The sequence below is a fragment of the Streptomyces sp. NPDC058198 genome, from assembly GCF_042882605.1.
Classification (GTDB): Bacteria; Actinomycetota; Actinomycetes; order Streptomycetales; family Streptomycetaceae; genus Streptomyces.
Genome location: NZ_JBHVVP010000006.1, coordinates 112365 through 168484, shown reverse-complemented (window position 1 = coordinate 168484; position 56120 = coordinate 112365). Strand labels below are relative to the sequence as shown.

Genomic DNA, 56120 nt, shown 5'->3' with positions numbered 1-56120 from the left:
GCATCTCGGTGAGCTCGATGCCGTCCTTGGGATTCTCGACCATCGACTGGACCTGGGTGGGCAGCATGGCGCGGGTCATCACATCGATGTCGCCCGAGTCGAGCGCCTTGCCCATGGTCTCGGCCTCGGTGAAGGGCCGCAGCTCGACCTTGTCGTTCTGCAGCTTGAGGTCGCCCTTGTACTCCGGGTTCTTGGTGAAGACCGCCTTGACGACCGCGTCGCCCTTGACCTCGGCCTTGAAGGTGTACGGGCCCGAGCCCTCCACCTCGAAGCCCGCACGGAGCTTCTTCGGCTCGTAGGACTTCGGGCTGAGGATGCCGGCCACCGGGGTGGACAGCTTGTACGGGAAGGTCGCGTCGGGCGTCTTGAGATGGAAGACGATCTCGGAGTCGCCGTTGGTCTCCATCGTGTCGATGTTGGTCAGCAGACCGGACGCGCCGTTGGGGTCCTTGATGTCCAGGACCCGCTGGATGGAGAACTTCACATCGTCGGGCGTGACCGGGTCGCCGTCGGAGAACTTCAGCCCGTCGCGCAGGGTGCAGCGGTAGCTCTCGTTCGCGTTGTCCGTGAACCCGCACGCGGAGGCGGCGTCGGGGACCGGCGCACCGCCGCCGCGCGGCACATGCATCAGGGTCTGGATGGTCTGGCGCAGGACGTTCCACGAGCCGGTGTCGTACGCGTAGGCCGGGTCCAGCGGTGCGGGCCCGTCCTTCGTGGCGATGTACTGGTCCGTGGTGCCCACGACAATGGCATCTCCGCCGCCGGAGCCACCGTCCGAGCCGCCACAACCGGCGAGCGCGGGCGCAAGCAGGCCGGCGACGGCCGACAGCACCAAAGTCTTGCGGTTCATCCTGGACGTACTCCCTCATCCGGCACTGAGCTACGGCGGCACATGGGAGACTCCGCCGCTTCCACCCGTTCGGGGCAGTGCGATCGGGCCGGGATACAGGGCGATCGGTCCTGTGTACATGGCGACTTGGTGGCTGTCGGGACATGTCGTTGATGCGGCGAAGTACTCGCCATGAGATTAGTCGGAGGCATCAGGAATGCCTGAACGGGCCCGATGTGAAACGTAATCACACAGTGATCGGAAATAGCGGCGTGTTGATATCCGGGCTATGGAATCTTCCGTACACCGATTAACCAATCGGGACACAACGTGACAGGTGGGCCCACGCCCGCCCGGCATGGATCATCCTCGCCCGCCCCTGTCGATGAGGCCGCAGGTGATAAAGGTCACTCCTGGAGCCGTTTGCAAGGATCATGATTGAGGGGCGCGGGGGTAACGGAAAATATCCGGGCCAATGCCGAGAGTTTCCGAATACATTCCTGCGCCACGCTCAGTCAGCGGATCAGTGGCCGCGCGTCATCATGCCGCGCAGAAATACCAGATCGACCTCTTCGAGCGACCCGACGATCATGCGCCCGTCGGCGGGTGCGATCGGGGCGACGGAGGGGATGGCGACCACCCGGCAGCCGGCGGCCTCGGCCGCGGCCACCCCGGTGGCCGTGTCCTCGACGACGGCACAGCGCGCGGGATCGACGCCCAGGCCCCGCGCGGCGAGCAGATACGGGTCCGGGTGCGGCTTCGTACGGGGCACCTCGTCGCCCGCGACGGTGAGCGCGAAGTACTCGGGGCCGAGCGAGTCCAGGACCCGGTCGATGATGCGCCGGTGCGAGGCGGAGACCAGGGCGGTGGGCACCTCGTGCGCGGCCAGTTCGGTGAGCAGCCGGGTGGCGCCCGGCATCAGCGGCACCCCACGCCCGATGCGCTCCTCGAACTTGTCGTTGAGCAGCACGGTCAGTTCGGCGAGGGTGACGGCGGCGCCGGTGGACTCGATGAGGAAGCCGGCGCTGCGGGTCATGGGCCCGCCGACCACCACATGGCGCCAGGACTCGTCGAGAACGAATCCGAGGTCCTTGAAGACCTCCACCTCCGCGTCCCACCAGAATCCCTCGGTGTCGACCAGGGTGCCGTCCATGTCGAGAAGGACGGCCTGAAGAGCGGAGCCTTCGGCCGTTCGGGTCAGGGACGCGGGGACCGTACTGGTCATCCGGCACACCTCCATGAGGGACGAGAAGGCCGGTCACCTTTCCCGCAGGGTTACCCCACCGGGACAGGCGACCGGCCTGCACTGGACCGATAAGTGTACGACTCGTCCGCTTCTCGTGCCGCTCGGTTTCCCGCGGAGCGGTCCGGCCCGCCTCACAGCGGGCCGGCCGCGCCGGCTGCCGGGTCAGCGCGCGTTGAAGTACTTCGCTTCCGGATGGTGGATGACGATGGCGTCGGTGGACTGCTCGGGGTGGAGCTGGAACTCCTCGGAGAGCCGCACCCCGATCCGCTCGGGCTCCAGCAGGCCGGAGATCTTCGCCCGGTCCTCCAGGTCGGGGCAGGCCCCGTAGCCGAGCGAGAAGCGGGCGCCCCGGTACTTCAGGGCGAACATGTCCTCGACGTCGGACGGGTCCTCGCCCGCGAAGCCCAGCTCGGAGCGCACCCGGGCGTGCCAGTACTCGGCGAGCGCCTCGGCGAGCTGGACGGACAGCCCGTGGAGTTCGAGGTAGTCGCGGTAGGCGTTCCTCTCGAACAGCTCCGCGGTCGTCTCGCCGATCTTCGAGCCGACGGTGACGACCTGCAGGCCGACGACGTCCACGTCGCCGGACTCCTCCGGGCGGAAGAAGTCCGCCAGGCACAGCCGGCGGCCGCGGCGCTGGCGCGGGAAGGTGAAGCGGGTGCGCTCGGAGCCGTCGTCGTTGAGCAGGATCAGGTCGTCCCCCTTGGACACGCAGGGGAAGTAGCCGTAGACCACGGCGGCTTCCAGCATGTTCTGGGTGTGCAGCTGGTCCAGCCAGCCGCGCAGGTGGGGGCGGCCCTCGGTCTCCACCAGCTCCTCGTAGCTGGGGCCGCCCTTGCGGGCCTCCTTGAGACCCCACTGCCCCTTGAAGAGCGCGCCTTCGTCCAGCCAGGAGGCGTACTCCTTGAGCTGGATGCCCTTGACGACGCGGGTGCCCCAGAACGGCGGTGTCGGGACGGGGTTGTCGACGGCGACGTCCGAGCGGACCGCGCCCTCCTCGGGGCGCTCCTCCACCACGGTGTTCGCCGTGGCCTTGACCCGGCGCTGCTTCAGCTCGGGAAGGGTGGCTCCGGGGACACCGCGCTTGACGGCGATCAGGGCGTCCATCAGGCGCAGGCCCTCGAACGCGTCGCGGGCGTAGCGGACCTCGCCCTCGTAGATCTCGTGCAGATCCTGCTCGACATACGCCCGGGTCAGCGCCGCGCCACCGAGGATCACCGGGTAGTCGGCCGCCATCCGGCGCTGGTTCAGCTCCTGCAGGTTCTCCTTCATGATCACGGTCGACTTCACCAGCAGACCGGACATGCCGATGACATCCGCCCGGTGTTCCTCGGCGGCCTCCAGGATCGCGGAGACGGGCTGCTTGATGCCCAGATTCACCACGTTGTAGCCGTTGTTGGAGAGGATGATGTCGACGAGGTTCTTGCCGATGTCATGGACGTCGCCGCGGACGGTGGCGAGCACGATGGTGCCCTTGCCGTCGGCGTCGGTCTTCTCCATGTGCGGTTCGAGGTGGGCGACCGCGGTCTTCATGACCTCGGCGGACTGGAGGACGAACGGCAGCTGCATCTGGCCGGAGCCGAACAGCTCGCCGACGACCTTCATGCCCTCCAGCAGCGTGTCGTTGACGATGTCCAGGGCCGGCCGGGTCTGCAGCGCCTCGTCGAGGTCGGCCTCCAGACCGTTCTTCTCGCCGTCGATGATGCGGCGCTGGAGGCGCTCGTCCAGCGGCAGGGCGCGCAGTTCCTCGGCCCGGCCGTCCTTCATCGACTTGGTGTTGACGCCCTCGAAGAGCTCCATGAGCTTCTGCAGCGGGTCGTAGCCCTCGCTGCGCCGGTCGTAGATGAGGTCGTGAGCGACCTTGACCTGCTCCTCCTCCAGCCGCGCGATCGGCAGGATCTTCGAGGCGTGCACGATCGCGGAGTCCAGGCCGGCCTTGACGCACTCGTCGAGGAAGACGGAGTTGAGGACGATGCGGGCCGCCGGGTTGAGGCCGAAGGAGATGTTGGACAGACCCAGCGTGGTCTGGACGTCGGGGTGGCGGCGCTTGAGTTCGCGGATCGCCCCGATCGTGGCGATGCCGTCCTTCCGGGACTCCTCCTGGCCGGTGCAGATGGTGAAGGTCAGGGTGTCGATGAGGATGTCCGACTCGTGCACGCCCCAGTTGCCGGTCAGGTCGTCGATCAGCCGCTCCGCGATGGCGACCTTGTGCTCGACGGTACGGGCCTGGCCCTCCTCGTCGATGGTCAGCGCGATCAGCGCGGCGCCGTGCTCGACCGCCAGCTCGGTGACCTTGGCGAAGCGCGACTCGGGGCCGTCGCCGTCCTCGTAGTTGACGGAGTTGATGACCGCGCGGCCACCGAGCTTCTCCAGTCCGGCCTGCAGGACGTTCAGCTCGGTGGAGTCCAGCACGATCGGCAGGGTGGAGGCGGTGGCGAACCGTCCCGCCAGCTCGGCCATGTCGGCGACGCCGTCCCGGCCGACATAGTCGACGCAGAGGTCGAGCAGATGGGCGCCCTCGCGGATCTGGTCGCGGGCCATCTCCACACAGTCGTCCCAGCGGCCCTCCAGCATGGCATCGCGGAACTTCTTCGACCCGTTGGCGTTCGTCCGCTCACCGATGGCGAGGTACGAGGTGTCCTGACGGAAGGGCACCGTCTGGTAGAGGGAGGCGGCGCCCGGCTCGGGGCGCGGCTCGCGGACAGCGGGGGTGAGCTCGCGGGCCCGCTCGACGACCTGCCGCAGATGCTCGGGCGTCGTACCGCAGCAGCCACCGATCAGGGACAGTCCGTAGTCGTTGACGAACGCTTCCTGGGCGTCTGCCAGGCCCTCCGGACCGAGTGGAAAGTGGGCGCCGTCCTTGGTCAGTACGGGCAGGCCCGCGTTCGGCATGCACATCAACGGCGTGCGCGAATGGCGGGCCAGGTAGCGCAGGTGCTCGCTCATCTCCGCCGGGCCGGTGGAGCAGTTGAGGCCGATGAGGTCAATGCCGAGCGGTTCCAGGGCGGTGAGCGCCGCGCCGATCTCGGAACCGAGCAGCATGACGCCCGTCGTCTCGAAGGCAAGCGAACAGATCAGCGGCACGTTCATGCCCAGCGCGTCCATCGCGCGGCGGGCACCGATGAGGCTCGACTTGGTCTGGAGGAGGTCCTGCGTGGTCTCCACGATCAGGGCGTCCGCGCCGCCCGCGAGGAGGCCCTCGGCGTTCTGCTGGTAGCCGTCGCGCAGTACGTCGTACGCGATGTGGCCGAGCGAGGGCAGCTTGGTGCCGGGGCCCACCGAGCCGAGCACCCAGCGCTGGCGGCCGTCCTCGGCGGTGAACTCGTCGGCGACCTCACGGGCGATGCGGGCACCGGCCTCGGACAGCTCCACGATCCTGTGCGCGATGTCGTACTCGTTCGCCGCCGAATGGTTGGCACCGAAGGTATTGGTCTCGACACAGTCGACGCCGACCGCGAAGTACTCCTCGTGCACGGAGCGGACGATGTCCGGGCGTGTCACGTTCAGGATCTCGTTGCAGCCTTCCAGATCCTGGAAGTCCTCGAGCGTCGGGTCCTGGGCCTGGAGCATCGTGCCCATCGCGCCGTCGGCCACCACCACACGGGTGGCGAGCGCCTCACGGAGGGCGTCGATGCGGGTGCGGCTGTCGGTGGAGGGGGTCGGCAACGAGGCCATGAAAGTACTCCCTGGGCTGCGACGGCTGTCGGCTTTGCGCCTGCTGATGGCAGACGCACTCGGCCAGCGTAGCCGGGCGGACCCCTTCGCGGTGTGGCATACCGCCGGACGGACGGCATCCTGTCCACGGAAAGATCCGGGGCGCGTGGTCCTTGACGGGCTCTCTCCCACAGTGGGAATAGGTCGACATCGACCGATAGTGTTCAGCATGGTCGAACGTAGTGGAGGTCCGGGTCCGATGGCGAAGAACATCCAGTCGCTGGAGCGGGCGGCGGCGATGCTGCGGCTGCTCGCGGGCGGCGAGCGCCGGCTCGGCCTGTCCGACATCGCCGCCTCGGTGGGGCTGGCCAAAGGCACGGCCCACGGGATTCTGCGCACCCTCCAGGCGGAGGGCTTCGTCGAGCAGGACGCGGCGTCCGGCCGCTACCAGCTGGGGGCCGAGCTGCTGCGGCTCGGGAACAGCTATCTGGATGTGCACGAGCTGCGGGCCCGCGCCCTGGTCTGGACGGACGATCTGGCCCGCTCCAGCGGCGAGAGCGTCCATCTGGGGGTCGTGCACCAGCAGGGCGTCCTGATCGTCCACCACGTCTTCCGCCCGGACGACAGCCGGCAGGTCCTGGAGGTGGGCGCCATGCAGCCCCTGCACTCCACCGCGCTGGGGAAGGTGCTCTCGGCGTACGACCCGGTGGCGCACACCGAGGCCGTCGAGAGCGAGCGCACGGCCTTCACGCCGCGGACGGTCACCGGTCTGGCCGAGTTCGAGTCGGTACTCGATCTGACCAAGGCGCGCGGCTGGGCGGCGGATGTCGAGGAGACCTGGGAGGGCGTGGCCGCGGTGGCCGCCCCCATCCACGACCGGCGGCGGATGCCGGTCGGAGCCATAGCCGTCACCGGCGCGGTGGAGCGGATCTGTCCCGCCGGAGAGCTGCGGTCCGAGCTGGTCGCGGCCGTCCGCCAATGCGCCCGCGCGGTCTCCCGGGATATCGGCGCCGGGCGCTTTTGAACCGGATGCCGGATCATCGGTATCGGTCGAGGTTTCGGCCGCTACACCCTTGACGACAGTCGGGCTGCGGGACAAAACTGCCGTTCAGCGGTCGGCATTGTCGAACACCTACCGGCAATACGAGTTAGTGTGACAACGCCAAGGGCCGGTAACGCCCTCACCCCCGAGGGCTCGGACCACTGGTGTGAGCCGGAGGTTTGCCTTTCCCTGGACGAAGGAGTCTCGGGTGTCCAACTTCGACATCTTCATAGGTGAGGTCACGGGTACGGCCCTGCTGATCCTGCTCGGCGGCGGCGTGGTCGCCGGAGTGGTCCTCAAGCGCTCCAAGGCGCAGAACGCGGGCTGGCTCGCCATCAGCTTCGGCTGGGGCTTCGCCGTCATGGTCGGCGCGTATCTGTCGGCCGGCGTCTCCGGCGCCCTGCTCAACCCCGCGCTCACGGTCGGCCTCGCCATCGAAGGCGGCGTCAAGTGGGGCGACGTCCCGCTCTATGTCGGCTCTCAGCTGCTCGGCGCGATGATCGGCGCCTTCCTGGTCTGGGTGGCCTACCTGGGCCAGTTCAAGGCCCATCTGACCGACCCGGAGGTCCTGGCGGCGCAGCCGGCCGTCGAGGGACTCGTCGACCAGAAGGCGTCCCCCAAGGCGGGCCCGGTCCTGGGCATCTTCTCCACGGGCCCCGAGATCCGTAACCCGCTGCAGAACGTGTTCACGGAGGTCATCGGCACGTTCGTCCTGGTCATCGCGATCCTCACCCAGGGCCTGAACAACGAGGGCAACGGCCTCGGCGTGCTCGGCGTCCTGATCACCTCGTTCGTCGTGGTGGCCATCGGTCTCTCGCTGGGCGGCCCCACCGGGTACGCCATCAACCCGGCCCGTGACCTGGGCCCGCGCATCGTGCACGCGCTCCTGCCGCTGCCCAACAAGGGCGGCTCCGACTGGAGCTACGCCTGGATACCGGTCGTCGCACCGCTGATCGGCGCCGCGCTGGCCGGCGGTTACTACAACTGGGTATTCGCGTAAGAGGCCCTTTCCCTCCGCACCGAGCAGGAGCAGACACCATGAGCGACGCAACCACCACCGGCACCTCCTCCCACGGGACGGGACCGTTCATCGCCGCCATCGACCAGGGCACCACCTCCAGCCGCTGCATCGTCTTCGACCGGGACGGCCGCATCGTCGCGGTCGACCAGAAGGAACACGAGCAGATCTTCCCGAAGCCGGGCTGGGTGGAGCACAACGCCAACGAGATCTGGACCAACGTCCAGGAAGTCGTGGAACGCGCCATCCATAAGGCGGGCATCACCTCCGCCGACGTCAAGGCGATCGGCATCACCAACCAGCGCGAGACGACCCTGCTCTGGGACAAGAACACCGGCGAGCCCGTCCACAACGCCATCGTCTGGCAGGACACCCGCACCGACGCGCTCTGCCGGGAGCTCGGCCGCAACGTCGGCCAGGACCGCTTCCGCCGCGAGACGGGTCTGCCGCTCGCGAGCTACTTCGCGGGCCCGAAGGCACGCTGGCTGCTGGACAACGTCGAAGGGCTGCGCGAGCGCGCCGAGCGCGGCGACATCCTCTTCGGCACCATGGATTCCTGGGTCATCTGGAATCTGACCGGCGGCACCGACGGCGGTGTGCACGTCACGGACGTCACCAACGCCTCCCGCACGATGCTGATGAACCTGCACAACCTCCAGTGGGATCCGAAGATCCTCACGTCGATGAAGGTACCGGCCGCGATCCTGCCGGAGATCCGCTCCTCGGCCGAGGTGTACGGCACCGCCAAGGGCGGCGTCCTGGACGGGATCCCGGTCGCCTCGGCGCTCGGCGACCAGCAGGCCGCGCTGTTCGGCCAGACCTGTTTCGCCGAGGGCGAGGCCAAGTCGACGTACGGCACCGGCACCTTCATGCTGATGAACACCGCGCACAAGCCCGTCAACTCCTACAACGGCCTGCTGACGACCGTCGGCTACCGCATCGGCGACCAGGAGGCGGTGTACGCCCTGGAGGGCGCCATCGCGGTCACCGGCTCCCTGGTGCAGTGGATGCGCGATCAGATGGGCCTGATCAATACGGCGGCCGAGATCGAGACCCTGGCGTCCTCGGTCGAGGACAACGGCGGCGCGTACTTCGTGCCCGCCTTCTCCGGTCTCTTCGCACCGCACTGGCGCCCCGACGCCCGTGGCGTGATCGCCGGCCTGACCGGCTATGTCACCAAGGCGCACATCGCCCGCGCGGTGCTGGAGGCGACGGCCTGGCAGACCCGCGAGATCAGTGACGCCATGACCAAGGACTCCGGCGTCGAGCTGACCGCGCTCAAGGTCGACGGCGGAATGACCGCCAACAACCTGCTGATGCAGTCGCTCTCCGACGTCCTCGACGCACCGGTGGTGCGCCCGATGGTCGCCGAGACCACCTGCCTCGGCGCCGCCTACGCCGCAGGTCTGGCGGTGGGCTTCTGGCCGGACACCGACGCGCTGCGCGCCAACTGGCGCCGGGCCGCCGAGTGGACGCCCCGGATGGACGCGGCGACCCGCGACCGCGAGTACAAGAACTGGCTGAAGGCCGTCGAGCGGACCATGGGCTGGCTCGACGACCCCGACAGCTGACCCAGCGACAGCCGGCCGGCCGAAGAGCCGGCGAGGGCTGAAGAGGAGCGAGAATGAGCACCCTGCAGAGCGGCCCCGCACTGGGGACGCACCCGGCCGGCGGATCCCTGCCGAGCCGCGCCGAGACCCGGGAACAGCTGTCCAGGGCGACGTACGACCTCCTGGTGATAGGCGGCGGCATTCTGGGCATCTCCGTCGCCTGGCATGCCTCCCAGTCGGGACTGCGGGTGGCTCTGGTGGACGGCGGCGACTTCGCCGGCGCCACCTCCTCCGCCTCCTCCAAGCTGCTCCACGGCGGTCTGCGCTACCTGCAGACCGGCGCCGTGAAGCTGGTGGCGGAGAACCACTTCGAGCGGCGTGCGGTGTCCACGCAGGTGGCGCCGCACCTGGCCAATCCGCTCACCTTCTATCTGCCGGTCTACAAGGGCGGACCGCACGGCGCGGCCAAGCTCGGCGCGGGCGTGTTCGCGTACTCCGCGCTCTCCGCGTTCGGTGACGGCGTCGGCCATGTCATCAGCCCGGCGCGGGCCCGGCGGGCCGTGCCCGAGCTGCGTACGGACCGGCTGAAGGCCGTGGCCGTGTACGGCGACGACCAGATGAACGACGCGCGGATGGCGCTGATGACGGTCCGCGCGGCCGTCGAGTCGGGCGCCACCGTACTCAACCACGCCGAGGTCACCGGGCTGCGCTTCACAGGCGGCCGGGTGACGGGCGCCGAGCTGCGGGACCGTATGGACGGTACGGAGTTCGGCGTCGGCGCGCGGCTGGTCCTCAACGCCACCGGGCCCTGGGTCGATCGTCTGCGGACGATGGAGGACCCGGCCGCGGCTCCCTCCATCCGCCTGTCCAAGGGCGCGCACCTGGTCCTCAAGCGCACCGCCCCCTGGAAGGCCGCGCTCGCGACGCCCATCGACAAGTTCCGCATCACTTTCGCCCTCCCCTGGGAGGACATGCTGCTGCTCGGTACGACCGACGAGGAGTACGAGGGTGACCCCGGGGACGTCGCGGTCACCGAGCGGGACATCACCCAGATCCTGGACGAGGCCTCGCTCTCCGTCCGTGACCAGCAGCTGTCCCGCGATCTGATCACCTACTCCTTCGCCGGGCTGCGGGTGCTGCCCGGCGGCCCCGGCGACACCTCCAAGGCCAAGCGCGAGACGGTCGTGACCGAGGGCAGCGGCGGCATGCTGTCGGTGGCCGGCGGCAAGTGGACGACCTTCCGCCACATCGGCCGTACGGTGATGAACAAGCTCGCGGCCCTGCCGGGACACCCGCTCGCCGACCATATGGAGCCGATCGCGGATCTGCCGAAGAAGCTCCCGCTGCCGGGGATCTCCAACCCGAACGCGGTCGCCCACCGGCTGCTGATCGACGGCGGCGGGACCGGCCCGTCCATGGCGCCGGACACCGCCCGCCATCTGGCCACGCACTACGGCTCGCTGGCCTTCGACATCGTGCGGCTGGCCAACGAGTATCCCGAGCTGGGCCGGCGGATCCATCCGGACGCCCCGGAGATCTGGGCCCAGGTCGTCTACGCCCGTGATCACGAGTGGGCCGAGACGGTGGACGACGTACTGCGCCGCCGTACGACCCTGACGATCCGCGGCCTGGCCACGGACGAGATCCGCTCCCAGGTCAAGGATCTGCTGGGCAAGCGGGCCTGACCGCACGGCCGACGGCACATCTGTGCGAGCCGAGGGGCGCTTCCTTCCTGGGAGCGCCCCTCTTCGGCCTTCCTGGACGCATAATGGGGGCCGATACATCGGATGTCTGGAGGTCGCCCGTGGCTGTCACTGACGAGGCCATCGAGAAGATCAAGGGAATGATCGTCTCCGGCGCGCTGCGCCCGGGCGACCGTCTCCCGAAGGAGAGCGAGCTCGCCGCCGAGCTGGGACTGTCCCGCAACTCACTGCGGGAGGCGGTGCGCGCCCTGTCGCTCATCCGCATTCTCGACGTACGGCAGGGCGACGGCACGTATGTCACGAGCCTCGACCCCCAGCTGCTGCTGGAGGCGCTGAGCTTTGTCGTGGACTTCCACCGGGACGACACCGTGCTGGAGTTCCTCGCGGTACGCCGCATCCTGGAACCGGCCGCCACAGCGATGGCGAGCTCCCGGATAACCGAGTCCCAACTCGACGCGCTGGACGCGCAGTTGGACGCGCTCGGACCGCAGCCCTCGGTGGAGCAGCTGGTCGCGTCCGATCTGGAGTTCCACCGGGGGATCGTGCAGTCCTCGGGCAACTCGGTGCTCTGCTCGCTCCTGGACGGGCTCTCGGGGCCCACCACCCGGGCCCGGGTCTGGCGTGGGCTGACCCAGGAGGACGCCGTCAGCCGTACGCTCCACGAGCACCGGGCGATCCTCGCGGCGCTGCGCGACCGGGACGCCGAGGCGGCCAGGTCCTGGGCGACCGTCCATATCGCGAGCGTGGAGATGTGGCTGAGATCGACCCTCTGACCGGCTCGCCGGCACGGATCGGCCCGGCTCTCCGGCACGGATCGGCCCACGGAGCTCGCACGCTCCGTGGGCCGACGGTCCCGGTCCCGCCGCGCGCGGTCAGTCCTGCTTCTCGCCGCTCGCGAAGCGCGAGATGACCAGCGCGACGATGATGATCGCGCCGTTGAGGAACTGGTTCCAGAGCGCGGGTACGCCGCCGAGGGTCATCACATTCACCACCAGCTGAAGGGTCAGCACACCCGTCAGCGCCCCGAAGAGCGTGCCGCGCCCGCCCTTGAGGCTGATACCGCCGATGACGGCGGCGGCGAAGACCTGGAAGATCCAGCCATTGCCCTGGGTGGCCGCGACCGAACCGTAGTGGCCGGTGTAGAGGATGCCGGCGAAGGCCGCGAGCAGCCCGCCGACGGCCAGCACGATCCAGGTGATCCGGTCCACCCGGATACCGGCGGCGCGGGCCGCCTCCGGGTTGCCGCCGATGGCGTACAGCGACCGTCCGTGCCGCAGCCAGGCGAGGGCCGCGCCGCCGAGGGCGAACAGCGCCAGGCAGATCCATACGGCGGCCGGGGCGCCCAGCCAGTCGGTCTTGCCCAGGTACCGGAAGGACTCCGGCACATCGGTGATCGACTTGCCCTCGGTGATACCGATGTGGAGACCGCGGAGCATGGTGAGCATGCCGAGGGTGGCGATGAAGCCGTTGACCCGCAGTTTGAGCATCAGGAAGCCGTTGACCACCCCGATCACCACACCGACCAGCAGGCAGGCGGGGATCGCCAGCCAGACCGGCAGCAGGTCGAGTCCGGCGAAGCGGCCGCCCTCAGCCGGCAGCACCAGCCACATGGCGACGACCGGCGCGATCCCGATCGTCGACTCCAGCGACAGGTCCATCCGGCCGCAGATCAGGATCAGCGCCTGGCCGAGGACGAGCAGGCTCAGCTCGGAGGACTGCTGGACGACGCTGATCAGGTTGTTGGAGGTGAGGAAGACCGGCGAGACGATGAAGCCGATCACCATCAGCACCAGGATCACCGGCACCAGCGAGAAGTCGCTCCACCGGATCAGCCGGAGCCGGCCGCGCGGGCTCGCGCTTCCGGTCCCCTCGGCCACCGGCGGACGTATGGTCTCGGTCATTCCCGCTCCCCCACACCTTCCATGGCGGCGACCAGTTCCCGGTCGGTCCACCCACTCCCGAACGAAGCCACCACGCGCCCGTGGAACAGCGCGAGGACACGGTCACACACCCGCAGATCGTCCAGCTCGTCCGAGATGATCACGGCCGCGCTGCCCTCGTCCGCCACCCTGCGCACCACGCCGAGCAGCGAGTCCTTCGATTTGACGTCGACACCCGCGGTGGGCCGCAGCGCCACCAGCGCGCTGGGCCGGCGCGCCAGGGCGCGGGCGACGACGACCTTCTGCTGATTGCCGCCGGACAGACCGGAGACCGGCTGCTCCGGGCCCTGGGTCTTGATGTCCAGCGATTCGATCATGGACCGTGCGAACTCCCGGGTACGGGAGGGCAGTACGGTCCCCCACGGGCCGAGCTGGTCGGTGACCGTGAGCGTGGCGTTCTCGGCGACGCTGCGGTCCAGGACGAGCCCCTGGCGGTGCCGGTCCTCGGGGATGTAGCCGATCCCGGCGTCCAGCGCGTGCGGGACACTGCCGGGCTTCACCGTCCTGCCCTGTACGGTGATCCGCCCCGAGGTCGCCGCGCGCATCCCGGCCAGGGTCTCGCCCAGCGCGGTGTTGCCGCTGGCCGCGGCGCCCGCGAGGCCGAGCACCTCACCCGGCCGTACCGCGAGATCGAGCGGCTCGAACTCCCCGTCGAGGGCGAGCCCTTCGGTCCGCAGCACGGGCTCGGTCCCGGCGTCCACCGGCTCCGCGCGCGCGGCGTGCCAGGCGGCGGCCGTGCCCGCGGACTCCCCGGTCATCGCCGTCACCAGATCCGCCTTGGACAGCTCGGCGACCGGGGCGGTCAGCACATGGCGGGCGTCGCGGTAGACGGTGACGGCGGTGCACAGTTCGTACACTTCCTGGAGATGGTGGGAGATGAAGAGGAACGCCACTCCCTGGCTCTGGAGCTCCCGCAGCTTGTCGAAGAGCCGCTGGATACCGCGCGCGTCGAGCTGCGCTGTGGGCTCGTCCAGGATGATGAGCCGGGCGCCGAAGGACAGCGCCCGCGCGATCTCCACGAACTGCCGCTGCTCGACCGGGAGATCCTTCGCGCGGGCGTTCGGGTCGACATCGACTCCGTACCCCGCGAGCAGATCCCGCGCGCGCTGCCGCAGCCCCCGCCAGCTGATGAAGCGGCTGCCAGGACCCGAGCTGTCCAGGCCGTAGTTGTTGAGGAACAGATTCTCGGCGACGGTCAGATCGGGGACGACCATCGACTTCTGGTAGACGCAGGCGACCTTGGACTGCCAGGCCGCGGTGTCCCCGAAGCCGGGCGCGGGCACGCCGCCGAAGCTGACCTGGCCCGCGTCCGGCCTGTGCAGCCCGGTGAGGACGCTGACCAGGGTGGACTTACCTGCGCCGTTGCGCCCGACGAGCGCGTGGGACTCGCCGGGCCGCACAGTGAGCCGGACACCGTCGAGCGCCACGGTGGGACCGAAGCGCTTGACGATGCCTTCCGCGTGGACCGCGGCCGGCGCCTCCTGCTGCATGGGCTCCATGGCTAGCTCTTCTTCTCCAGCTGGTTTGCCCACAGCTTCGGGTCGTCCACGTTGTCCTTGGTCACCAGGGGCGCGGGGAGCTGGTCCTCGAAGCCGTTCGGGATCTTGATGATCGTGGACTCGTGGTCGGTCGGACCGGCCTTGGGGGTCTCGCCTGCCAGCGCCTTCTTGGCCCAGTACAGGGCGTACTTGGCGTACAGGTCGGCCGGCTGGGAGACGGTGGCGTCGATCTTCCCCTCCCGGATGGCGTCCAGTTCCTCGGGGATGCCGTCGTTGGAGATGATCGTGATGTGCCCCGGGGTGCCGGGCGCCTTGAGCAGCTTCTTCTGCTCCAGCAGCGCCAGCGTCGGCTGCAGGAAGACGCCGCCCGCCTGCATGTAGATGCCGTTGATGTCGGGGTGCGCGGCGAGCGTGGACTGGAGCTTGGCCGACGCCACGTCACCCTTCCAGTCGGTGGCCAGCTCGAAGACCCTGATGCCGGGGAACTTCTGCTCCATGCAGGACTTGAACGCCTCGGAGCGGTCACGGCCGTTGATGGAGGAGAGGTCGCCCTGGAACTCGACGACCTTGCCCTTGCCCTTGAGCTGCTCGCCCAGGTACTGGCAGGCCTTCTCGCCGTACGCGCGGTTGTCGGCCCGTACGACCATGTAGACGTCGCCCTTGTCGGGCCGGGTGTCCACGCTGATGACGGGGATCTTCTTCTCGCTCAGCGTCTGGAGCGTCTCGGCTATCGCCCCGGTGTCCTGCGGGGCCATGATGACGGCCTTGGCGCCCTGGTCGGTGAAGACCTGGACATTGGAGACGAGCTTTCCGATGTCGTTCTGCGAGTTGGTCAGTGAGAGCGCGTCGACCTCACCGGCCTTGACGCCCTTCTCGACGTACTGCTGGTACGAGTTCCAGAAGTCGCTGTCGCTGCGCGGCAGGTCGATACCGACCTTGCCGCCGCCCGCGGCCCCGCTCTCCTGTTCACGGTTGCAGCCCGCCAGGGCCGTGACGGCCAGCAGCACGGCACAGGCCGAGGCGCTCGTCGTACGGAGTCGGCGGAGTGGGGGGCGCCCCACGGTCTGTCGCGGCATGGATGTCCCGTCCTTCAAAGGTGAGTGTCGGCTCAGCGTGCTCTCAGGTGGCGGGGCGCAGGCGCAGTCCCTGCATTCCGCCGTCGACCGCGAGCGCCGTTCCCGTGACGGCGGCCGCGGCGGGGCTTGCGAGATAGGCGACGGCCGCGGCGACCTCGCCGGCGCCGACCAGCCGTCCCGTGGGCTGGCGGGCTTCGAGCGCGGCCCGTTCGGCCGCCGGGTCCTGGGCCTGGTCGAGCAGGCGGCCGACCCAGGGGGTGTCGGCGGTACCGGGGTTGACGCAGTTGACGCGGATGCCCTCGCGGACATGGTCGGCGGCCATCGCCAGGGTCAGCGACAGGATCGCGCCCTTGCTCGCGCTGTACAGGGCGCGCTGCGGCAGCCCGGCGGTGGCGGCGATGGAACAGGTCTGGGTGATCGAGACACAGCCCGGCCGGTCGGCGGCGGAGCGGCGCAGATGGGGCAGGGCGTGGCGGGCGGTGCGGACCATGCCGAGGACATTGATGTCGAGAACTCGCCGCCACTCCTCGTCGGGGTTGTCCAGCACGGTGCCGATGGCGCCGACGCCCGCGTTGGAGACGACCGTGTGCAGCCCGCCGAACTCGGCGGCCGCCGCGTCCACCGCCGCCCGTACCGCCGCGTCGTCGGTGACGTCGGCCGTGAGCGCCAGCGTCCCGGCGGGTGCTCCCGCGGTCTCCCGGTCCAGTACGGCGACCCGGGCGCCCCGCTCCAGCAGCAGGGTCGCGATGGCCGCGCCGATGCCCGAGGCGCCTCCGGTCACCAGGGCGCCGAGCCCCTCGAAGTCCCGTACCTGTGGTGCCGTCATGCGCCGGTCTCCTCGGTGGTGCGGCGGGCCTGCCAGACGGGCCCGTCCGGATAGCTGTGTTCGGCGATCGACTCGGGGAGCATCCGGGCGGAGAAGCCCGGCGCGCTCGGGGTGACGTACCGTCCGGAGTCGATCACCACGGGGTCGGCGAAGTGTTCGTGGAGGTGGTCGACGTACTCGATGACCCGGTCCTCCCAGCTGCCGGAGACGGCGACGTAGTCGAACATCGAGAGATGCTGGACGAGTTCGCAGAGTCCGACGCCGCCGGCGTGCGGGCAGACGGGCACGCCGAACTTGGCCGCGAGCAGCAGGATCGCCAGATTCTCGTTGACGCCGGCCACCCGGGCCGCGTCGATCTGGACGAAGTCGACGGCTTCGGCCTGGAGCAGCTGCTTGAAGACGACCCGGTTGGCGACATGCTCGCCGGTGGCCACCTTGACCGGCTGGCCGGCCCGGATGGCGGCATGGCCGAGGATGTCGTCGGGGCTGGTCGGCTCCTCGATCCAGTGCGGTTCGTACGGGGCGAGGGCGGACATCCAGCGCAGCGCGTCGGCCACGTCCCAGCGCTGGTTGGCGTCGACGGCGATCCGGATGCCGGGGCCGACGGCGGCGCGCGCCAGCTTCATCCGCCGTACGTCGTCGTGGAGATCGCCGCCGACCTTGAGCTTGATCTGCCGGAAACCGTCGGCGACCGCCTGCTCGGCGAGCGTGACCAGCTTGGTGTCGTCGTAGCCGAGCCAGCCGGGTGAGGTGGTGTACGCGGGATAGCCCTCGGCCCGCAGCCGGGCGGCGCGCTCGGCCCGGCCCGGCTGTGCGGCGCGCAGGATGGCCAGCGCCTCGTCCGGGGTGAGGGCGTCGGTCAGATAGCGGAAGTCGACCAGCGAGACGAGTTCCTCGGGTGTCATCGCGGCGAGGAACTCCCAGACCGGCTGGGACGCGCTCTTGGCGGCCAGGTCCCAGGCGGCGTTGATGACGGCGCCCGCCGCCATGTGCATCACGCCCTTCTCCGGGCCGAGCCAGCGCAGCTGCGAGTCGTGGGTCAGCTCGATGTGGAGCGCGGCGAGATCGGCCGCGGTGCGCGGGGCCGGGCGCCCGACGACATAGGGGCGCAGTGCCTCGATGGCGGCGGCGGTGACCTCGTTGCCGCGGCCGATGGTGAAGCAGAAGCCGTGGCCCTCGGCGCCGTCCTCGGTACGCAGGACGACATAGGCGGCCGAGTAGTCGGGATCCGGGTTCATGGCGTCGGAGCCGTCGAGCTGTTCCGAGGTGGGAAAACGGATGTCGTGAACCTCGAACCCCGTGACGGTCTGACTCATGCACGCCCCCCTGTGAAGAACATCGGACCTCTTCCGGTCATCCGATGTATAGCGCCGTTGACGCCGGATCGTCCAGGGCCGAGACGAAATTCAAGGTCACAGCTCGGATGAATCTGCTTCCAGATGGATCAGTTCTCGGACCTATGCCCCACTACGGCGAAGTTCACCCGGGCGGGCACGCGACTGCGGGCGGGCACCGGGAAAGCCGTAAGGTTGGTGCGTACGAAAGGGAACTTCGGAAGGAGGCACTGGGTGATCGAGCTCGAGGGGGTTCCCGAGCTGATCGACCCGGTCATGGTGGCCGCGTTCGAGGGCTGGAACGACGCGGGCGACGCAGCCTCCACCGCGGTGGCGCACCTGGACCGGGAGTGGAAGGGCGAGGTGTTCGCGGCGCTCGACGCCGAGGACTACTACGACTTCCAGGTCAACCGGCCCACGGTGTGGCTGGACGGCGGCACGCGGAAGATCACCTGGCCGACCACCCGGCTCTCCGTGGTGCGGGTCGGCGGGGAGAAGCCCCGTGACCTGGTGCTGGTCCGCGGTATCGAGCCGTCCATGCGCTGGCGCTCGTTCTGCAACGAGATCCTGGGCTTCGCCCATGAGCTGGGCGTGGAGATGGTGGTCATCCTGGGCGCGCTGCTCGGTGACACCCCGCACACCCGGCCGGTGCCGGTCAGCGGGATCACCTCGGACGCGGACCTGGCCAGGACGATGGACCTGGAGGAGACCCGGTACGAGGGGCCGACCGGCATCGTCGGCGTCCTCCAGGAGGCGTGCACACACGCCGGCGTACCGGCGGTGAGCCTGTGGGCCGCCGTACCGCACTATGTGTCGCAGCCGCCCAACCCGAAGGCGACGCTGGCGCTCCTCAACCGCCTGGAGGACCTCATCGGTCTGCGGATCCCGCTGGGTGAGCTGGCGGAGGACGCGCGGGCCTGGCAGCTGGGGGTCGACCAACTGGCCGCCGAGGACAGCGAGGTGGCGGAGTACGTCCAGTCGCTGGAGGAGGCGCGGGACACCGCCGAGCTTCCGGAGGCGTCCGGCGAGGCCATCGCCCGGGAGTTCGAGCGGTATCTGCGCCGGCGCGACGGCGGTCCCGGCCAGCCGCCGGGGGGCCATGCCACGGAGAGCGGTGACGGACCGTCGTATCTGCGCGACGCCTCGGGCGGCCGCGGCAGACCCCAGCGGCCGCCGCGCGGCCCCGAGGCGGGTACGGACCCCGAGCAGGGTCCAGGCCCCGACCCGGGCGACGAGGAAGATTCATCCGAGGACTGACCCGGAAGACCGGAAGGGAAGCGGGGCGACGCCATCGGGCGCCGCCCCGCTTCCGCGCTCGGGCGGTCCGTCCGGCCGACGCGGGTCGTCGTGTCCGGCGCCGGCCCACGGCACACCGGCGCTCACACTCCCTCACACCGCCCGCGGCCGCGCGATGTTCGGCCGGAGCACGGAGTGCGGCCCGGCCGGTCACGGACATGTGGGTCCGTGACCGGCCGGGCCGCAGACTCCGCGGCCGGCCGGGCCGCCGGGATCGCTGACGGGCCGCCGGGGCCGCTACAGGGCGACGCCGAGGAGCGCGTCGACCGCGCGCGACGCCACGCCCGGCGCCCCCTCGTCCGTACCGCCCGTGGAGTCCTGCAGAGCCGCCCAGCGGTCGACGGCCGCGAGGGCCGCCGGGGCGTCCAGATCGTCCGACAGCGCCTCGCGGATCTCCTCCACGAGCGCGTCGGCCGAAGGACCGTCGGGCCGCGACACCGCGGCCCGCCAGCGCGCCAGCCGCTCCACGGCGTCCTGGAGCACCTGGTCCGTCCACTCCCAGTCGGAGCGGTAGTGGTGCGCGAGCAGCGCGAGACGGATCGCCGCCGGGTCCACGCCGTCGCGGCGCAGCGCGGACACGAAGACCAGATTGCCCTTGGACTTGGACATCTTCTCGCCGTCCAGGGCGACCATGCCGGCGTGCACATAGGCCCGGGCGAACGGATGCTCACCGGTCAGCGCCTGGGCGTGCGAGGCGCCCATCTCGTGGTGCGGGAAGGCCAGATCGCTGCCGCCGCCCTGGACGTCGAAGCCCATGCCCAGATGGTCGAGGGCGATGGCGACACACTCGATGTGCCAGCCGGGCCGGCCGCGGCCGAGGGTGCCGCCGTCCCAGCTCGGCTCGCCCGGACGGGCGGCCAGCCAGAGGATCGGGTCGAGCGGGTTCTTCTTGCCGGGGCGGTCGGGGTCGCCGCCGCGCTCGGCCGAGAGCAGCCGCATGGCTTCGGCGTCGAGGCGGGAGACCTCGCCGAAGTGCGGATCGGCCGCCACGGAGAAGTAGACGTCGCCCTCGAGGTCGTACGCGGCGCCGGTCTCGCGCAGCCGCTCCACCAGCGGCACGATGCCCGGTATCGACTCGACGGCGCCGATGTAGTGCCGGGGTGGCAGCATCCGCAGCGCGGTCATGTCCTCCCGGAAGAGCGCCGTCTCGCGCTCCGCGAGCCCGACCCAGTCCTCTCCGTCGCGCTGCGCCCGCTCCAGCAGCGGATCGTCGACGTCGGTCACGTTCTGGACGTAGTGAACCTGCCGCTTCGTGTCGAGCCACACGCGCTGAACGAGGTCGAACGCGTTGTAGGTCGCCGCGTGACCCATATGGGTCGCGTCGTACGGCGTGATGCCGCAGACGTAGATACGGGCGACGGGACCGGGCTCGAGGGTGACTCGGCCATCGGTCGAGGTGTCGTGAATCCTGAGGTCGCGGCCTTTGCCAGGCAGGGCGGGGACCTCGGAAGCGGGCCAGGCATGCATGCCATGAGCGTAACCGGATGGATGTTCCGGATACGAACCGGAGGGGAGGTCCTGGCCGGTTGGGCCCTCTTGCGCGACCGGCCGCGAGCTGGTTCACGCTCCTTGAGCGGTTCTCAGACGGGGGGCCAGGGGATGGCGGGCCACTGGCCGGAGGGCTCAGGATGGCGCCCCGTACCGCGCAGCGCGCGGACCCTGGCCCGTACGGCCTCGGTCTCGGCCGCGGTGATCAGTTCGGCCAGTCGGGTGGCGAGCGGCGTGCCCTCCGCCAGTGCGCCGTCCAGGCGGGCCAGCACCTCCAGCACCTCGGCGCTGAGGGGTTCACCCGCCCACCCCCAGAGCAGGGTGCGCAGCTTGTCCTCCACATTGAAGGTGACGCCGTGATCAATGGCGTACAACCGCCCCTCGGGCGCCGGCAGCAGATGGCCGCCCTTGCGGTCACCGTTGTTGATCACCGCGTCGAGTACGGCGAGGCGGCGCAGCCGCTCGTCGTCGGCGTGCACCAGCAGCGCCGTACGCCCCTCGCCCACCTCGGCGAAGCCGACCGCCTTCCAGCCCTCGCCCGGCTCCTCGTCCTCGACGAGCGCCAGCAGTTGGGCCGCGTCGTCGCCGGTCTCCGCCTCGATCCAGAGCTGGCACATGCCCTGGCCGTACGGACCGTCCCGCAGCACGGTCGGCGGCACCAGCTCCCAGCCGGTCGCCTCGGAGATCTCGTAGGCGGCCACCTCGCGCTGGGCGAGCGTCCCGTCGGGGAAGTCCCACAGGGGCTGCTCCCCCGCGACGGGCTTGTAGACGCAGTGGGCCTCCAGGCCCTCGTACGAGACGGAGCAGTAGAGCACCGCGTTGGACGCCTGACGGATCCGTCCGCGCACGGTCAGCTCACCCTTGGCGAGCAGATCGGCGACGCTCACGCTCCCCGGCGGTATCCGTTCTGGCGCGGGCATACGTGTCCTTCCGGATCGAGCGGCAGGCTGCACAGCGGACACGGCGGCCGCCCGGCGTTGACCACGTCCAGGGCGCGCTTGGCGAAGGCACGGGCCTGGGCCCCGGACAGCCGGACGCGGAGCATCGGCGGGCCGTTCTCCTCGTCCTGGAGCAGCCGCTCCTCGGCCTCGGCGAGATCCTCGTCCGTGTCGGCGTCCAGCTCGACGAGCGCCTGCGCCTCGACGATCATGCGCTGCTCGTCACCGTCCCAGGCGAGCGCCATGGTGCCGACCCGGAACTCCTCCTCCACGGGGGCGTCGAGCGGGGCGGCGTCACCGTTGTCGGAGGGCGCCACGGCCGGGACCGGGGCATTGCCGCCGGTACGGCGTACGACTTCGTCGAGCAGCTCGTCGATCCGCTCGGCGAGCGCGGCCACCTGGGTCTTCTCCAGGGCGACGCTGGTGACGCGCCCTGCGGCGGAAGCCTGCAGGAAGAACGTACGGCGTCCAGGCAGCCCGACCGTACCGGCCACGAAGCGGTCCGGTGGGTCGTAGAGGTACACCTGACGGGACACGTCCTGTCTCCCTTGGGAATCGGCGGAAACAAAATAGGGCGGGCCGGGAGTCCTGGGAGGTTCCCCGGGATCGCGCGGACGGCGCGTCCACCCTACTGCGCTGAGCGATCACGGTGCTCCCGCGCCGCCCCCTACGACACCGGTCCCGCCGCTCGCGCTCTCACGCGGCGCCAGTCCGCCGAGATCGCCCGTGTCGCCGAGCCGCACTAGAAACGGGCGCAGGCGTGTGTACCGGACGGCTGTCACCGAACACGGGTCGACATGGATCCGCTGAAAGAGATCTAGATGCATCCCTAGGGCGTCCGCGACGAGCGCCTTGATGATGTCCCCGTGCGAGCACATGAGAAAGACAGCGTCCTCGCCGTACTCCTCCTCGACGCGCGTGTTCCACTCCCGTACGGCTTCCACGGCACGCGCCTGCATCGCGCGCATGGACTCGCCGCCCGGGAACGCGGCGGCGGAAGGGTGCTGCTGCACGACCGTCATCAGGGGCTCGTCGGCCAGTTCGGCGAGCTTGCGGCCCGACCAGTCGCCGTAGTGGCACTCCCCGATCCGCTCGTCGGTGTGCGCCTCCAGACCGGGCCGGGCGTCGAGCAGCGGCCGCAGGGTCTCCTGGCAGCGCTGCAGCGGGCTGGTGACGACGGCGGCGAGCGGCACCCCGGCCAGCCGGCCCGGCAGCGCGGCGGCCTGCTCGGCGCCGCGCTCGTCCAGGGCGACCCCCGGTGTCCAGCCCGCGAGGAGCCCGGCGGTGTTGGCGGTGGACCGCCCATGACGTACGAGGATCAACGTGGCCATGCCCGCCAGCGTAACGGCCCGGTGCGCGAGAGGCGGCGGCCGTCCGAAGGTGCGTACGGGGCCCGGAAGGGGGCAGAATGCCCGCCGTGATCGTGGACTGTGCTATTTACCGCGACGGGCGCCGCACCGACGGGCCCGCCGATTTCTCCGATGCCCTGGACGAGGCGCGCGCGGAAGGGGACGCCTTCCTCTGGATCGGCCTGCACGAGCCGACGGAGAAGGAGTTCGGACTGGTGACCGACGAGTTCGGGCTGCACCCGCTGGCGGTGGAGGACGCGCTCACCGCCCATCAGCGGCCGAAGCTGGAGGTCTACGACGACTCGCTGTTCATGGTCCTCAAGCCGGTGGAGTACGAGCCGGAGAGCGACACCGTCACCACCGGCGAGCTGATGGTCTTCATAGGTGATTCCTTCGTGGTGACGGTCCGGCACGGCGAGGGCGCTCCGCTCGCCGCGGTACGGCAGCGGCTCGAAGCGGAGCCCGATGTCCTCAAGCACGGCCCCACCGCGGTGCTGTACGCGGTCAGCGACGCGATCGTGGATCACTACATCGAGGTGGCGGGGGAGCTCCAGGTCGACCTGGAGGAGACGGAGGCGGAGGTCTTCGCGCCGGCCGGGAGCGACGGCGGCTCGGGGCACTCGCGGTCCGCGACGTCGACCGCGGCGCTGATCTACAACTTCAAGCGGCAGGTGCTGGAGTTCCGCCGCGCCAGCGGGCCGCTGGCGGCGCCCATGGCCCGGCTGGCGGGCGCGGGCGTGCCGTTCGTCCACGAGCGCTCGCAGCCGTTCTTCCGGGACGTCAACGACCATCTGCTGCACGCCAACGAGCAGGTGGAGGGGCTCGACCGGCTGCTCTCCGACATCCTGTCGGCGCATCTCGCGCAGATGGGTGTGCGGCAGAACGACGACATGCGGAAGATCTCGGCGTGGGCGGCCATGGCCGCCGTACCCACGCTGATCGCGGGGATCTACGGCATGAACTTCGACCACATGCCGGAGCTGACGTATGTGTGGGGGTATCCGGCCGTGCTCGGCCTGATGGCGCTCCTGGTCATCGGCCTGCACCGCACATTCAAACGCCGCGGCTGGCTCTGAGCGCGCGTCACAGGAGCGGGGAGACGGGACACCTGGGAGGCGGCACCTGGGAAACGGGGCCTAGAAGGCGGGGGCCGGGGGCGCGGGGCCGCCGAGGGCGTCGCGCCGCTCCGGCATCGTGAGCGTGACCATCCGGCGCCAGCCGGCGAGCCGTTCGTACGCGTACAGGACATGGATCCCCGCCGCGAGCAGCGCGGCCTTGGGGGCGGGCCAGCCGAGGAGGCGGCCCATCCGCTCCATCACCGCGAGGCTCACCTGCCGGTAGATCCGGATCTCGCTCAGGGCGCACTCCCGCAGGGTGCGCTGGATCATCCGGCCGTGCCCCTCCTCGGCCAGCCGCAGCAGCTCCTCATGGCAGTAGGCGAGGTGGTTGTCCTCGTCATCGCTGATCATCTTGATGGCCCTGCCGACCTCGGCATCCCCCCCGAAGTACTTGACCAGCATCACCATCTGGTCGGCGGCCCGCTGCTCGGTGATCCGGCTGTGCGCGAGATAGACGACGATGTCCCGCTCCGTCAGCGGCTCGTCGCGGCGCAGCTTGTCGTGGGTGAGCCCGATGCCCCGCCGCTCCAGCAGCATGGTGTAGTCGGTCTCCGGCGGGACCTCGACCGGGTCGAGACCGCGCTTCCTCAGCAGGCCGTGGAAGATCCGCCCGTGCTTGTCCTCGTCGGCGCCGTGCCGGGTGATCTTCGGGGCGAGGCCCCGCATGCTCTCGGGCACCAGAGCGGCGATCCTGCCGTTCTCCCAGCCTCCCTGGGCCTCGCCACTGGCCGCGATGGAGCAGAAGAGCCGGAAGGAACGATCGTCGTCCAGGATTTCCTGAAACAGGCTTCGGGCCGAGAACATCACTGCCACCTCCATACAGACGTCCGCAGAAACGAGTCAAATGGGGTGGACGGCAACAGGCAACAGGTGCGCTGGCCGGCTGAGCCGAAAGAAGGAGCGCCCAAGGGCTGTCCCCGGCGCGTAACCAAGCGGCACCCGGGCGCGTTGCAGTACATGACGGCCGTGGCGGGGAAGACCCCCCGAGCCCCCACCACGGCCGCGGACTTCTCAGCGTTCATCCGTGCTTGTCCGCGCGCCGGTCATAGCCCGTTCGGGCCAGGGCGAGCCATGACCGGCCACGGGTGGCCGCTACGACACCAGGCCCGCGCGCTCCAGGGCGTCCGTGCCGACGCGCAGTGCGGCGATCCGCTCGTCGAGTGTGAATCCCGCCGGGGCGAGGGTGAGCGTGGTGACGCCGGCGGCGGCGTACGCCTGCATCCGGTCGGCGATCCGCTCCACAGGACCGAGCAGCGTCGTCGAGTCGATCAGCTCGTGCGGTACGGCCGCCGCCGCGCCGTCCTTGTCGCCGGAGAGGTACTTGTCCTGGATCTCGGCGGCCTCCTTCTCGTACCCCATGCGCTGCGCGAGCTGGTTGTAGAAGTTCTGCTTGCGGCTGCCCATGCCGCCCACGTACAGGGCGGTGTAGGGACGGAAGACATCGGCCAGCGCGTGGACGTCGTCGCCGACCGCCAGCGGCACGGTGGGACACACGTCGAAGCCGTCCATGGTCAGACCGGCCTTCTCGCGGCCCGCCCGCAGCGGCCGGATCGCGGTGTCCTCCAGGTGGTCGGCGGAGGGGAAGATCAGCAGCGCGCCGTCGGCGATCTCGCCGGTCTGCTCCAGGTTCTTGGGGCCGATCGCGGCGATGTAGAGCGGGATGTGCTCGCGCTGCGGGTGCACGGTGAGCTTCAGCGGCTTGCCGGGGCCGCCGGGCAGCGGCAGCGTCCAGTGGTCGCCCTCGTACGACAGCCGCTCACGGGACATCGCCCTGCGGACGATCTCGACATACTCCCGGGTGCGGGCCAGGGGCTTGTCGAACTTCACGCCGTACCAGCCCTCGGAGACCTGCGGGCCCGAGACACCGAGGCCGAGGCGGAACCGGCCGCCGGAGAGGGAGTCGAGGGTGGCCGCGGTCATGGCGGTCATCGCGGGCTGGCGCGCCGGGATCTGCAGGATCGCGGAGCCGACGTCGATGTTCTCCGTCTGCGCGGCGACCCAGCTCAGTACGGTCGGGGCGTCGGAGCCGTACGCCTCGGCGGCCCAGCAGACGTCGTAGCCGAGCCGGTCGGCCTCCTGCGCGACCGCGAGGTTGTCGCTGTCCATCCCCGCGCCCCAGTAGCCGAGGTTGATGCCGAGCCGCATAACCACTCCCTTACTGATGAGTAACGTCCCTGTGCCGGGGACTCTAGCGCGCGGTGCGGGCATCCGTCAGGGGCGGGTTGTCCACAGGCTCTCTCCGCGTGGGGTCCTGGCCAGTAATCTCAGCAGCCATGGAGCAGAGGCATCTCGGCCGTACCGGCCTGCGTGTGTCCCGGATCGGACTCGGCACCCTGACCTGGGGTCGGGACACCGACGAGCATGACGCCGCCGATCAGTTGAAGGCCTTCTGGGAGGTGGGCGGGACACTCGTCGACACGGCGGATGTGTACGGCGGAGGGGAGGCCGAATATCTGCTCGGCCAGCTCGTCGAACGGCTCGTACCGCGCCGCGATGTGATCATCGCGACCAAGGCCGGCAGTGTGGCGGATCCGTACCGGCGCTTCGACGGATCGCGCGGGCATCTCCTCGCCGCGCTGGACGCGTCGCTGGAGCGGCTCGGGACCGACTATGTCGATCTGTGGCAGATCCACGCGTTCGACACGGGGACTCCGCTGGAGGAGACGCTCCAGGCGCTGGACATCGCCGTCAGCAGCGGGCGGGCCCGGTACGCGGGAGTGTCGAACTTCTGCGGCTGGCAGCTGGCCAAGGCCGCCACCTGGCAGCTGGCCTCGCCCGGGATACGGACGAGACTGGCCAGCACACAGATGGAGTACTCACTGCTGCAGCGCGGTGTGGAGCGGGAGGTGCTGCCCGCCGCGAGGGATCTGGAGGTCGGGCTGCTGCCCTCGTCGCCGCTCGGGCGCGGGGTGCTCACCGGCAAGTACCGGCACACCACACCGCCGGACTCCCGGGGCGCGTCCGAGCAGCTGGCGCCGTTCGTCGAGCCCTATCTCGACGAGGCGGCGAGCCGGATCGTGGACGCGGTCGCGACGGCGGCGGACGGGCTCGCCACGACGCCCCTGGCGGTCGCCCTGGCGTGGGTCAGGGACCGGCCCGGGGTGGTGGCCCCGATCATCGGTGCGCGCAACGCGCAGCAGCTCACGGCCGCTTTGTCAGTGGAGAGCCTTAGTCTTCCTGACGAGATCTGCCAGGCGCTCGACGATGTGTCGGCGCCCGTGCACCGCTATCCCGACCAGGACTGGAGCACGCTGTGAGTACGGACCGCGACACCGCTGCCGAGGAGGAGGCCGAGTCCATGGCCGACACAGGCCGGCACCCCGCGGCACCGGCGCCGGACCCGGACCCGGGGCCCGCCGAGACGGATCCGGAAACGGACGGCGGGGCGGCCGAGGACGGCGCCTCGGCTGACGGCGCTGCGGCGGACGGCGCTGCGGCGGACAGCTCCTCGGCTGATGGCACGTCGACGGAGACTGAGGCGGGCGGGGCCGAGGCGGCAGAGGCCGTGGCGGCGTTGTCCGAGAGCCAGGCCGAGCTGGCCGCGCAGCGGGAGCTGCGCGAGCGGATCGAGCAGCGGAAGGCGGAGAAGGCCGGACCCATCGCCGCCGGCGCCAAGCTGAGCGGGCAGGCCGCCGATCTGCTCGCCGCCGTACGGGCCGTGGAGAGCGGCGCCGAGGTCGACCCGTCCCTGCTGCGCGCCCCCGCTCCCACCGCGCCGCCGCCGGCCCCGGACACGGCGCCCGCGCGCGCCCCGGAGGCCCCGTCGGCGCCGCGGGCCGCCGCGCCCGGGGCCGTGTCCGCCGTGCGGGCCGTGCTCGCCGAGGGAGGGGCGCCGGAGGCGCTCGCGGGGCAGGTCGCCACCGTGCTCGGGGAGCAGGCGCCGCACGTGCTGCGTGAGGACCCGTGGCAGCTGCTGGCCGTCCCCGGTGTGCGGCCCGAGCAAGCCGACGGGTTCGCGCGGGCGCTGCTCGGGGCGGCCTGCGGCCCCGGCGACGAGCGGCGGGCCGCCGCGCTCGTCGGCTGGCTGCTGGAGCGGGCCGCGCTTCAGGGCCACACCGCGCTGGAGGCGTCGTCGGTGCGCGGCGCGCTGGCCGGGCACGCCGTGCCCGAGCCCGATGAGGCCGTGCAGCACGCCATCGCCGAGGGCGCCGTGCTGGTGTTCCAGGACGGTCTGGACGAGGACGTGGAGGAGACGGAGAGCGAGGCGGGGGAAGCGGAGGGCGGCGAGCAGGAGGCCGCGGCACCGGTCCCGGTGCTGCTCGGACTCGACCGGTACGCCCTCGCCGAGGAGAGCCTCGCCGACGGACTCGCGCGGCTGGTCAAGACGGGCCCCGACGCCTCCTGGGAGGAGGCCGCGGCGACGGCCGCCTCACCCTCGGCCGCCGAGCTGATCCGCGCCGTCGCCGGCCATGGACTCGTCCTGCACACGGGCGGTGAGGCCGCGCGCGCCGAGCCGGTCGCCCTGGCCGAGGCCGCCCGGGCGCTCGGGATGCGCGCGGTCGTCGCGGCCCACGGCGAGAACGGCCGCGGCCGGCTGGGCGCAGGCGCGGTCACCGTGGCCGGGCTGCTCGCCGGCGCGGAGGGCCCGGGACGCGACGCGGACGGCACGTTCGCGCTGGATCTCCTCGTGGTGCTGGACGCGCCGCAGCTGGATGTGGAGACGGCGGCGGTGATCGTGGAATCGCTTCCTGACGGCAGCCGCCTGGTGCTCAGCGGTGACCCCGGGGTGCTCTGGTCGGCGGGCGCGGGCCGGGTGTTCGCCGATCTGCTGGCCGCCGGGGTGTGCCCGCGGATCGCCTCCCGTACCCCCGACGCGGGACCGATCGGCGAGCTGGTCTCCGGGATCGGCATCGGTGAGCTGAACCAGGTGGAGGCGCCCGGCAAGGAGGTCGTGATCGTCCCGGTGCGGGACGCGGGCGAGGCGGTGCACCGCACGGTGCAGCTGGTCGCCGATTCGGTGCCGCGCGCCTTCGGGGTGACCGCGGGGCAGACGCAGGTGATCACCGTGGGACATGGCGGCTCGGCCGGCACCCGCGCGCTGAACGCGGCGCTCAAGCAGCGGCTCAATCCGGGGCCCGGCCGGTTCGGCGGCTTCGACCCGGGGGACAGGGTCGCGTACGTCCCGTCGCCCGGCAGGACGGTGCAGGGCTCGGTGGTCTCCGCGGACACCGAAGGGCTGCGTCTCGACTGCGAGGGCGAGGCCGTCGTCGTCCCCAGGGAGCGGGTCGAGTCGGCCGTACGCCACGGCTGGGCGCTCACCGCACACCAGGCCGCGGGGATGCGGTGGCCCGCGGCGGTCGTGGTGCTCCCCGGCGACGCCGCCCAGGGGCTGAGCCGTCCTTGGGTCTATACGGCCTTCAGCCGGGGCGAGCGCCATCTGTCCGTGGTCCATGGCGTGGACCAGGCGCTTCCGCAGGCGGTGGCCGGTGTCCCGTCCCAGGAGCGCACGACCAGGCTGCGGCCGCTGATCGAAACCCTGCTGGCCCCGGCGGCCCAGCCGGGGTGACCGCGCCGCCGACTCGCCTCATGCCCTGAGTGCCTCGTGGCTGAGCGCCTCATGCCCTGAGCCCGCGTCGACCTGTCGTCGGCGCGGGCCGGAGGGGGCGCCGCGGGATCAGGCGTGCTGCTCCTCCAGATCGTCCAGATCCGGGTCGAGGTCGTCCTCGTCGAAGACCGCGCTGACATCGAAGCGGCAGACCACCTGCTGGGGGTCGGCCTGGTCGAAGGGGGCGCTCAGCCACTCCCCCGGTTCGGGCAGGTCGTCCGCCGCCGCCACCCAAAGGGTGGAATCGCCCTCTTCGAGTCCGAATTCCTTGTGCCGGGAGGCGATCTCGTCCGGTTCGTACTCACCGAAGAGCACCCCGAGGGCGGCGTGCACACTGCTGCCCACCACGGCCCCGGTATCGGTGTCCCCTTCCACATCGGCGATGCGCTGTGCCTGTGCGAGCAGCCGCTGCGGCTCCACCACCGCGTAATCGCGCCTGATCAGCACGGAGAGGGCGTTCGGTTCCTCGGGGCCGTTGTACGGCGGCAGCGAGTCGTCCGGTTCCGGGATCTCGAAGGGGGTGACTTCGTCGTACCGGTTGTAGAGCAGCTCGTCGTAGACCTCGGCCGCGACGGCCAGGGCGTTGAACGCATCGGAGACAGCCGGGTCGTCCTCGCCCGTGCGGTGTTCGACCGCCGCGAGGTGGCGGTCCAGGGCTACCTTGACCGCCTCGGCGGCGGCGCGTACCTCGGCAGCAGTGGGCTGCGCAGCATCAGACATAGTGCAGACGCTATCCGTACCGGGGCTCTGCCCGCACAATAGATGCGAGACCAATCGTGGTAACGGTTCAGTGAACGTGCTGGCAGACGGTAGGAACACGACGGCCCGCCCCCTTCCGAGGAGGCGGGCCGTACATATTCCGTACACCTAGGCGGCGAGTGCCGGGGTGGCCTCTTCCCTTGTCAGAGGGGCGGCCAGCGCTGCGGCCCTGGCCGCGTCCAGACGGCCCGCGACCTGGTGCAGGCCCTCCGGCCACAGGTGGCCGTACACGTCCAGCGTCATGGCCGCCGACTTGTGCCCGAGCATCGTCTGTACGTCCTTCACGTTGGCGCCCGAGGCGATCGCCAGGGAGGCCGCCGTGTGCCGCAGCTTGTGAGGCGTGAGCCCCCGGCCGTCGAGTCCGGCCGCCTTGATCGCCTTGGCCCACACGCCGCGCCATTCCCCGTACGTGATGGCCTCGGTTCCCTCCACGGTGAACAGGAACTCCCCGCGCTTTTTCCCGGAGGCAATCGCCTTCAGTTCCGCACAGAGAAACACGGGGACAGGCAGCGTCCGGCGTTCGTGGTTCTTCGTGTCCTTCAGGATGCGCGTTCCACCCTTGATCTTGCTCCACGATTCCACGATCCGGATTTCCCGCTTTTGCAGCGTGAGCCGGTCAGTCTTGATTGCGGAAATCTCGCCCCACCTGGGGCCGCAGTACGCCTTCAGGCGAACCAGGGTTCCCCACTCCGGCCGCACGGCTCCGGCCGCAACGGCGAGCCTTTCCACTTCCTCGTGTGAGAGGTAGACGTGTTCGCCTGCGTCCCCGGCCACCGGAAGTTCGTGATCCTTGAACGGGTTTTCCGCGATCATCTTCTGACGTATCGCACGCTTCGCCACCATGCCGCCGACACGGAAAATCTTGGTGACGCGGCCCGCCGACATCGTGGTTTCAGACTTACGGCCCGGGAGCTTGTCCAGGTGGGTAATCCACTCGTCCACGCCCTCCCAGTCGATTGCGGACACCTTCCAGTCGCCCCAGTAGGGAATCACGTAGAGATCCAGGATCTCCCGGTAATCCTCCCTGGTCCGCACCCCCGGCCTGCGCAGGTTCGTGAACCAGTCCTCACAGACGACAGAGAAAAGGGTTCCGCTGCGGGACGGATCACGGTACGTGCCGCCACTGATTTGCGTGGTGACGCGGTCCCTTTCCCGCTCCGCATCCGGTTTCGTCTGGCAGGTCTTTGACTTCGGCTTTCCATCAGGGGCGTACCAGCGGACGCGCCAACGTCCGGGCGCCTGTCTCTTCTTCCCGGCCTTCCGCCACTTGTCCATGGCCGTGACGTACTCGGAGTGCTCCGAGCGGTCCTCTATCCATACGCGCGCCATTACTCGCCCCCGCCCTCGAACTTGCGCCGGAACTCCTCCGGGTGCGGCCATTCGCGCCGGAATACCGGAAGGCCCTCGGTCTGGTAACGCCACAGGGCCGCGTCCGTCGTGTATCCCGTACGCGCCGCCTCCAGGGGCATTCCGCCGGAGGCCCATTCCCACAGGGGCCCCGCCGGTACGTCTCCCAGGCCGGTCACGGCCACCTCCTCCTCCTTGTCGGCCATCGGTAGCAGGAAGGCGAGCGGCGAGACGTCGAACACGGCGGCAAACGACATCAGGTCGCCGACGCTGGCCTGTCGAGTGCCGTTCTCGGTTCGCGTCACGGCTGAGTGACTGAACGTCCGGCCCGCCTGCGTGAGCCTGTCGGCCAGCTCCCGCACGGACCAACTCCGGCCAGCGCGAAGCCTTTTCAGGTTGGCGGCAACCGTGGCCGCCGTGGGGTCATCATTCCGTTCCATGTGGTTCAGAGTAGGGCCATTTGGTGCTGAATCCGATACGACCTAGGCCACTTTGATACGCGTCAAGACGCTTCTAGCCGCTTGACGCACCATTCGGTGCGCGTACTATCGACACTGGTGCTGATTCAGCACCAAACGTTGCACCGCCCGGAAGACACCGGCCACCGGCCAGGACCAAGGCAGCGGCCGTTCCTTGAGAACTCCACAGAGCGCAGCGGAGTACGACGACCCCGAGTCGTCGCCTTCCGGGCCGTCTCGTACGGACCGGTTGGGGCCAACTCGGGCCAATCGAAAGGAAGTTGACATGAGCGACAACGAAACGCGCCTGTCCATGGCGCTGGCCTCCCTGCGGAAGGTCACCGGCCCCACGACCAATGAGGACCGCGCCCGCGTGGCCCTCTACCTGGAGTCCATCGAGGTGGAGATGGACCGCATCCGCGCGGACCGTGGCCTGACGGGAGAGAACGCGTGAACGTCAAGCAGACGATGCGCAAGGCGGCCCCGTGGGTCCTGCCCGGCCTCCTGACGACCATCGGGACCGTGTGGACCGTGCAGGCCGTCGGCGGCCTCCTGGTCGACCAGGCGCCCCCGGTGTTCGCCTACTCGGCGGCCCTCCTCTACGACGCGGTATGGCTGTACGCCATGGCGCAGGAGGTCGCCCACAAGCGGCAGGGCTCCAGTGCCCGGCTCCCGCAGGCCCTCGGGTGGCTCTTCCTGGCCGTGTCGGCGGCCGTCATCCTGACGCACGGCCTGATGGTCTCCACGGCGGCCGTGGCCGTCATCGGGGCAGGTATCCCGGTCCTGGCCAAGGCGACATGGATCATGGCCGCCAACCGGGACGCAACCCGCGTCGGCACCGACGCACAGCGGCGCATCGACGCCGTACGGTCCGCCACCCGCGACCGTGTGGCCGTGGAGCGCGCGGCCCTGTCCGCAAAGGCTGTCGGATACCGCGCGGCGGCCGACCTGGAGGCCAGGGAGCTGAAGGCCCTGGGGTCGGCGCAGAAGACGCGCCACAAGGCCGCCGAGACGTACGCGGAGACGGCCACGGCACACCCCGTGCCGGACCGTGCCGCCACCGTGCCGGAAGGGTTCGGGCTCATCACGGATGACGACCTGGCGGCCCTCCTGGAGGGCGCCGTGCCGGGTAGCGAAACCGCAGGTGGCACGCCCTCCGGCACGGTCCGGCACACCGTGCCGGGCACGGTCGACGAAAAGGCCCTGGGGTTCCTGGCCGCCGAGGTCTACGCGACCGACCCGCCGCCCTCTCTCCGGCAGTTCCGGGAGCGGATGCGGGACGGCATGAAGGACCGGAACCTGAAGGGCTCCAACGCCCTTATCGATCAGCTCTACCGGCACGAGGAGGCCCTGCGCGCCGACGCGGAAGCGACGGACTGACGCAGGGAAGACGCCACCCCCGGAGGTCTCGGGCAGGGGCCGCACAGCACAGCGAAGAGGGCCGCTCTCAGTCGAATTGAGAGCGGCCCTTTCGCGTGCCGACAGGCGGCACACGGACACCCTAGGGCCTCCGGCGCGGCGGATCACAGACCGTGACCGAAGATCAGGACGTCTCAGATGTCTCAGACATCCCAGGCAATCCGGGGTACATGAGGTGATCTCACTCCGATATCCCGCCCCCATGGGGGCCCCGTCCGTCTCACCGTCTCACCGAGGCGGCCATCACTCCCCGTAGCAAGCACAGCGGGCCGGAGCCCCTGGCAGGACTCCGGCCCGTCCACGCCACCCTGAGAGGCAACACGTGGACATCACGCATGTTCCCACGGTCAACAAGACCGAGGAGGACACCGGCAGCAAGTTCGGCGCACTCGCGTCGACCGTGACCAACACACTCGATTCGCTGACCCCGGCGTTCGTGCCGTTCGCACGGCGCTGGGACGCGGAGGCGGACCGCAGGCACGCACTGCGCACCCCCGCCAACCTGAAGGCCCTGATCGCCGCACAGCGCGCCAACACGGCCGCTCGCTCCACGGCCGCTACGGCGAAGGTTCAGCGGCAGGCGGCCCGCAAGGCGACAGGCAACCCACTGTCGGCCGAACGCCGGGCGGCCCGCACCGCCGACAAGGGCGCCCGCCGCCACAAGCGGGAGGCTCGTGGAGACCTGACGACGGCCAGGGCGAACTATCCGGCGACGCTGCGGGCACGGGCCCTCCAGGCGCACGCCGTGCACCTCCTGCCCGCGTCGGCCGCCACGCTGGCCATGTCGTCACCGTGGCCCGCCTCGGTCTCCGCGTCGCTGGCCGCCCTGAACGCTGGGGCACTGTGGCTCGGCCGCCGGGCAGTCGTTCTCCAAGTTGACGACGAACTGTCCTCGGAGGAGCGGTTGTTGGTCGGCCGGCTGGACCCTTCATGGTGGGTGGGTCACGCGCCGGAACGGGGCCTGGAGGGCACCGTGACCACTCCCCCGGAGATCACGCCTGGCGGCATCCGCTGCTCCGTCCGGCTCGATGGCACGTGGACCGTGAAGGGCCTGGCCGACAAGACCGACAACATCCGGAACCTGCTCGGGGCCCGCACGTCCCTGCGGATCCGGATCACGTCAGGCACGCGCGGCGGGTGGGCCGTGATCTCGCTCGCCACGCGCAAGGCGACCGACGGCACGTCGTCGCTGTGGACGCCCGACCTGATGCCCGTTGACCCCTCCCTGATGTCCCTGGGGGTCGACACGGAGACCGGTGAACACGTGCTGGTCCCGTTCGATGAGCGGCTGTTGGTCTCCGGCGCGTCCGGCACCGGCAAGTCGTGGTCAACGCGTCCGCTCATGGCGACCGCGCACCTGCGCGGGGATCTCGTCCTGATCGACGGCAAGGGCGAAGAGGCGAATATCTGGGAGAAAGTCTGCCGGGTAGCCATCGAATCGGGCGAGATAGACGGAGTAATTGACGAAACCCACGCCGAAATGACCCGCCGTAAGCGGGAAATGAAGTCGCGCGGCATCAGCGTGTGGGACGGCCGACAGATCACAGTCGTGATCGATGAGGGTCAGGTGGTCCTGTCTCAGGTCGCCCGGGACAAGGACCGCCTACAGCGTCTCGTGGAACTCTCCTCCCTCGGCCGGTCCCGGGGTGTCGTCATGTGGTGGGCGACTCAGTACCCGGTGACCGACGGCAGGGCGCCCGGAGTTCACAACCTGATCGCTCCCAACCTTCTGACGCGTTTCTCTCTCCGCGTCGCTGGCACGACTCAGGCTCAGGTGGCTTTGGACGATTGCGCGAACTACGCGCCGCACCAAATCCCCCAGGGCAAGGAATGGCGCGGCCACGGATACCTGAAGGGTTACGGCCCTCGGATGATCCGCACATGGACGCTCGATGACGCGGGCATCAAGGCGCTTCCGTCGAACGTATGGAATCCCGGAAGCGAAAACGGGCCGGATGATCCCACGCCCTCCCGGACTTTGACCCTGGTCAAGGAAGAGGGCAAGGCACCGGCCGACAGGGAAACGCGCATCCGGCTGATTCAGGGAGCACAGCAGACCGGAGCGCGCACGGTCGATGAGATCGCAGAAAGCACCGGAATCCCTCGGGCCTCAGTCGGCCGGATTCTCCAAACACTGAAATCGGAAACCGCGTAACTCCCTCTCGCCCGCAAAGGAGCAGTCCTCATGTCTCACAACCCCATGACCGAGGAAGAGGCGCGCGAGTCGGCGCGGCTCATCGTCCAGGCGTACACGCCGGAGTCCCGTCCCGCCGTCCGGCGGGACGTGGCCGCCCTCCTGGAGCGGCACCAGGAGGAGGCCAGGCACTACGCCTCCACCCCGTACGTCCCGCAGGCGGATCCCGTCCGGCCGACGGAGCCCATGCCCGCGTGGGCCAAGGGAATTGCCCTGGCGGCCCCCACGACCGGCGCAGGCGCGTGGCTGGCCCTGGAGGGCGTCCGGGGCGTCCTGGAGGCCGTCTCCGTGGAGCTGGCCGCCGCACTCGGCGTAGGTGGCCTCTTCCTGTGGCTGGTACTGCGGGCCGCCGCACAGCGTGGCCCCCGGAAGGTGGTCAACGACTACCGGGGGTCCACGATCAACAACAGGAAGTCGTCCGGCGTCACATACAAGTCCAACAACGGCTGATCGCTCCACCGATTCGGGGTGATTCGGGAGACCTGGAAGACCTGGAATCCACCCCGGAATGAAGGCCACGGCCGCCACGGGAAACGGCACTTCAGGTGCCTTGGAATCCACCTGGAACAACACCTGGAAGCAGGCCGCCGCAAGAGACACGAGAGCCCCCCAGGGACAACCTGGGGGGCTCTCGTGCGTTTCGGGGGTCTCTCACTCGGCCCGGACGAGACGGGCGCTCTCCTCCAGGACAACGGACTTCAGGGCCGCCTCCTCCAGGATGATCGGAGGCTCCGTCAGGAGATCCCTGATCTCCGCCAGGGCCGCCCCGTCGGCCGTGGCCCGCTCCGGCAGGGCGCCGCCCTCCAGGAGACTCCTGATCTCCCCCAGGGTGGCCGCCTCCCGGCACGTGTGGCCACTGAAGGACTCCCGCAGGTACCCGCAGCGGGGGCACCGGCCGGAGCCGCTGAGAGACGCGTTCACGGCCGTGTCATCGACCACGCGCCCCATGAAGTCGTCCCACGTCGGGCCGTTCTCCCGGAGCGTGTCCAGCCGCTTCAGAATGTCCGCCGTATCGCTGTCGCCCGTCGACCCGATGCCGCCGGGAATGTCGTACGCCATAGCTGCCAGCCTCCTGCGCACTGAGCGCGTGTCTCCCTGCGCCGTCGGCGCAGGTCGCAGGGAAGAAGCCACCCCGGGGCGCCTCCGGCCATGGTCGACTGATCACGCCGGGGAATGCCTCTTTCCGGCGCCCATTCTCCCCCGTATGGTCCACCCCATGGCAACAGGTTCGGCATTCAGACCGTGGGTGCGTATGAACGACGGCCGCAAAGCAGCGGCAATCAATACAGGCGTGACCGCCAAAACCGCTGCCGTGTGCCCCAATTGCTCACACACTTCCCGGCGGCACGGCCCGGACGGCTGCACCGGTCTGACGGAACTTGGCGGCCCGGAATGCTCGTGCCGCCAACTGCCCACCACGAGGGACCGCCAGAAAAGGTTCGTGAATGACGCTGTGGAGCGAGCGGAGGCATAGGCCGTGTCAATCACCACCAAGGCAGAGCGCGACCTTGCCCGCGCCCTGGGGCTCTGCACCCGCTGCGGCTCCCCTCTTCCCGAGGAACACCAGCTCCTCCGCTGCGGCCCGTGCGTGAACTCCCAGCAGACAGCGAACGCGACGAGAAAGAACGTACGGAAAGCACGCCGGGCGGCCGGTCTCTGCGCCTGGTGCGGCGCCCCCTCGGGTGAGCATTTCCAATGCCGGGCCTGCGCCAGCAGGAACAACGCCTATCAGCGAGAACGACAGCAGCGAATACGCGAGGGGACGTGGCAGGACTAAGCTGTACCTGTCGGCTGGCCAGCCTCCCGACGACGTCAACACAGAGAGAGCCCCCGGGACATGACGAGCCCCCGGGGGCTCTTTCGTGTTCCGGTGTCAGCAACAATGTTGACCCTGACCTGGATTGATGGCCTGGGCCGGCTGGAATCCCGTCAATAAGCGGCCCGCCCACGCAAGGGCGCACGCGCCGGATTTTCCGGGCCGTCGATCCCAGCCGACAGATCAGCACCTGCGGTTTCCTGACCACCTGAGTGACCACCTCCCCATACCCCCTGACCTGCATAGACTGACCTGAGCCCGTCAAGAGGTGACCGGCCAGATGACCACCCTCCGGCGCCACCCGTCCCACCCCGCCCTGCGGAACGCAGAATGACCACCTGATTGACCACCACCATGGACCACTGACCTGCACAGACGTCGCTTTGGTGTCCCGCAGGTGACCACCCAGGTTGCCACCATGCCCAATTAGCAACAGATTGAACCCATTTGGCGCGCAGGCGGGACCCGCCGGGGTCATCCGCAACGCTCCGACCTGCGGTTTCATGAGCGTCAGGGCGGCCCTTCCGCGTGGCCGCTAGTGGGCCATCCAGGGGCGCGGAGGGAATCACGCCGGGGCAGTGCCGACAGGGCGCCAGAGGGGGCATTCTGTGGGCCGTTCTGGATCACTCAGGCTCGATCGCCCACGGGGCCCCGGAGTTGACGGATGGACGACCGTAACCGGGGGCCCCATTTTCGTTCCGGTGGGAGGAATTGGTTTTCTCCTTGGGAGGCATTTTCTCGATCCGGCCCGGCCTCCGATTTCCCTCGGTTTTCCCGCTGGCTTCACGCCTCCCCCTGCCTGCCTCACTCCTCCACCCACTCCGGCACGTCTCACCTATCAACCCCACTGGCTACGCACGCAGTTGCCACACACCCACCGGCATCACACCTTCAGGCAAGAGGCCACCTCCTCCGGCCTCGACCCTCCGGCTCCCGTCGTGGCGGCCGTCGCCTCCTCGGTCGTGTCACTGCCGCTCGCCCTGGCCGTCGGCACGGGGTGGACCGGACAGAGGACCGGAGGCCGTACCCTCGACCCCTCGGCCCGCCCTGCCGCTCCCCTGCCTCCGGCTCAGCACCACCCCACTCCCCTGCGTACCGACATGGAGGCCGGGCCCGAGGACATGAGCCCTGGAGGCACGGCTAGCCAGTCAGGCGCCTGTCATCTTTAGACCTAATGCTGACAACCACTCCGATCCAATGCAGCGATCCGGACATACCGGCACGTACCGTGCGTCAGATCCAATCAATCCGATGGTGATTTGCTGACAGCAATTGACGACAGGTGCGGACCCATGCCAGTGTGGCCGCTGTCAGCAAAACCCCCAAAGGAGACAGCGATGGCCAAGCGGCTCTACTCCCGAGTGTCGACCGCCAGTCAGTCACTCACCCGGCAGCGGCACTTGTTCGCAGAGGCAGGGCTCACCGACAAGCAGGGAAAGCCTGCCGACAGCGTGCACGTCTACGAAGATCCAGCCACCTCCTCCAAGATCCCCGCACTCGACCGCCCGGCCTTCCGCCGCGTGGCGGAGGAAGCGCACCCCGGCGACGACCTGTACGTGTCGGAACTGTTCCGCCTCTGCCGAGACGTGGCCGACATCCAGGCCGTCATCAAGTTCTGCCGGAGCCGGGGCCTGGCGCTCCGGGTGCTGAGCGGGCCCCTGAGCCAGTTCAAGAACCTGGCGGAGGACGACGCGACGATTTCCCTCGTGGTCAACGTCCTGGTATCCGTCGGCCAGTTCCAGCGCGACATTCAGAACGAACTCACCCGGGAGGGCGTGGAGGCAGCGGAGGCGCAGGGCCGCTACCGAGGCCGCCGACCGGCCGTGAAGAACGCCGACGACGTACGGAAGGACTACCAGGAGGAGGGCCTGAGTATCGCCGCCCTGGCCCGTAAGTACGGCGTGAGCCGGGGAGCGGTCCGCACCGCCCTGGAGGGCCTGCTGCCCGGCCAGGCTCCGGCCGTGGAGACGGCCGTGGACCTGGAGGTGACGACCGGCCCCGAGGGCGAGTGGCCGGGACAGTTGGCCGTACCCGTGGAGGCGCCCACCGGGTCGGCCAACGTGCGGGAGGTCTCCAAGGTTCTGAAGGCCGCCGGGTACCGGCCGCGCAACGGGGAGAGCATGAGCGGACGCGGCGGGTACAACGCGCACCAGGACCGCCAGCGCGTACGCGTCGTGCACCGCTTCGGGCCGGAGGGTGACGCGATGACCGAGCAGGAGTCGGCCGAGGCGCGCGCCGAACTCCACGACCGGTACGCCCGCGTGCTGGCCGAGGGCGGGTATCCCCTGGAGGCACGGGAGCCGGGCGCCCCGGTCTACGTGGCCGGAGCCAAGGTGAAGGCCAGCGACCGGCCGAAGGAGCGAACGGCCATCGTCGTCATGCCGGGCACCCTGGCCGACCACCTGACCGAGGACGGCACGGCGCCCATGGAGGACGGAACGGCCACCCGCAAGGCCCTGACGCAGGCGGAGACCGTCCGGCGCGGCAAGGGGTACAGCCTCCGCGTCCTGGCCCCGATGAGCGTGCACCGTGAAATCCTCGAACTGGCCTGGCCGTTGGCCGGTGGGGAGGGCTCCGAGTCGACCCCGGCGGAGCGGAAGGCGTACCGGGCGTACGCCGACCGGATCGAGGAGGCGGCCACGGCGTTCTGACCGGCACGGCCTGACGTACGGGACCACGCAACCAGAGGAGCAACTGAGATGTTCGAGATCATCCGCGCCATGGCCACAGCGGTGGCCGTCCTGTCGGCGAAGTGGGCGGAACTGAGCCGCCGATAGACGGCCAGCCGGAGGCCACGGACGGCCGCCTGAGACACGGAGAGCCCCCGACCGAGGGAAGCGGTCGGGGGCTCTCTGCTGCACACCTCCTCGGGCGTACAGAGCCAGCCTGCCACGTACGCCGGGGCCTGCCCGGCGGGACCTACGCGCCGACGGGGCGAACGCCCCGGAGACCCTTGATCACCGAAGGAGCGACAACGCTCCCGTCCGACTCGTTCAGTACGAGCATGTAGATCGTTTCGGGAATGGCCGGATCAACCCCCAGGGCGACGACCGGCCGCACCGTGCCGTCCTCGTAGTGCGCTTCGTACGGGCGGTTCGGATCGGCGTGGAGCATGACAGGAGCCCTCCAATTGGGTACGGCCGCCAGTGCGGCCCTGGAGGGCTCCCCCTGCCGCCACGTCCTCACCCCCGGTCGGTCATGCGACCGACCAGAAGAAGCCACCCGGGGGGCGCCGCCGGTCGGCCGGACGCATGGGACCGAGGACAGGGGGGGGCCGGGTGGCCTCTTCAGCGAGCACCGGCCCGCAGGCCGGTGGGAGACCCGTTCAGGGACGTATGCCGAACCCCTCGGCGTAGGAGAGCGTGGAGCGTTCCCGTGCCGCGTCGGCGCACACCTGCCGGTGAGCCTTGGCGATAGCCGCCCCGACCGTCGACCGGCCCGGGAACCGTCGCGCCCCGAGGCGGAGGGCCTGGCGCCGGAGCGCTTCCCTGCCGCCGGGGTGGGTCACGCCGTTGTCATGGAGCCACTGTGCCCACTCCTCCGGGCCCGCTCCGGCCCGAGGCTCCTCGGATACCTCCACGGGTGCGTGAGTGTCCCTGACGGCCTCCTGTGCCGCCCTGGGGAGCTGTACCGGGATCGGGCCGCCCAGGAGGAGGCGACGCAACAGTTCGTCGTACGTCTCGCCGTAGTCATTCACGCCCGTGCCGCCGGGGCGGAAGTCGACCAAGTGCGGGACCTTGCCGCCCTGCGAGTAGTCGTATTCAGCGCTCATGACGCCAGTCTGCCGCCCGTTCTGTACCTCCGACTGTTCCCGTAGTCCCTAACTGTTCCCCCCTATAGGGGGGGGAACAGGGAACAGTCTGGGCCGTGGGAACAGGGGAACAGAAAGTGGGTACAGGTCTGACCTGGGCTTTTGCATGATCAGGGAACAGTGGGAACAGTTTTGGGAACTGTTCCCCGATCATGGTCTGAAACCCCCTCTGGGAACAGGTTTGGGGAACAAGCAAAACCCCCCATACCGGACACGGCTGGGGGGTCATGCTCAGGGCACCTGGGACAGTCGCCCGGGGCCCCTCACTCCTCGATCGTTCCCTGTCCCTCGGCGGCCTTCCGTGCGATCAGTTCCTTGTGAGCCCTGGCTACCTTGGCGGCCTCGGCCGCCTTCTTGGGGAACCCCTCCAGGCCCTTCACGTTGGCCTCCTGGATCAACCGGTCACGCCCCATGGCCTCCCGCACCCCGGCCGCGTAGAGGACGCCTGCCCACTGCTCCGGCGTGTTCGCCTCCCCCTCCGGCTGCGGGTCGATGTCGACCATGACCAGGGAGGTGACCGGCCGCCCGTAGAAGTCGGTGGCCCCGTCGATCGCCACGACGTGCGGCGCCAGGGTCACGACGGAGCCGGTGGGCATGTCCTTCTGCTTGCTCGCCTCCACCTCCACGTACGTCATGGTCTGGCCCCGGTCGTCCAGGCTCATTTCCTTCGGGATCACCTTCAGTTCCGTGTCCGCCGCCGCGTAGACGGCCGAGGCACCCCGGGCCCGGATGTCCCGGCCTTCCTTGCCGTGGCCGGAGTGGTGGACCGTGAGGACGGCCGCGCCGGTCCGGTTGGCCATGGCCGCCAGCTTCTTGCAGATGCGCGCCATCTCGGAGTTGCTGTTCTCGTCGGCACCCGTGGCGCACTGCGCCTGCGTGTCGACCACGACGAGAGCGGGCCGCACGTGCTCCAGGAGCGCCCCCAGGGCCTCCCACTCCGTGCTCCCGATCTCGATCGGGGCGGGCCGCATGTAGAACGCGTGCCGCTCGCCTGACGTCCCGTACTGCTGGGAGTACGCGGCCATGCGCTTGCCCCACGCCTTAGAGCCCTCGGAGCACACGTAGACGACCGGTCCGGCGTTCGTCTCCCGCCCGTACCAGGGGCGGCCGGTGGCCACGCTGATGGCCATGGACAGGGCGATGAACGACTTGTACGAGCCGGAGGGCCCGACAAGCCACGCGGCCGACTGGCGCTCCAGGACGTCACGGATCAGGTGGGGCTCCGCCCCGATGGCCGACAGGTCGAAGTGCCAGCCGTCTGTCAGGTTGAGGCTCTGCATGGTGGAGGTGGCCCCGGTGCCGCCCTGGGGCGCGGGAAGCGGCACGGCCGCCTGCGCCGCCCTCATGGACGCCTGCCGTGCCGCCGCCATGACGCTGAAGGGCGTGTGGTACGGGTCGAGGCCGTTGGCCTGCGCCCACTCCCTCAGCTCCTTCATGCTGCGCGTGGTCTCGTCCGGCGGAATGGACCCCGGGAGGTCGCTCCAGTCGTTCTGTTCGGGCATCACTGTGTCTCCTGAAGGTGGTGCCGCCACCTGTGGAGAGCCCGCCAACTCTTGTACCGTGGGTACTGGAAAGGAGAGGTTGCGGACTGTCCACAGGGACGGACTTCTGACTTCTTCTGGGAGGCCCGGGGTTGCTGCCCTGGGCCTTCCGCTTGCCTGCACTCCGACCGGCCTAGGCCAGCCGGCCGATTGCTCACGCGGCGGCGATTCCCTGCCTGACCTGACGTGCCGCGTAGTCCTCCGGGACGCCGACCGACACGGCCGCGTCCTTCAGCGCCTGCCAGACCGTTGCCAGCCCGCAGGGCCCCGGACAGTCCCGGTGAGCCCTGGCGATCGCCCTGGCCCTGGCGTAGGCGGCCGTCCCCGCGCCGTTCGTCCGGTGGGCCGTGATGTGCTCCTGGGCCATCTGAAGGCCCCGGCTCAGGAACGGCCCGGTGTGTCGGCACCCGTTGCCCACCTGCCGCTCCCACACCGTCCCCGGGGAAGAGGCCACCCGCGCCGCTCCGCTGGACAGGACGACGCGGATCGAGGAGGAGCGGGAGGTGGCCTCTTCCCTGTTGGCCAGGGACAGGACGGCCTCCGGGAGCCGGACCATGCCGCCGCTCCCCCGGCCGCGCCACACCGCGTACGCCATACGGGACTTCAGGTCGACCCCGGGCCGCACGGCGTTCGAGGAGGCCATGCCGCCCAGGTACAGCCAGTGCTCACCCCGGGTGGTCGGCACGGTGCGGGTGGCCGGGAGCGTGGCCCTGGCCCACTCGACGGCCGCCGCGTCGTCCAGGTCCACGACCGTCACGCCGTCCGTGAAGGCGCCGCCGGGGTGCCAGCCCACGCCGTCCGCCTGGAGCCAGGCACGGCGCCACGCCGGGGACGTGATGACGCCCTGATCGGTCGTGGCCGCCGCCCATCCGTGGCAGGGCCTCGGGCACTCGCACCAGCCCTGGGAGCGCATGTGCGGCCGTCCGCCGCACCGGTTGCCCTCACACGCCGGGCACAGCGACAGGGGCCGCTTTCCACGGAGCGGGAAGACCGGCACCCCGAGGGCGGCCAGCTCCAGGGCCGTGGCGACCTGCCCCGTGCTCATCGCTGCGCCTCGGGGTCGATGACCTGTCCGTTCAGCCACGCTTCGATGTCCGCGCGCCGGTAGCGGGTGTGTCCGCTGCGGCCCGGGGCCTTCAGGTACTTGGGGCCCGTCTTGTAGTACCGGTGGGCCCGGAGGGTGTGAACGCTGATGCTGTACTCCGCCGCCACCTCCTGGGGCGTGAGCACCGCCTTACGAGCCTCCGCCACCTGCACCGTTGCCATATCCGCCTCCTCTGGTGCTGAATTCGCACCATACGTTGCCGTAAGTGATCCAGCTCTGAGCATAGACCGGCCAAACGCTGCGTCAAGCGGCTAAAGGCATCTCAGGCTGCACCACGAGTGACGACAGGGCTCAACCTCGGGACAGGTTCACCAGGTTGGGGAGGACGGCACGTCAGAAGTCTTTTTCGGCGCGGCCGTTGGCGCCTACGCGGCGGGGAACTCCGCCAGGAGGGCGGACACCTCGGGGACGTCCCGGAAGTCCTCCAGCCGCTTCAGGACGACGGCCGCGCGCCCGTCGGTGCGGTCGCTCGCCATGTCGGCCGACATGCGCACCATGCGGTCGGCCGTGGCCGCCGCCTCCTCCGGCTCGTTGGCGTCGGCCAGGGCGACAGCGAGCCAGGACAGATACAGGGCCACCTCCCGGGCATGCGTCGCGTCGTACTGCCCCAGGACGTCACGCAGGCGCGGGACGGCCCGCAGAGGCCGGTGCAGCTCTGTGTACACCCGGGCCTCCATGACCTGGAGTTCACCCGGCGAGACCCAGTAGAGGTACCCGGGCTCCTCCGTGCCGGGGGTGTGCTCCGTGATCGCCTCCCCGGCCTCTCCGAGTGCCCGCATGGCGGCCTGCGCGTTGTCGGTCCCTCCGGCCTGCGTGTGCGCCCACGCCACCCGGTCGAGGTACAGGGCCCGCGCCCGAGGGGGAGCACCGGCCGCGCCGTCGGCCGCCGCCCGCGCCATGGCCACGGCCTTCAGGGGATCCCCCACGTTGGATGTCTGGTAGGCGAGCGAGCCCAGGAGGTTGCCCGCCAGCGTGGCATCCCCGGCCTGGTGCGCCGCCGACAGGCCGAGTCGGTAGATGCGCTCCGCGTCCTCATGCTGGCCCGCGTCCGAGGCGATCCAACCGGCGACCTGCGCCAACTCGCCTATGGCGCAAAGAAGTTGACGCCCGGTGTCGTCCGTGAACGTCGACTCCCGGTAGAGGGTCACGGCGGCCCGCAGCTCCCGCAGGGCCCGCCCGATCAGGTCGCGCCCGTACACGACGTCATCGGCCAGCCGGAGGCCGTGGACCCGTCCGTTCAGGTCGGCCACCGTGCTGGCCCCGATCAGGCGCCCCTCACGGACCGCCAGGGGGGCGAGCGGGTCACCCTCGGGCAGGAAGTCGGCCACGGTCGGCACGGACGCTGTGGCGGCCGTCCTCTCCACGGCTGTGGCGCGCTCCAGGGTCTCCAGGTCCACGCGGAACACGGCGGCCAGGAACGGGAGCCAGTCCCGGGGCGTCCGGCGGCCGGTCTCCCACCGGTAGACGTGCTGCCGGTCGAGCGTCGGCGCTCCCCCGGCCAGGATGTTCAGCTTGCGGGCAAGGTCGGATTGAGACCAGCCACGTTCCTGGCGCAATCTCCGGATCATCGGACCGATGTTTTCCCCGCCTGCCATGGCCTCATTGTGGATTACAGACAGGACTACATGCAGGCACTCCCTGCGGCCCTCTCCCGGGCGGTTCGCTGGCAGGTACGCCAGCACGCGAGAAACGACGGGATCATGCCCATGGGATACCAGGAACAGCCGCCGACGATGCTCGGTCACGGAAAGCTGCCTTACCCGGCCGGAACGCTCGTGGTGGACACCATCTCGGAGCGCACGGGCCACCTGGTCGGCGTAATCGAGGAGCGCTCGAAGGAGTCCGGCAAGGTCGTGAGCGCGCAGGCGTTCATGCGGCCGGAGGGTGGCGGCATCGAGTGGGACGTACCCCTTGATCGCATCGAGCCGGTGGCCGGTGACCAGGGCTGACGGACCCCTCCGGCGTACACATGCCGTACAGGTCACCTCTGGCCGCCCCTAGCCGCTTCGCTACACCCCTAGCAGCTTCCCGCGCAGGTCAGAGGTACTTCCGGCACATGGCCCCTGGTCAGAGAGACGCACAGGCCACACAATAGATGCGATGCCGGAATACGAATTTGTCGACGTGTACGTGCCGCGCGGGGTCTCCCGCAAGGAAGCGGCCCGTCTGCTGACCGACCATGCCGAGTACGGACACTGGGAATTGGACCGCTTGAGCCTGCACCGGGACGGCAGCCGCAGGGTGCGGCTGCGTCGGCGCATCATCCGTCAGGTGCGCGCCACCTGGTGAGAACAGCGGAGCGGGCCCCGCTGTCGCGAGGCCCGCCCCTGTCCGTCCGTGCGCTTCCGACTACGCGGCGGCGCGGGCGCGGCGGTAGAGGATGCTGCCCGCGAGCAGCAGTCCGGCGGCCGCCGGAATCGCCATCCCGAGTGAACCGGCACCGGTCTGAGCGAGTACGTCGTGGCCCGCGGGCTGCGCGACGATCTGCGTCTCAGGGGTGTTCGGGGTCGGACGGGTAATCGGGTTGTCGGGCTGCTCGGGCGTGGCCGGCGGCGCGACAGCTGAGTCGTTCTCGCAGTCGCTGCCCGTAGTGGGGTTGAGCAGGCCACCGATGGTGACGCTGTTCCCACAGGCGTTCACGGGAAGGTCGATCGGCACCTGGATCGAATTCCCGGAACCGATACCGGGTGAGTTCGACGTGCCCCCCTCCGCGTGCGCCCCGCCGGACGGCGCGGTGTGCGATCCGCCCTGGTACGAGCCGTCGGCCTGCGCACCACTGCCCGGCGTGGTGGCGTGCGATCCGCCGCCGTAGCCGTCGGACGCGGCGCCCGACGTGGTGTCCGACGTGTTGGCACAGGTGTTGCCGAGCGCCGGGTTGAGCAGCCCGACCACATTGACGGTGTTCCCGCACACGTTCACGGGGACGTGCACCGGGGCCTGGACGGAGTTCCCGGACAGCACGCCCGGAGAATTCGCCGCGATGCCTTCGGCACCCGCGTCCGCCTGTGCGTAACCGCCGCCGAGCGCGAGCACTCCGCCCGCGGCCGCAACCGTAATCAGGCCTTTGCGCGTGACCTGTCTCATAACTTCGATCCCTGCCTTCTGCCTTCAGGACTGCCCCTGGGCTTCGATGCCGGGGCAGGATGCCCAGCGGCCCCGAAGTGCATGGCGCGCACTCCGGGGCCGCCAGGGCTCAAACCCATACGGGTCGGAGGTACGACGTCACGCGTTGACGCAGGCGTGGCCGAAGGCGGGGTTCAGCAGCCCGACCGCGGAGACCGTGTTGCCGCACGCGTTCACCGGCACGTGGACGGGGGCCTGGATCACATTGCCCGAGGCCACACCCGAGGACCTGACAGCGGCACCCTGGGCACCCGAGTCGGCGACGGCCATACCCGCGCCCGCGAGCACCAGACCACCAGTGACAGCCGCAGCAGCGACGACCTTCTTGATCATTATTCCTCCTTGTTGGCAAATGCGGTCCCAGCCGCGGACCGCAACACCTGTAACGAAGAGGAACGAAATGAGGCTACGAGCCTATGGTCGCATTCACTCTTTTCAGTCGGGTGTGCACACGCTGTCGAATAGACGTGCGTCGCTCAGCTGTGGTCGATGAACCGGTCCAGGACGCGCACACCGAATTTCAGGCCGTCCACCGGCACCCGCTCGTCCACGCCGTGGAACATCCCGGCGAAGTCCAGCTCCGGCGGCAGCTTGAGCGGCGCGAAGCCGAAGCCGCGGATGCCGAGGTCGTCGAAGGACTTGGCGTCGGTGCCGCCCGAGAGCATGTAGGGAACGGCCCGCGCGATCGGGTCCTCCGCCGAGAGCGCGGTCTGCATGGCGTCCACCAGCTTCCCGTCGAAGCTGGTCTCCAGGGCCTTGTCGCCGTGCACGTCCTCGCGCGTGACGCGCGGGCCGAGGATCCGGTCGAGGTCGGTCAGGAACTCCTCCTCGTACCCGGGCAGGAAGCGGCCGTCGACATGGGCGCTCGCCTGGCCGGGGATCACATTCACCTTGTAGCCGGCGCCGAGCATGGTGGGGGCCGCGGAGTTGCGCAGGGTGGCCCCGATCATCTTCGCGATGCCGCCGAGCTTGGCGAGGGTGGCCTCCATGTCCTCCGGGTCGAGGGGGGTACCCAGCGCGTCGGACAGCTCGTCCAGGAAGGACCGTACGGTCTTGGTCACCCTCACCGGCCACTGGTGACGGCCGAGCCGGCCCACGGCCTCGCACAGCTCGGTGATGGCGTTGTCGTTGTTGGTCATCGAGCCGTGCCCGGCGGTGCCGTCCACGGTCAGGCGCATCCAGTGCATGCCCTTCTGCGCCGTCTCGACCAGATACAGCCGCAGGTTCTCGTTGACGGTGAAGGAGAAGCCGCCGACCTCGCTGATCGCTTCCGTGACGCCTTCGAAGAGACCGGGGTGCTTGTCGACGAGATACCGCGCGCCGTAGGTGCCGCCCGCCTCCTCGTCGGCGAGGAAGGCCAGCACGATGTCGCGCGGCGGCTTGCGGCCGCTGCGCATCCGGTCGCGTACGACCGCGAGGGTCATCGCGTCCATGTCCTTCATGTCGACCGCGCCACGGCCCCAGACACAGCCGTCCGCGATCTCACCGGAGAAGGGGTGGTGCTGCCAGTCGTCGGCGTTGGCGGGGACGACATCGGTGTGGCCATGGATGAGCAGGGCGGGCTTTGAGGGGTCCTCACCCTCGATCCTGGCCACGGTGGAGGCGCGGCCCTTGTGGGACTCGAAGATCTTCGGTTCGAGGCCCACTTCCGCGAGCTTCTCCGCGACGTACTCGGCGGCGGCCCGCTCCCCAGGGCCCGAGTGGTCGCCGTAATTACTGGTGTCGATCCGGATCAGATCACGGCAGAGGTCCACGACCTCGTCCTCGCCCGAGACGGTCCTGCCCGCGTTCGGCTCGCCCACGCTGCTCACTCCCACGGTCGTTGCTGGTGGTCCTCACATCCTCCGCGATCCCGGCCCGCTTCCCAAGGGCGGCCCCCGGCCGTCATACGCCCGTCACACGGGACGGGCACGTGATCGGGCACCGTTGAATGTTTGCTATGGTTTTCCACGTCGGAACGGCCCACGGCCCTCCGGCAGACACCTTGTCCGGGTGGCGGAATGGCAGACGCGCTAGCTTGAGGTGCTAGTGCCCTTTATCGGGCGTGGGGGTTCAAGTCCCCCCTCGGACACCAGGGGTAGGTCACACAAATACCCTGTTTGGCTTCACAGAACTCCCAGCACGGACTCGTCCGGGCTGGGAGTTCTGCTGTGTTGGGGGATCTTGGCCGGCGAGGATGCGCCGACGATGCCTGGTCGGCGTGCGCGGGGTCGCTGGTGACTGGTCGCGAGGGGCGCAGCAACAGGACGTAGCGAGTCAATCGCTGTGCTGAATCACCGCTCAGCCTGTGGCACACCGAGCACATCGGGGTGCGTATCACGGCGTCATTCCCACAACTTCCTGGCCTTTCTCGGATTCACCGTAGCCCTCTGCTGCTATAAGCAGCTCGTCCGCCGCACCACATAGGAAACGGTCTCCATGGCGGAACAAGCGACGCTCACTCATTCAGTCGATGGGCAACTCGCTCGCCACCGCATACCCTGTGTGCGGATCAGCGAGGGGCCAAAACCGGGCGAGACTTCCCTATCTCACCCATGGCCAGTAAATCCAGCCGGCGGTCATCACCATGGGAGATCACGCATGAATGATCACAAGAATTCGAACGAGGTTTCTCGGCGTCAATTCGTCGCGTTCTCCGGCGTCATTGGTGCGGCGACGCTCCTGGCCGGTGCGGGAGCGAGCGGGAGCGCGGCCGCGGCAGCAGGACCGGTGCACGGAGAGCCCTTGTCCGACCCATGCCCCACCTCCCCTCCCGGGGCAGGACCGAGCCCCTGCCCCCCTGCTCAGCTTCAGTCCGTCTGCGGCAGTCCCACCGACAATGATCCGCTGTGGAATGATGTCCGGTACTGCACTCACGGGACACTCCCGCCGCCGCAGTCCGGGCCCAACTGCTTGAAGACAACCCCGAATTACGTCGTTCTGCACGGCAAGCCGGAGACCCAGCACAATTATCTCCTGGCCCCCAGTTGTCGGATCACAGGTATCGAATGCCCGTTTCTCACGACCTCTGGGGCGGCGAACTACTGGAACGACGCATGGGGGAACGCGAGGAGCGGGGGGAGCGTCCCCGTGCAATATCCCAATATCGGATTGGGGATCAACTCGCAGAACGCCCGGCGCTTCAACCAGTTGCACATTCACATGGCCGGCGTCAGGGCGAGCACGCAGAGGCGACTGCAAGAACTCGAAATGATGGGCCGCATGGCCACCCACCCCGCACAATGGGGTGCACCGCCCTACCAGGTACCCATCTCGGGCCCCCAAGGCACAGGGGATCGCACGTACCGAGTTCTCAAGCTGCCCGACCTCGGGCAAAATCTTTTCATGCTGCTGCACCGGTATGTGGTGGTGCCGTCCGGGCTGGACATGGCGAATCAGACACTGATCGTGGTGCCGAAGATGACAACCGCCGGATTCGCTGGGACCTTTTATGTCCTCAACAGCGACAATTCGCTCCACGACGGTACGAGCACCTGTGACTACTTGCTTGTGTACAGCTGACGCCGTCGCTCGTGTTGGCGGCGGTACTCGCCAGGGGCTTTCCCGTACTCGCGTTTGAAGGCGCGGTTGAACGCGGATTCCGAGGTGTAGCCGGTCAGCCGGGCGATGGTGTGCAGGGGGGTGTCGTCGAGGCGGAGCAGGGTGCCGGCCGAGGTCATCCGCCACCAGGTGAGGTACGTGAGGGGTGGCGTGCCGACGAGGGTGGTGAAGCGGCGGGCGAATGCCGCTCGTGACAGCCCCGCGCGTGCGCCCAGTTCTTCCACGGTCCAGGGGTGGGTGGGGTCACCGTGGAGGTGATGCAGTGCGCTGCTGACCGCCGGATCGGACAGGGCTGCCGCCCAGCCGGTGGTGGCGCTCGGGGCCCGCTCCTTGTACCAAGTGCGCAGGATGTACAGCAGCATCGTGTCCAGCAGGCTGGAGACGATGGCGTCGGAACCGGGGTTGCGCTCGTTGAGTTCGTCGCCGAGGAGAGCAACGACGGCCGAGAGGGGAGCCTGCCGGCTGACTCGGGCAGGCAGGTGGATGAGGTCCGGGAGCTCCGCCAGGAGCGGGTGCGGGCGGGCGCGGTCGAGTTGGTAGGAACCGCAGATGAGTACGGTGGCGGCCGCCGCGCCCTGAATTTCGGTACGGGGGATCCAGGCGTCGTCCAGGTCCTGGGTGGCGTCGACGAGCGCACTGGACGGGTGGTCGGCGAGGGCGAGTTCCTGCCCGTGAGACACGAAAACCACGTCGCCCGCCGCGAGAGCCGCCGGTGCGGCGTTACGCGACAGCAGCCAGCACCCGCCCTCAAGCACCACATGGAATCCCGGGCCACTGGTCGGCGCGAAGCGCAGGCCCCAGGGTGCGGTGAGGTGGGTACGTGCCGAATGTGGCCGGCCGGTCCGGATCGTAGCTACCGCGTCACTGACGACGTCCATGAGGGAAACTCTACCTGGGAGGGCTCATGCGAGACGCACGGTCAAAGAAGCGAGACTTTTAGGCATGGATCGTCTCGCCGGACGGCTCTAACGTCGGAATGCGTCAGGTGCTCCGGATCGGCCGGCCACCGACAGCGTCCCGAGACCGAGGAACCATGACCCCCACCCTTTCTTCAACCGTGTCCCGTTCTGCCGCGGAGGGCGGCGAGTTCGCCGGAAAGCGTGTCCTGGTGACAGGAGGGACGCGCGGGATCGGCGCAGCGATCGTCGACAGGCTCACCAGGGCCGGTGCCGCGGTCGCCTTCACCGCCCGCTCGGCGTCCGCGTCCGCGCAAGAAAGCGAGCTGTTCGTACGGGCCGACATCGGCACCCGGGAGGGGATCGACGTGGTCACCCGGCATGTGAACGAGCGGCTGGGCGGGGTCGACATTCTCGTCCACAACGTGGGCACCGACGGAGACCAGCACGTTCCGCTGCTGACACAGGAGGACGCTGTGTGGCAGTTCGTCATGGACATCAATCTCTTCGCTCCCGCACGGCTGGACCGGGCGCTGGTGCCCGGCATGGTCGAGCGCGGCGCGGGAGCTGTTGTCCACATCTCCTCGCTCTCCCGCTCGATCCCGAGCGCGAACCGAGTTCCGTACGGATCGGCCAAGGCCGCTCTGTCCCACTACAGCAAGGGGCTGGCCAACGAAGTCGCCCCGAGCGGGGTCCGCGTCAACAGCGTCACTCCTGGTTTCACCGAGAGCGACTGGGGCCGCTCCTTCGTCGCGACCTTCGCGGACAAGGCGGGAGTCGACTACGAAGAAGGCCGCCGGATGGTCATGAACGGGATCGGCGGCATTCCCCTCGGCCGGCCGGCCCGCCCCGAGGAGGTGGCCGAACTGGTGGCCTTCCTGGTCTCGGACCGGGCGTCATCGATCACCGGCGCCGAACACGTCATCGACGGCGGCACCAAGCCCACTGTCTGATCCAACTGCCTGATCCGACGCCCAGCAAGGAGCTGCACCTCTTATGAACACCACCCCCATCGAGCTGCCCGACGCGGTGAGCCGCTACCTGGAGGCTCACCTCGTCCGGAACACCCCGACCGCCCTCTCGGCATTCCACGAGAGCGCCACCCTCACCGACGAGGGCGTCACCCACACCGGCACCACCGCCATCGAGACATGGCTCAGCACAGCGGCGAGCGAGTTCACCTTCACCACCGAACGGCTCGGCGCCGAGCAACTGGACGACACCCACTGGGTCGTGACGAACCGGCTGGAGGGCGACTTCCCCGGCGGGCGCGTCGATCTCCGCTACCGCTTCACGCTCCGTTCCGGCCTGATCGAGGACCTCACGATCGCCCCCTGACCACGGCCACCGCCGGAAGACTCGCTGTCCCTCACGCAGTGGCCGACGAGGGTCAGGTGCGGGGGGCGGCTATGAGGGCGGTGGTTTCCATGGGGAGTCCCGCGATGTGGTCGATGTCGAAGCCGGCCCGGTCGAGGAGGCTCCGGAACTGGCCGATGGAGCGGTGCCGGCCACCGTTGGTCATCAGGAGGTGGAGGTCCCACAGCGCGGGCAGCACGGTGGAGTTTTCGTCGGTCACGGTGCGGTCGAGGACCAGGAGCCGGGCGGCGGGGCCGGTCATGGCGTGGCGGCAGTGCTGGAAGGCTTCGACGACGTCGTCGTCACTCCAGCCCGCGAGGACGCGGCAGAAGAGGTAGACGTCGCCGCCCTGGGGGACGGCCTTGAACATGTCCCCGGCGTGGAGTCCGACGCGGTCGAGGCCGACGGTGCGGGAGAGGTATTCGCGGGCGATCGGTATCACGTGGTCGCGGTCGACGAGTTCGCCGCGGGCGTCGGGGGTGGCCTCCAGGATCACGGAGAGGAGGTGGCCGTTGCCGCCACCGCAGTCGACGATGGTCTTGCCGCCGGAGAAGTCGAAGATGTCCGGGACGTAGTCGAAGAAGAGGTTGCCGGCCTTCATGGTCCGCTGGAACCGGACAGCCATGTCGGCGTGGTCGTCGAGGTAGGGGTAGAGCGGCTGGCCGTAGGCGAGTTCGAAGCCCGCGGTCAGGGTGGTGAAGCATTCCGCGGCGCGGCCCCAGGCGGTGTAGAACTCCTCGCCGTAGAGCAGGCACATGTCCCGCATGGTCCCGGGCTGGTCCAGGAGCGCGGCGGAGACCGGGGTGTTCCGGTACCCGGTCCCGTGATCCCCCTCGAACACACCCATCGCCACCAGGAGACGCATCAGGCGGCGGATGCCCTCTTCCTCGGCGCCGGTGGCCTCGGCGAGTTCCACGCCGGTGGTCCGGCCGGCTTCGATGTGATCGGGCAGGCCGAGCTTCGCGGCGGTGTGGACGGCTTGTGCCCGCCATCCCCCGGTGATCAGCTCGACTACCTCTTGGGCCGCCTTCAGATCGGCTTTCACTGTGAATTCTCCAGTATGTCGAGGGATTGCTGCGTCGCGTGTGGGGAATCCCTCTGGGTTCAGGTGGGAATCTCGCCCCGCCGGATCACCGGAATTTCTATGCCCAGCGCCCGGAGCTGGTTGTACGGGTTCATGAATTCTCGGTTCTGGACGATTTTTCCGTCGTCGAGCAGGAACGAATGGATGAAGTGGTTCTTGTAGTGCCCCGGCGGGTAGCCCGGGAAGAGAATCGCACCCTCGCCGTCGCACTCGACCCAGAACCGGTTGGGATCCTGCGTCTCGAAAATCTCGACGTTGTACCAGACCCAGTCGGGGAAGCACTCCAGTGACCAGGCACCGTGTGCCTTCAGCTTGTCCTGGCCGCGCGAGACGATCGGCTCCTCGGTGTCGGCCGTGTACAGGCCGCCGCTGCCCTCCTCGGTGAAGAGGAGATAGCGGCTCCGGCGCCCCTCGCCCTTCCTGCTCATGTAGTCCTCGACCACGGCTCGGTGGCGGCGCCGGAGTTCCGCTTCATCGTCGGACGCCGGTTTGTTCACGGTGGCTTCGGCCATTGCCAGACCTCACAGGAGAGACGACGGATGGTAAATCCAGGAATTCGCTGGCGGGTCTGGAATACCTTATACGGGGCGCCGGGTGTCCAACCGGCGATTTCCGTCCGTTGGACACCCGGCACCCCGCCACTTGGACGGACCCGACTTCTTGCAGGCTCCGGACCGGACCGGTATTTTGCGTGAATGCTTGATTATGTAGTCGCCGATGTTTTTACCGATGAGCCTCTCTCGGGAAATCCGGTGGCCGTCTTCCTGGACGCCTCGGAGCTTTCCGCCGTACAGATGCAGCGCCTGGCCCGGGAGCTGAATCTCTCGGAGACGACATTCGTCCTTCCGCCACGGGACGGAGGTGATGTGCGGGTCCGCATCTTCACCCCGGTGAACGAGCTGCCCTTCGCCGGCCACCCGACTCTGGGCACCGCGATCGTCCTGGGCGCGTCCACCCGGCGAGAGCGGATACTCATGGAAACCGCCGTGAGTACCGTTCCGTTCGAGTTCGACCGGGGCCCGGACGGCGCAATCCGCTCGGCCAGCATGCGGCAGCCGATCCCGACCTGGGAGATGTACGAGGAGGCCGAGGACCTGCTCGCCACGCTCGGTGTGAAGTCCTCCGTCCTGCCGGTGGAGGTCTACCGCAACGGCCCGCGCCATGTGTTCGTCGGACTCGACAGCGTGGCGGCGCTGTCCGCGGTGCGGCCCGATCTACGGGCGCTGGCCAAGCACTTGGACATGGCGGCCAACTGCTTCGCGGGGTCGGGAAGCCACTGGCGGATGCGCATGTTCTCGCCCGCCTACGGCGTCGCCGAGGACGCGGCGACGGGGTCGGCCGCCGGGGCGCTCGCGGTGCACCTGGCGCGGCACGGTCTGATCCCGTACGGACATCAGATCGAGATCCTCCAGGGCGTCGAGATGGGCCGTCCCTCCACGATGCTCGCTGCCGCCGGCGGCAGCGAGCATCGGGTCGACACGGTGGAGGTGGCGGGCTCCGCGGTCATCGTCGCCCGTGGGGCGTTCCAGCTCTGAGGCCGGACGATGTCATGGCTGGAGCCGGCCGGCGGTCCAGCCGGCGTCGGCGCGGTCGTAGCGCAGCCGCCGGTGCAGCCGGTCGAGGCTGCCGTGCCAGAACTCCACCGCGGACGGCTTGAGCAGGTAGCCGGCCCAGGCCGGCGGTCGTGGCAGCGGCTCTCCGCTGTCCGCGAGGATCCTGGCCTGTTCCCGCAGCGTCTCCTCGTCCCCCAGGGGTTCGCTCTGCCGGGCCACGGCCGACATCGGATGGGTGGCGCGGGGGCGGGCGTGCCACAGGGCGTCGGACTCGGCGTCGGAGAGCCGGCCGGTCGGCCCGGTGAAGATGATCTGCTGCCTGGTCTCCCGCCAGTACCAGACGCCCGAGGACCATCTGGTGGCCGCGATGTCATGGCCCTTCGGGCTGGTGGCGTGGCTGGTGAACACCAGTCCCTCGTCGGTGAGTTCGATGGTCTGGACGATCCGGTTGGAGGCATGGCCCGCGGTGTCGGCGGTGGCCAGCGACAGGGCCCCCGGTTCGCGTACTCCCAGCTCCTGGGCGGTCTTGAACCAGTCGCGGAAGAGGGCGATCGGGTCCGCCGGCGGCTCGTCGAACTCGGGCAGCGCCAGATCGACGGAACCGGCGAACGTCTGAGGATTGTCTTCGGGCATGTCGTGTCTCCCTGGGTCGACGGGATCGTTGAGGTTC

General features: G+C 69.5%; 51 protein-coding genes and 1 tRNA gene (1 of these 52 only partly in view). 21 read left to right on the top strand and 31 right to left on the bottom strand.

Annotated features, from left to right (window positions below; translation table 11 throughout):
* From ACFVWW_RS21925 to metH, 3 genes are all read right to left on the bottom strand, one after another.
* A protein-coding gene (locus ACFVWW_RS21925; protein WP_384190591.1) for an ABC transporter substrate-binding protein crosses the window boundary here: on the bottom strand, positions 1 to 850 show its 5' portion. It extends 758 nt beyond the left edge of the window; 850 of the gene's 1608 nt are visible here — the first part of the coding sequence; its start codon is at positions 848 to 850; the stop codon falls past the left edge of the window.
* 502 nt (positions 851 to 1352) lie between these two features.
* A complete protein-coding gene (locus ACFVWW_RS21920; RefSeq protein WP_384190594.1) occupies positions 1353 to 2054 on the bottom strand; it encodes an HAD family hydrolase in 702 nt (233 codons plus the stop codon).
* Positions 2055 to 2237: 183 nt separating this feature from the next.
* On the bottom strand, positions 2238 to 5747 hold the full coding sequence (gene metH / locus ACFVWW_RS21915; RefSeq protein ID WP_386879023.1) for a methionine synthase: 3510 nt from the start codon (positions 5745 to 5747) through the stop codon (positions 2238 to 2240).
* 238 nt (positions 5748 to 5985) lie between these two features.
* Between metH and ACFVWW_RS21910 the strand changes: the two genes are divergently transcribed.
* The 5 genes from ACFVWW_RS21910 to ACFVWW_RS21890 all read left to right on the top strand — a co-directional run bounded on the left by ACFVWW_RS21910 (position 5986) and on the right by ACFVWW_RS21890 (position 11812).
* Positions 5986 to 6750: an IclR family transcriptional regulator gene (locus tag ACFVWW_RS21910; RefSeq protein WP_384190600.1), complete on the top strand. Its 765-nt coding sequence runs from the start codon at positions 5986 to 5988 to the stop codon at positions 6748 to 6750.
* Between the two features lie 226 nt (positions 6751 to 6976).
* Positions 6977 to 7768 (top strand): MIP/aquaporin family protein, encoded by a 792-nt coding sequence (locus ACFVWW_RS21905; protein WP_386879024.1) that lies wholly within the window; start codon positions 6977 to 6979, stop codon positions 7766 to 7768.
* A 38-nt stretch (positions 7769 to 7806) separates the two neighbouring features.
* Positions 7807 to 9357, top strand: a complete 1551-nt coding sequence (gene glpK, locus ACFVWW_RS21900) for a glycerol kinase GlpK (RefSeq protein ID WP_386879025.1) — start codon at positions 7807 to 7809, stop codon at positions 9355 to 9357.
* A 53-nt stretch (positions 9358 to 9410) separates the two neighbouring features.
* The gene (locus ACFVWW_RS21895; RefSeq protein WP_386879026.1) at positions 9411 to 11021 is read left to right on the top strand and encodes an FAD-dependent oxidoreductase; all 1611 of its coding nucleotides are present in this window, start codon (positions 9411 to 9413) and stop codon (positions 11019 to 11021) included.
* Positions 11022 to 11140: 119 nt separating this feature from the next.
* The gene (locus ACFVWW_RS21890) at positions 11141 to 11812 is read left to right on the top strand and encodes a FadR/GntR family transcriptional regulator (protein ID WP_384190609.1); all 672 of its coding nucleotides are present in this window, start codon (positions 11141 to 11143) and stop codon (positions 11810 to 11812) included.
* 99 nt (positions 11813 to 11911) lie between these two features.
* Here the strand turns inward: ACFVWW_RS21890 and ACFVWW_RS21885 are convergent, their stop codons facing one another.
* Genes ACFVWW_RS21885 through ACFVWW_RS21865 form a run of 5 tightly spaced genes read right to left on the bottom strand, consistent with a single transcriptional unit; the run spans position 11912 to position 17696 of the window.
* A complete protein-coding gene (locus ACFVWW_RS21885; protein WP_384337772.1) occupies positions 11912 to 12940 on the bottom strand; it encodes an ABC transporter permease in 1029 nt (342 codons plus the stop codon).
* Positions 12937 to 14469: a sugar ABC transporter ATP-binding protein gene (locus tag ACFVWW_RS21880; protein ID WP_384190626.1), complete on the bottom strand. Its 1533-nt coding sequence runs from the start codon at positions 14467 to 14469 to the stop codon at positions 12937 to 12939. The genes ACFVWW_RS21885 and ACFVWW_RS21880 overlap by 4 nt, the downstream gene beginning before the upstream one ends.
* Positions 14470 to 14480: 11 nt before the next feature.
* On the bottom strand, positions 14481 to 15554 hold the full coding sequence (locus tag ACFVWW_RS21875) for a sugar ABC transporter substrate-binding protein (RefSeq protein WP_384190614.1): 1074 nt from the start codon (positions 15552 to 15554) through the stop codon (positions 14481 to 14483).
* 43 nt (positions 15555 to 15597) lie between these two features.
* Positions 15598 to 16380: an SDR family NAD(P)-dependent oxidoreductase gene (locus ACFVWW_RS21870; RefSeq protein ID WP_384337774.1), complete on the bottom strand. Its 783-nt coding sequence runs from the start codon at positions 16378 to 16380 to the stop codon at positions 15598 to 15600.
* On the bottom strand, positions 16377 to 17696 hold the full coding sequence (locus tag ACFVWW_RS21865; RefSeq protein WP_384190620.1) for an enolase C-terminal domain-like protein: 1320 nt from the start codon (positions 17694 to 17696) through the stop codon (positions 16377 to 16379). The genes ACFVWW_RS21870 and ACFVWW_RS21865 overlap by 4 nt, the downstream gene beginning before the upstream one ends.
* A 252-nt stretch (positions 17697 to 17948) precedes the next feature.
* Between ACFVWW_RS21865 and ACFVWW_RS21860 the strand changes: the two genes are divergently transcribed.
* A complete protein-coding gene (locus ACFVWW_RS21860) occupies positions 17949 to 18971 on the top strand; it encodes a PAC2 family protein (RefSeq protein WP_384190623.1) in 1023 nt (340 codons plus the stop codon).
* 276 nt (positions 18972 to 19247) lie between these two features.
* Here ACFVWW_RS21860 and mshC read toward each other — a convergent pair whose 3' ends face one another.
* The 4 genes from mshC to ACFVWW_RS21840 form a co-directional block, all read right to left on the bottom strand.
* The gene (mshC, locus tag ACFVWW_RS21855; protein WP_384183050.1) at positions 19248 to 20477 is read right to left on the bottom strand and encodes a cysteine--1-D-myo-inosityl 2-amino-2-deoxy-alpha-D-glucopyranoside ligase; all 1230 of its coding nucleotides are present in this window, start codon (positions 20475 to 20477) and stop codon (positions 19248 to 19250) included.
* A gap of 113 nt (positions 20478 to 20590) precedes the next feature.
* Entirely contained in the window at positions 20591 to 21418 is an 828-nt protein-coding gene (locus tag ACFVWW_RS21850; protein WP_384183047.1) for an SCO1664 family protein, read from the bottom strand.
* The gene (locus ACFVWW_RS21845) at positions 21382 to 21972 is read right to left on the bottom strand and encodes a DUF3090 domain-containing protein (protein WP_384183045.1); all 591 of its coding nucleotides are present in this window, start codon (positions 21970 to 21972) and stop codon (positions 21382 to 21384) included. Before ACFVWW_RS21845 ends, ACFVWW_RS21850 begins: the two co-directional genes overlap by 37 nt.
* Positions 21973 to 22080: 108 nt before the next feature.
* Positions 22081 to 22767 carry a histidine phosphatase family protein gene (locus ACFVWW_RS21840; RefSeq protein ID WP_386879027.1) on the bottom strand — a complete coding sequence of 229 codons (687 nt, stop codon included), beginning with the start codon at positions 22765 to 22767 and terminating at the stop codon, positions 22081 to 22083.
* Positions 22768 to 22844: 77 nt separating this feature from the next.
* On the opposite strand from ACFVWW_RS21840, the gene ACFVWW_RS21835 reads away from it, so the two are divergent.
* Positions 22845 to 23861 carry a magnesium and cobalt transport protein CorA gene (locus ACFVWW_RS21835; RefSeq protein ID WP_384334068.1) on the top strand — a complete coding sequence of 339 codons (1017 nt, stop codon included), beginning with the start codon at positions 22845 to 22847 and terminating at the stop codon, positions 23859 to 23861.
* 60 nt (positions 23862 to 23921) lie between these two features.
* Here the strand turns inward: ACFVWW_RS21835 and ACFVWW_RS21830 are convergent, their stop codons facing one another.
* Positions 23922 to 24707, bottom strand: a complete 786-nt coding sequence (locus ACFVWW_RS21830; RefSeq protein ID WP_384183038.1) for a ferritin-like domain-containing protein — start codon at positions 24705 to 24707, stop codon at positions 23922 to 23924.
* 288 nt (positions 24708 to 24995) lie between these two features.
* Positions 24996 to 26048 (bottom strand): LLM class F420-dependent oxidoreductase, encoded by a 1053-nt coding sequence (locus tag ACFVWW_RS21825; RefSeq protein ID WP_386879028.1) that lies wholly within the window; start codon positions 26046 to 26048, stop codon positions 24996 to 24998.
* Positions 26049 to 26176: 128 nt separating this feature from the next.
* On the opposite strand from ACFVWW_RS21825, the gene ACFVWW_RS21820 reads away from it, so the two are divergent.
* A complete protein-coding gene (locus tag ACFVWW_RS21820; protein ID WP_384183034.1) occupies positions 26177 to 27160 on the top strand; it encodes an aldo/keto reductase in 984 nt (327 codons plus the stop codon).
* 41 nt (positions 27161 to 27201) lie between these two features.
* Entirely contained in the window at positions 27202 to 29409 is a 2208-nt protein-coding gene (locus ACFVWW_RS21815; protein WP_386879111.1) for a helix-hairpin-helix domain-containing protein, read from the top strand.
* Between the two features lie 108 nt (positions 29410 to 29517).
* Here ACFVWW_RS21815 and ACFVWW_RS21810 read toward each other — a convergent pair whose 3' ends face one another.
* From ACFVWW_RS21810 to ACFVWW_RS21800, 3 genes are all read right to left on the bottom strand, one after another.
* Complete coding sequence (locus ACFVWW_RS21810; protein WP_384183031.1) at positions 29518 to 30168, bottom strand: hypothetical protein; 651 nt, start codon at positions 30166 to 30168, stop codon at positions 29518 to 29520.
* A 147-nt stretch (positions 30169 to 30315) separates the two neighbouring features.
* Entirely contained in the window at positions 30316 to 31482 is a 1167-nt protein-coding gene (locus tag ACFVWW_RS21805; protein WP_386879029.1) for a tyrosine-type recombinase/integrase, read from the bottom strand.
* Between the two features lie 53 nt (positions 31483 to 31535).
* Positions 31536 to 31994, bottom strand: a complete 459-nt coding sequence (locus ACFVWW_RS21800; protein ID WP_386879030.1) for a helix-turn-helix domain-containing protein — start codon at positions 31992 to 31994, stop codon at positions 31536 to 31538.
* 304 nt (positions 31995 to 32298) lie between these two features.
* On the opposite strand from ACFVWW_RS21800, the gene ACFVWW_RS21795 reads away from it, so the two are divergent.
* The 4 genes from ACFVWW_RS21795 (at position 32299) to ACFVWW_RS21780 (ending at position 36075) form a co-directional block, all read left to right on the top strand.
* Positions 32299 to 32466: a hypothetical protein gene (locus ACFVWW_RS21795; protein WP_386879031.1), complete on the top strand. Its 168-nt coding sequence runs from the start codon at positions 32299 to 32301 to the stop codon at positions 32464 to 32466.
* Entirely contained in the window at positions 32463 to 33392 is a 930-nt protein-coding gene (locus ACFVWW_RS21790; protein ID WP_386879032.1) for a hypothetical protein, read from the top strand. The genes ACFVWW_RS21795 and ACFVWW_RS21790 overlap by 4 nt, the downstream gene beginning before the upstream one ends.
* Before the next feature lie 361 nt (positions 33393 to 33753).
* A complete protein-coding gene (locus ACFVWW_RS21785) occupies positions 33754 to 35586 on the top strand; it encodes a helix-turn-helix domain-containing protein (protein WP_386879033.1) in 1833 nt (610 codons plus the stop codon).
* Between the two features lie 30 nt (positions 35587 to 35616).
* Positions 35617 to 36075 carry a hypothetical protein gene (locus tag ACFVWW_RS21780; RefSeq protein WP_386879034.1) on the top strand — a complete coding sequence of 153 codons (459 nt, stop codon included), beginning with the start codon at positions 35617 to 35619 and terminating at the stop codon, positions 36073 to 36075.
* Positions 36076 to 36276: 201 nt separating this feature from the next.
* On the opposite strand, the gene ACFVWW_RS21775 is transcribed toward ACFVWW_RS21780, so the two are convergent.
* Complete coding sequence (locus tag ACFVWW_RS21775) at positions 36277 to 36684, bottom strand: hypothetical protein (protein ID WP_386879035.1); 408 nt, start codon at positions 36682 to 36684, stop codon at positions 36277 to 36279.
* A 2094-nt stretch (positions 36685 to 38778) separates the two neighbouring features.
* Between ACFVWW_RS21775 and ACFVWW_RS21770 the strand changes: the two genes are divergently transcribed.
* The gene (locus ACFVWW_RS21770; protein WP_386879036.1) at positions 38779 to 40092 is read left to right on the top strand and encodes a recombinase family protein; all 1314 of its coding nucleotides are present in this window, start codon (positions 38779 to 38781) and stop codon (positions 40090 to 40092) included.
* A gap of 268 nt (positions 40093 to 40360) precedes the next feature.
* Here the strand turns inward: ACFVWW_RS21770 and ACFVWW_RS21765 are convergent, their stop codons facing one another.
* From ACFVWW_RS21765 to ACFVWW_RS21740, 6 genes are all read right to left on the bottom strand, one after another.
* The gene (locus ACFVWW_RS21765) at positions 40361 to 40555 is read right to left on the bottom strand and encodes a hypothetical protein (RefSeq protein ID WP_386879037.1); all 195 of its coding nucleotides are present in this window, start codon (positions 40553 to 40555) and stop codon (positions 40361 to 40363) included.
* Positions 40556 to 40766: 211 nt separating this feature from the next.
* Positions 40767 to 41213, bottom strand: coding sequence for a hypothetical protein (locus ACFVWW_RS21760; RefSeq protein WP_386879038.1), 447 nt, complete (start codon positions 41211 to 41213; stop codon positions 40767 to 40769).
* Positions 41214 to 41515: 302 nt separating this feature from the next.
* Positions 41516 to 42754, bottom strand: coding sequence for an AAA family ATPase (locus ACFVWW_RS21755; protein ID WP_386879039.1), 1239 nt, complete (start codon positions 42752 to 42754; stop codon positions 41516 to 41518).
* A 193-nt stretch (positions 42755 to 42947) separates the two neighbouring features.
* Positions 42948 to 43838, bottom strand: coding sequence for a bifunctional DNA primase/polymerase (locus tag ACFVWW_RS21750; RefSeq protein WP_386879040.1), 891 nt, complete (start codon positions 43836 to 43838; stop codon positions 42948 to 42950).
* Positions 43835 to 44059 carry a helix-turn-helix transcriptional regulator gene (locus tag ACFVWW_RS21745; RefSeq protein WP_386879041.1) on the bottom strand — a complete coding sequence of 75 codons (225 nt, stop codon included), beginning with the start codon at positions 44057 to 44059 and terminating at the stop codon, positions 43835 to 43837. The genes ACFVWW_RS21750 and ACFVWW_RS21745 overlap by 4 nt, the downstream gene beginning before the upstream one ends.
* A gap of 204 nt (positions 44060 to 44263) precedes the next feature.
* On the bottom strand, positions 44264 to 45493 hold the full coding sequence (locus ACFVWW_RS21740) for a helix-turn-helix domain-containing protein (RefSeq protein WP_386879042.1): 1230 nt from the start codon (positions 45491 to 45493) through the stop codon (positions 44264 to 44266).
* A gap of 30 nt (positions 45494 to 45523) precedes the next feature.
* Between ACFVWW_RS21740 and ACFVWW_RS21735 the strand changes: the two genes are divergently transcribed.
* Together ACFVWW_RS21735 and ACFVWW_RS21730 are read left to right on the top strand one after the other, a co-directional pair.
* Complete coding sequence (locus ACFVWW_RS21735) at positions 45524 to 45847, top strand: hypothetical protein (protein WP_386879043.1); 324 nt, start codon at positions 45524 to 45526, stop codon at positions 45845 to 45847.
* A gap of 151 nt (positions 45848 to 45998) precedes the next feature.
* Complete coding sequence (locus ACFVWW_RS21730; protein WP_030354641.1) at positions 45999 to 46187, top strand: DUF5703 family protein; 189 nt, start codon at positions 45999 to 46001, stop codon at positions 46185 to 46187.
* 60 nt (positions 46188 to 46247) lie between these two features.
* On the opposite strand, the gene ACFVWW_RS21725 is transcribed toward ACFVWW_RS21730, so the two are convergent.
* From ACFVWW_RS21725 to ACFVWW_RS21715, 3 genes are all read right to left on the bottom strand, one after another.
* The gene (locus ACFVWW_RS21725) at positions 46248 to 46982 is read right to left on the bottom strand and encodes a chaplin (protein ID WP_384183029.1); all 735 of its coding nucleotides are present in this window, start codon (positions 46980 to 46982) and stop codon (positions 46248 to 46250) included.
* Between the two features lie 138 nt (positions 46983 to 47120).
* Positions 47121 to 47354, bottom strand: coding sequence for a chaplin (locus ACFVWW_RS21720; RefSeq protein ID WP_386879044.1), 234 nt, complete (start codon positions 47352 to 47354; stop codon positions 47121 to 47123).
* A 143-nt stretch (positions 47355 to 47497) separates the two neighbouring features.
* On the bottom strand, positions 47498 to 48823 hold the full coding sequence (locus ACFVWW_RS21715) for a M20/M25/M40 family metallo-hydrolase (RefSeq protein WP_386879045.1): 1326 nt from the start codon (positions 48821 to 48823) through the stop codon (positions 47498 to 47500).
* Positions 48824 to 49007: 184 nt separating this feature from the next.
* On the opposite strand from ACFVWW_RS21715, the gene ACFVWW_RS21710 reads away from it, so the two are divergent.
* Positions 49008 to 49095: transfer RNA gene (locus tag ACFVWW_RS21710), tRNA-Leu, on the top strand.
* A 344-nt stretch (positions 49096 to 49439) separates the two neighbouring features.
* Positions 49440 to 50522 (top strand): CDP-diacylglycerol diphosphatase, encoded by a 1083-nt coding sequence (locus tag ACFVWW_RS21705; protein ID WP_389679943.1) that lies wholly within the window; start codon positions 49440 to 49442, stop codon positions 50520 to 50522.
* Here ACFVWW_RS21705 and ACFVWW_RS21700 read toward each other — a convergent pair.
* Positions 50501 to 51439: an AraC family transcriptional regulator gene (locus tag ACFVWW_RS21700; RefSeq protein WP_384183021.1), complete on the bottom strand. Its 939-nt coding sequence runs from the start codon at positions 51437 to 51439 to the stop codon at positions 50501 to 50503. The genes ACFVWW_RS21705 and ACFVWW_RS21700 overlap by 22 nt on opposite strands.
* 179 nt (positions 51440 to 51618) lie before the next feature.
* Here ACFVWW_RS21700 and ACFVWW_RS21695 point away from each other — a divergent pair, with 179 nt between their 5' ends.
* Positions 51619 to 52410: an SDR family oxidoreductase gene (locus ACFVWW_RS21695; protein WP_384334062.1), complete on the top strand. Its 792-nt coding sequence runs from the start codon at positions 51619 to 51621 to the stop codon at positions 52408 to 52410.
* 43 nt (positions 52411 to 52453) lie between these two features.
* Complete coding sequence (locus ACFVWW_RS21690) at positions 52454 to 52795, top strand: nuclear transport factor 2 family protein (protein WP_384183017.1); 342 nt, start codon at positions 52454 to 52456, stop codon at positions 52793 to 52795.
* A 52-nt stretch (positions 52796 to 52847) separates the two neighbouring features.
* Here the strand turns inward: ACFVWW_RS21690 and ACFVWW_RS21685 are convergent, their stop codons facing one another.
* Together ACFVWW_RS21685 and ACFVWW_RS21680 are read right to left on the bottom strand one after the other, a co-directional pair.
* The gene (locus ACFVWW_RS21685; protein ID WP_384183014.1) at positions 52848 to 53858 is read right to left on the bottom strand and encodes a methyltransferase; all 1011 of its coding nucleotides are present in this window, start codon (positions 53856 to 53858) and stop codon (positions 52848 to 52850) included.
* A 59-nt stretch (positions 53859 to 53917) separates the two neighbouring features.
* On the bottom strand, positions 53918 to 54409 hold the full coding sequence (locus ACFVWW_RS21680) for a PhzA/PhzB family protein (RefSeq protein ID WP_384183011.1): 492 nt from the start codon (positions 54407 to 54409) through the stop codon (positions 53918 to 53920).
* A gap of 183 nt (positions 54410 to 54592) precedes the next feature.
* Here ACFVWW_RS21680 and ACFVWW_RS21675 point away from each other — a divergent pair, with 183 nt between their 5' ends.
* Positions 54593 to 55432 carry a PhzF family phenazine biosynthesis protein gene (locus tag ACFVWW_RS21675; protein WP_386879047.1) on the top strand — a complete coding sequence of 280 codons (840 nt, stop codon included), beginning with the start codon at positions 54593 to 54595 and terminating at the stop codon, positions 55430 to 55432.
* Positions 55433 to 55444: 12 nt separating this feature from the next.
* Here ACFVWW_RS21675 and phzG read toward each other — a convergent pair whose 3' ends face one another.
* On the bottom strand, positions 55445 to 56083 hold the full coding sequence (gene phzG / locus ACFVWW_RS21670; RefSeq protein ID WP_386879048.1) for a phenazine biosynthesis FMN-dependent oxidase PhzG: 639 nt from the start codon (positions 56081 to 56083) through the stop codon (positions 55445 to 55447).
* Positions 56084 to 56120: the final 37 nt, after the last annotated feature.

Coding starts and splice junctions, on each gene's coding strand:
- mshC (WP_384183050.1), bottom strand. CDS start 20,477: ATGCATGCCTGGCCCGCTTCCGAGGTCCCCGCCCTGCCTGGCAAAGGC.
- ACFVWW_RS21730 (WP_030354641.1), top strand. CDS start 45,999: ATGCCGGAATACGAATTTGTCGACGTGTACGTGCCGCGCGGGGTCTCC.
- glpK (WP_386879025.1), top strand. CDS start 7,807: ATGAGCGACGCAACCACCACCGGCACCTCCTCCCACGGGACGGGACCG.
- ACFVWW_RS21760 (WP_386879038.1), bottom strand. CDS start 41,213: ATGAGCGCTGAATACGACTACTCGCAGGGCGGCAAGGTCCCGCACTTG.
- metH (WP_386879023.1), bottom strand. CDS start 5,747: ATGGCCTCGTTGCCGACCCCCTCCACCGACAGCCGCACCCGCATCGAC.
- ACFVWW_RS21840 (WP_386879027.1), bottom strand. CDS start 22,767: ATGGCCACGTTGATCCTCGTACGTCATGGGCGGTCCACCGCCAACACC.
- ACFVWW_RS21795 (WP_386879031.1), top strand. CDS start 32,299: ATGAGCGACAACGAAACGCGCCTGTCCATGGCGCTGGCCTCCCTGCGG.
- ACFVWW_RS21880 (WP_384190626.1), bottom strand. CDS start 14,469: ATGCAGCAGGAGGCGCCGGCCGCGGTCCACGCGGAAGGCATCGTCAAG.
- ACFVWW_RS21675 (WP_386879047.1), top strand. CDS start 54,593: ATGCTTGATTATGTAGTCGCCGATGTTTTTACCGATGAGCCTCTCTCG.
- ACFVWW_RS21745 (WP_386879041.1), bottom strand. CDS start 44,059: ATGGCAACGGTGCAGGTGGCGGAGGCTCGTAAGGCGGTGCTCACGCCC.
- ACFVWW_RS21830 (WP_384183038.1), bottom strand. CDS start 24,707: ATGTTCTCGGCCCGAAGCCTGTTTCAGGAAATCCTGGACGACGATCGT.
- ACFVWW_RS21735 (WP_386879043.1), top strand. CDS start 45,524: ATGCAGGCACTCCCTGCGGCCCTCTCCCGGGCGGTTCGCTGGCAGGTA.
- ACFVWW_RS21680 (WP_384183011.1), bottom strand. CDS start 54,409: ATGGCCGAAGCCACCGTGAACAAACCGGCGTCCGACGATGAAGCGGAA.
- ACFVWW_RS21725 (WP_384183029.1), bottom strand. CDS start 46,982: ATGAGACAGGTCACGCGCAAAGGCCTGATTACGGTTGCGGCCGCGGGC.
- ACFVWW_RS21825 (WP_386879028.1), bottom strand. CDS start 26,048: ATGCGGCTCGGCATCAACCTCGGCTACTGGGGCGCGGGGATGGACAGC.
- ACFVWW_RS21770 (WP_386879036.1), top strand. CDS start 38,779: ATGGCCAAGCGGCTCTACTCCCGAGTGTCGACCGCCAGTCAGTCACTC.
- ACFVWW_RS21780 (WP_386879034.1), top strand. CDS start 35,617: ATGTCTCACAACCCCATGACCGAGGAAGAGGCGCGCGAGTCGGCGCGG.
- ACFVWW_RS21800 (WP_386879030.1), bottom strand. CDS start 31,994: ATGGAACGGAATGATGACCCCACGGCGGCCACGGTTGCCGCCAACCTG.
- ACFVWW_RS21775 (WP_386879035.1), bottom strand. CDS start 36,684: ATGGCGTACGACATTCCCGGCGGCATCGGGTCGACGGGCGACAGCGAT.
- ACFVWW_RS21720 (WP_386879044.1), bottom strand. CDS start 47,354: ATGATCAAGAAGGTCGTCGCTGCTGCGGCTGTCACTGGTGGTCTGGTG.
- ACFVWW_RS21910 (WP_384190600.1), top strand. CDS start 5,986: ATGGCGAAGAACATCCAGTCGCTGGAGCGGGCGGCGGCGATGCTGCGG.
- ACFVWW_RS21920 (WP_384190594.1), bottom strand. CDS start 2,054: ATGACCAGTACGGTCCCCGCGTCCCTGACCCGAACGGCCGAAGGCTCC.
- ACFVWW_RS21865 (WP_384190620.1), bottom strand. CDS start 17,696: ATGAGTCAGACCGTCACGGGGTTCGAGGTTCACGACATCCGTTTTCCC.
- ACFVWW_RS21820 (WP_384183034.1), top strand. CDS start 26,177: ATGGAGCAGAGGCATCTCGGCCGTACCGGCCTGCGTGTGTCCCGGATC.
- ACFVWW_RS21740 (WP_386879042.1), bottom strand. CDS start 45,493: ATGGCAGGCGGGGAAAACATCGGTCCGATGATCCGGAGATTGCGCCAG.
- ACFVWW_RS21690 (WP_384183017.1), top strand. CDS start 52,454: ATGAACACCACCCCCATCGAGCTGCCCGACGCGGTGAGCCGCTACCTG.
- ACFVWW_RS21870 (WP_384337774.1), bottom strand. CDS start 16,380: ATGACGGCACCACAGGTACGGGACTTCGAGGGGCTCGGCGCCCTGGTG.
- ACFVWW_RS21895 (WP_386879026.1), top strand. CDS start 9,411: ATGAGCACCCTGCAGAGCGGCCCCGCACTGGGGACGCACCCGGCCGGC.
- ACFVWW_RS21810 (WP_384183031.1), bottom strand. CDS start 30,168: ATGTCTGATGCTGCGCAGCCCACTGCTGCCGAGGTACGCGCCGCCGCC.
- ACFVWW_RS21700 (WP_384183021.1), bottom strand. CDS start 51,439: ATGGACGTCGTCAGTGACGCGGTAGCTACGATCCGGACCGGCCGGCCA.
- ACFVWW_RS21850 (WP_384183047.1), bottom strand. CDS start 21,418: ATGCCCGCGCCAGAACGGATACCGCCGGGGAGCGTGAGCGTCGCCGAT.
- phzG (WP_386879048.1), bottom strand. CDS start 56,083: ATGCCCGAAGACAATCCTCAGACGTTCGCCGGTTCCGTCGATCTGGCG.
- ACFVWW_RS21765 (WP_386879037.1), bottom strand. CDS start 40,555: ATGCTCCACGCCGATCCGAACCGCCCGTACGAAGCGCACTACGAGGAC.
- ACFVWW_RS21755 (WP_386879039.1), bottom strand. CDS start 42,754: ATGCCCGAACAGAACGACTGGAGCGACCTCCCGGGGTCCATTCCGCCG.
- ACFVWW_RS21835 (WP_384334068.1), top strand. CDS start 22,845: ATGCCCGCCGTGATCGTGGACTGTGCTATTTACCGCGACGGGCGCCGC.
- ACFVWW_RS21815 (WP_386879111.1), top strand. CDS start 27,202: ATGGCCGACACAGGCCGGCACCCCGCGGCACCGGCGCCGGACCCGGAC.
- ACFVWW_RS21705 (WP_389679943.1), top strand. CDS start 49,440: ATGGCGGAACAAGCGACGCTCACTCATTCAGTCGATGGGCAACTCGCT.
- ACFVWW_RS21885 (WP_384337772.1), bottom strand. CDS start 12,940: ATGACCGAGACCATACGTCCGCCGGTGGCCGAGGGGACCGGAAGCGCG.
- ACFVWW_RS21750 (WP_386879040.1), bottom strand. CDS start 43,838: ATGAGCACGGGGCAGGTCGCCACGGCCCTGGAGCTGGCCGCCCTCGGG.
- ACFVWW_RS21875 (WP_384190614.1), bottom strand. CDS start 15,554: ATGCCGCGACAGACCGTGGGGCGCCCCCCACTCCGCCGACTCCGTACG.
- ACFVWW_RS21805 (WP_386879029.1), bottom strand. CDS start 31,482: ATGGACAAGTGGCGGAAGGCCGGGAAGAAGAGACAGGCGCCCGGACGT.